At 68.2% G+C, this 57424-nt stretch carries 48 protein-coding genes (2 of these 48 only partly in view); 20 read left to right on the forward strand and 28 right to left on the reverse strand.

Annotation, left to right across the window (positions count from 1 at the left end):
* Positions 1–1714, reverse strand: partial view of an exoribonuclease II gene (locus QLQ83_RS18700; RefSeq protein ID WP_282736998.1) — the 5' portion only. Its footprint begins 227 nt before the window's first position; the window shows 1714 of its 1941 coding nt (coding positions 1–1714); the start codon lies at positions 1712–1714; the stop codon falls past the left edge of the window.
* Between the two features lie 235 nt (positions 1715–1949).
* On the opposite strand from QLQ83_RS18700, the gene QLQ83_RS18705 reads away from it, so the two are divergent.
* Positions 1950–2750 (forward strand): Cof-type HAD-IIB family hydrolase, encoded by an 801-nt coding sequence (locus QLQ83_RS18705; RefSeq protein WP_282736999.1) that lies wholly within the window; start codon positions 1950–1952, stop codon positions 2748–2750.
* Between the two features lie 51 nt (positions 2751–2801).
* Here the strand turns inward: QLQ83_RS18705 and QLQ83_RS18710 are convergent, their stop codons facing one another.
* The 5 genes from QLQ83_RS18710 to QLQ83_RS18730 all read right to left on the reverse strand — a co-directional run bounded on the left by QLQ83_RS18710 (position 2802) and on the right by QLQ83_RS18730 (position 7888).
* A complete protein-coding gene (locus QLQ83_RS18710) occupies positions 2802–3242 on the reverse strand; it encodes a universal stress protein (protein WP_282737000.1) in 441 nt (146 codons plus the stop codon).
* A gap of 79 nt (positions 3243–3321) precedes the next feature.
* Complete coding sequence (locus tag QLQ83_RS18715; RefSeq protein ID WP_282737001.1) at positions 3322–4392, reverse strand: TIGR01620 family protein; 1071 nt, start codon at positions 4390–4392, stop codon at positions 3322–3324.
* On the reverse strand, positions 4389–5783 hold the full coding sequence (locus QLQ83_RS18720; protein WP_282737002.1) for a YcjX family GTP-binding protein: 1395 nt from the start codon (positions 5781–5783) through the stop codon (positions 4389–4391). Before QLQ83_RS18720 ends, QLQ83_RS18715 begins: the two co-directional genes overlap by 4 nt.
* A 125-nt stretch (positions 5784–5908) precedes the next feature.
* Positions 5909–7504: a solute:sodium symporter family transporter gene (locus QLQ83_RS18725; RefSeq protein WP_282737003.1), complete on the reverse strand. Its 1596-nt coding sequence runs from the start codon at positions 7502–7504 to the stop codon at positions 5909–5911.
* Between the two features lie 165 nt (positions 7505–7669).
* Positions 7670–7888 (reverse strand): hypothetical protein, encoded by a 219-nt coding sequence (locus tag QLQ83_RS18730; RefSeq protein ID WP_282737004.1) that lies wholly within the window; start codon positions 7886–7888, stop codon positions 7670–7672.
* Positions 7889–7973: 85 nt separating this feature from the next.
* Here QLQ83_RS18730 and QLQ83_RS18735 point away from each other — a divergent pair, with 85 nt between their 5' ends.
* Together QLQ83_RS18735 and QLQ83_RS18740 are read left to right on the forward strand one after the other, a co-directional pair.
* Positions 7974–8522: a DUF924 family protein gene (locus tag QLQ83_RS18735; RefSeq protein WP_282737005.1), complete on the forward strand. Its 549-nt coding sequence runs from the start codon at positions 7974–7976 to the stop codon at positions 8520–8522.
* A gap of 67 nt (positions 8523–8589) precedes the next feature.
* Positions 8590–8832 carry a GlsB/YeaQ/YmgE family stress response membrane protein gene (locus tag QLQ83_RS18740; protein WP_282737006.1) on the forward strand — a complete coding sequence of 81 codons (243 nt, stop codon included), beginning with the start codon at positions 8590–8592 and terminating at the stop codon, positions 8830–8832.
* A gap of 71 nt (positions 8833–8903) precedes the next feature.
* Here the strand turns inward: QLQ83_RS18740 and QLQ83_RS18745 are convergent, their stop codons facing one another.
* The 3 genes from QLQ83_RS18745 to QLQ83_RS18755 all read right to left on the reverse strand — a co-directional run bounded on the left by QLQ83_RS18745 (position 8904) and on the right by QLQ83_RS18755 (position 12462).
* Positions 8904–9518 carry a hypothetical protein gene (locus tag QLQ83_RS18745; protein ID WP_282737007.1) on the reverse strand — a complete coding sequence of 205 codons (615 nt, stop codon included), beginning with the start codon at positions 9516–9518 and terminating at the stop codon, positions 8904–8906.
* Between the two features lie 165 nt (positions 9519–9683).
* The gene (gene gabT / locus QLQ83_RS18750) at positions 9684–10982 is read right to left on the reverse strand and encodes a 4-aminobutyrate--2-oxoglutarate transaminase (RefSeq protein WP_282737008.1); all 1299 of its coding nucleotides are present in this window, start codon (positions 10980–10982) and stop codon (positions 9684–9686) included.
* A gap of 34 nt (positions 10983–11016) precedes the next feature.
* Entirely contained in the window at positions 11017–12462 is a 1446-nt protein-coding gene (locus QLQ83_RS18755; protein ID WP_282737009.1) for an NAD-dependent succinate-semialdehyde dehydrogenase, read from the reverse strand.
* A gap of 206 nt (positions 12463–12668) precedes the next feature.
* Here QLQ83_RS18755 and QLQ83_RS18760 point away from each other — a divergent pair, with 206 nt between their 5' ends.
* Positions 12669–15143 carry a DUF1266 domain-containing protein gene (locus QLQ83_RS18760; RefSeq protein WP_282737010.1) on the forward strand — a complete coding sequence of 825 codons (2475 nt, stop codon included), beginning with the start codon at positions 12669–12671 and terminating at the stop codon, positions 15141–15143.
* A gap of 219 nt (positions 15144–15362) precedes the next feature.
* Positions 15363–15980, forward strand: a complete 618-nt coding sequence (locus tag QLQ83_RS18765) for an NlpC/P60 family protein (protein WP_282737011.1) — start codon at positions 15363–15365, stop codon at positions 15978–15980.
* Between the two features lie 5 nt (positions 15981–15985).
* Here the strand turns inward: QLQ83_RS18765 and QLQ83_RS18770 are convergent, their stop codons facing one another.
* Positions 15986–16873, reverse strand: a complete 888-nt coding sequence (locus QLQ83_RS18770; RefSeq protein WP_282737012.1) for a LysR family transcriptional regulator — start codon at positions 16871–16873, stop codon at positions 15986–15988.
* A gap of 110 nt (positions 16874–16983) precedes the next feature.
* On the opposite strand from QLQ83_RS18770, the gene QLQ83_RS18775 reads away from it, so the two are divergent.
* Positions 16984–18243, forward strand: coding sequence for an MFS transporter (locus QLQ83_RS18775; RefSeq protein ID WP_282737013.1), 1260 nt, complete (start codon positions 16984–16986; stop codon positions 18241–18243).
* Here the strand turns inward: QLQ83_RS18775 and msrA are convergent.
* Positions 18165–18797, reverse strand: coding sequence for a peptide-methionine (S)-S-oxide reductase MsrA (msrA, locus tag QLQ83_RS18780; protein ID WP_282737014.1), 633 nt, complete (start codon positions 18795–18797; stop codon positions 18165–18167). The two genes, QLQ83_RS18775 and msrA, sit on opposite strands and share 79 nt — an antisense overlap.
* A 189-nt stretch (positions 18798–18986) precedes the next feature.
* On the opposite strand from msrA, the gene QLQ83_RS18785 reads away from it, so the two are divergent.
* Both QLQ83_RS18785 and QLQ83_RS18790 read left to right on the forward strand, forming a co-directional pair.
* Positions 18987–21179, forward strand: a complete 2193-nt coding sequence (locus QLQ83_RS18785) for an FAD-dependent oxidoreductase (protein WP_282737015.1) — start codon at positions 18987–18989, stop codon at positions 21177–21179.
* 1 nt (position 21180) lies between these two features.
* On the forward strand, positions 21181–21825 hold the full coding sequence (locus QLQ83_RS18790) for a CDP-alcohol phosphatidyltransferase family protein (RefSeq protein ID WP_282737016.1): 645 nt from the start codon (positions 21181–21183) through the stop codon (positions 21823–21825).
* An 80-nt stretch (positions 21826–21905) separates the two neighbouring features.
* Here the strand turns inward: QLQ83_RS18790 and QLQ83_RS18795 are convergent, their stop codons facing one another.
* Positions 21906–22388 (reverse strand): FKBP-type peptidyl-prolyl cis-trans isomerase, encoded by a 483-nt coding sequence (locus QLQ83_RS18795; protein WP_282737017.1) that lies wholly within the window; start codon positions 22386–22388, stop codon positions 21906–21908.
* Between the two features lie 233 nt (positions 22389–22621).
* Between QLQ83_RS18795 and QLQ83_RS18800 the strand changes: the two genes are divergently transcribed.
* Positions 22622–22903, forward strand: coding sequence for a hypothetical protein (locus QLQ83_RS18800; protein ID WP_282737018.1), 282 nt, complete (start codon positions 22622–22624; stop codon positions 22901–22903).
* Positions 22904–23027: 124 nt separating this feature from the next.
* Here the strand turns inward: QLQ83_RS18800 and QLQ83_RS18805 are convergent, their stop codons facing one another.
* The 10 genes from QLQ83_RS18805 to QLQ83_RS18850 form a co-directional block, all read right to left on the reverse strand.
* Positions 23028–23495 (reverse strand): outer membrane lipoprotein, encoded by a 468-nt coding sequence (locus QLQ83_RS18805; RefSeq protein WP_282737019.1) that lies wholly within the window; start codon positions 23493–23495, stop codon positions 23028–23030.
* 215 nt (positions 23496–23710) lie between these two features.
* The gene (locus QLQ83_RS18810) at positions 23711–25309 is read right to left on the reverse strand and encodes an isocitrate lyase (protein WP_282737020.1); all 1599 of its coding nucleotides are present in this window, start codon (positions 25307–25309) and stop codon (positions 23711–23713) included.
* Between the two features lie 389 nt (positions 25310–25698).
* Entirely contained in the window at positions 25699–26130 is a 432-nt protein-coding gene (locus tag QLQ83_RS18815; RefSeq protein ID WP_282737021.1) for a GNAT family N-acetyltransferase, read from the reverse strand.
* A 4-nt stretch (positions 26131–26134) separates the two neighbouring features.
* Positions 26135–27313 carry a cupin domain-containing protein gene (locus tag QLQ83_RS18820; protein WP_282737022.1) on the reverse strand — a complete coding sequence of 393 codons (1179 nt, stop codon included), beginning with the start codon at positions 27311–27313 and terminating at the stop codon, positions 26135–26137.
* Entirely contained in the window at positions 27310–28674 is a 1365-nt protein-coding gene (purB, locus tag QLQ83_RS18825) for an adenylosuccinate lyase (protein ID WP_282737072.1), read from the reverse strand. Before purB ends, QLQ83_RS18820 begins: the two co-directional genes overlap by 4 nt.
* A gap of 46 nt (positions 28675–28720) precedes the next feature.
* Positions 28721–29362: a high frequency lysogenization protein HflD gene (gene hflD / locus QLQ83_RS18830; protein ID WP_282737023.1), complete on the reverse strand. Its 642-nt coding sequence runs from the start codon at positions 29360–29362 to the stop codon at positions 28721–28723.
* Complete coding sequence (mnmA, locus tag QLQ83_RS18835) at positions 29362–30471, reverse strand: tRNA 2-thiouridine(34) synthase MnmA (protein WP_282737024.1); 1110 nt, start codon at positions 30469–30471, stop codon at positions 29362–29364. The genes hflD and mnmA overlap by 1 nt, the downstream gene beginning before the upstream one ends.
* A 155-nt stretch (positions 30472–30626) precedes the next feature.
* Positions 30627–31076, reverse strand: a complete 450-nt coding sequence (locus QLQ83_RS18840) for an NUDIX domain-containing protein (RefSeq protein WP_282737025.1) — start codon at positions 31074–31076, stop codon at positions 30627–30629.
* Complete coding sequence (locus QLQ83_RS18845; protein ID WP_282737026.1) at positions 31073–31684, reverse strand: pseudouridine synthase; 612 nt, start codon at positions 31682–31684, stop codon at positions 31073–31075. Before QLQ83_RS18845 ends, QLQ83_RS18840 begins: the two co-directional genes overlap by 4 nt.
* A gap of 135 nt (positions 31685–31819) precedes the next feature.
* Positions 31820–34057: an NADP-dependent isocitrate dehydrogenase gene (locus QLQ83_RS18850; protein ID WP_282737027.1), complete on the reverse strand. Its 2238-nt coding sequence runs from the start codon at positions 34055–34057 to the stop codon at positions 31820–31822.
* A 177-nt stretch (positions 34058–34234) separates the two neighbouring features.
* Here QLQ83_RS18850 and icd point away from each other — a divergent pair, with 177 nt between their 5' ends.
* From icd to clpA, 3 genes are all read left to right on the forward strand, one after another.
* The gene (icd, locus tag QLQ83_RS18855) at positions 34235–35491 is read left to right on the forward strand and encodes an NADP-dependent isocitrate dehydrogenase (protein ID WP_282737028.1); all 1257 of its coding nucleotides are present in this window, start codon (positions 34235–34237) and stop codon (positions 35489–35491) included.
* A gap of 230 nt (positions 35492–35721) precedes the next feature.
* Complete coding sequence (gene clpS / locus QLQ83_RS18860; protein WP_282737073.1) at positions 35722–36048, forward strand: ATP-dependent Clp protease adapter ClpS; 327 nt, start codon at positions 35722–35724, stop codon at positions 36046–36048.
* A gap of 137 nt (positions 36049–36185) precedes the next feature.
* Positions 36186–38462: an ATP-dependent Clp protease ATP-binding subunit ClpA gene (clpA, locus tag QLQ83_RS18865; RefSeq protein ID WP_282737074.1), complete on the forward strand. Its 2277-nt coding sequence runs from the start codon at positions 36186–36188 to the stop codon at positions 38460–38462.
* Positions 38463–38610: 148 nt separating this feature from the next.
* Here the strand turns inward: clpA and infA are convergent, their stop codons facing one another.
* From infA to aat, 3 genes are all read right to left on the reverse strand, one after another.
* Positions 38611–38829, reverse strand: a complete 219-nt coding sequence (infA, locus tag QLQ83_RS18870; protein WP_040185975.1) for a translation initiation factor IF-1 — start codon at positions 38827–38829, stop codon at positions 38611–38613.
* Positions 38830–38964: 135 nt separating this feature from the next.
* Positions 38965–39702 carry an arginyltransferase gene (locus QLQ83_RS18875; protein WP_282737029.1) on the reverse strand — a complete coding sequence of 246 codons (738 nt, stop codon included), beginning with the start codon at positions 39700–39702 and terminating at the stop codon, positions 38965–38967.
* 31 nt (positions 39703–39733) lie between these two features.
* Positions 39734–40468, reverse strand: a complete 735-nt coding sequence (gene aat, locus QLQ83_RS18880) for a leucyl/phenylalanyl-tRNA--protein transferase (RefSeq protein ID WP_282737030.1) — start codon at positions 40466–40468, stop codon at positions 39734–39736.
* A 155-nt stretch (positions 40469–40623) separates the two neighbouring features.
* Here aat and QLQ83_RS18885 point away from each other — a divergent pair, with 155 nt between their 5' ends.
* Entirely contained in the window at positions 40624–43818 is a 3195-nt protein-coding gene (locus tag QLQ83_RS18885) for a DNA translocase FtsK (RefSeq protein ID WP_282737031.1), read from the forward strand.
* Between the two features lie 114 nt (positions 43819–43932).
* Positions 43933–44562, forward strand: a complete 630-nt coding sequence (lolA, locus tag QLQ83_RS18890) for an outer membrane lipoprotein chaperone LolA (RefSeq protein ID WP_282737032.1) — start codon at positions 43933–43935, stop codon at positions 44560–44562.
* A gap of 177 nt (positions 44563–44739) precedes the next feature.
* On the opposite strand, the gene QLQ83_RS18895 is transcribed toward lolA, so the two are convergent.
* Entirely contained in the window at positions 44740–46080 is a 1341-nt protein-coding gene (locus QLQ83_RS18895; protein WP_282737033.1) for a replication-associated recombination protein A, read from the reverse strand.
* Between the two features lie 211 nt (positions 46081–46291).
* Here QLQ83_RS18895 and QLQ83_RS18900 point away from each other — a divergent pair, with 211 nt between their 5' ends.
* The 4 genes from QLQ83_RS18900 (at position 46292) to QLQ83_RS18915 (ending at position 53971) form a co-directional block, all read left to right on the forward strand.
* A complete protein-coding gene (locus QLQ83_RS18900) occupies positions 46292–46837 on the forward strand; it encodes a hemerythrin domain-containing protein (RefSeq protein WP_282737075.1) in 546 nt (181 codons plus the stop codon).
* Between the two features lie 155 nt (positions 46838–46992).
* A complete protein-coding gene (gene murI, locus QLQ83_RS18905) occupies positions 46993–47769 on the forward strand; it encodes a glutamate racemase (RefSeq protein WP_282737034.1) in 777 nt (258 codons plus the stop codon).
* Positions 47770–47833: 64 nt separating this feature from the next.
* Entirely contained in the window at positions 47834–48940 is a 1107-nt protein-coding gene (trmA, locus tag QLQ83_RS18910) for a tRNA (uridine(54)-C5)-methyltransferase TrmA (RefSeq protein ID WP_282737035.1), read from the forward strand.
* Between the two features lie 189 nt (positions 48941–49129).
* On the forward strand, positions 49130–53971 hold the full coding sequence (locus QLQ83_RS18915; protein ID WP_282737036.1) for an NAD-glutamate dehydrogenase: 4842 nt from the start codon (positions 49130–49132) through the stop codon (positions 53969–53971).
* An 85-nt stretch (positions 53972–54056) separates the two neighbouring features.
* Here QLQ83_RS18915 and mgtE read toward each other — a convergent pair whose 3' ends face one another.
* Entirely contained in the window at positions 54057–55409 is a 1353-nt protein-coding gene (gene mgtE, locus QLQ83_RS18920) for a magnesium transporter (RefSeq protein WP_282737037.1), read from the reverse strand.
* A 202-nt stretch (positions 55410–55611) separates the two neighbouring features.
* Here mgtE and QLQ83_RS18925 point away from each other — a divergent pair, with 202 nt between their 5' ends.
* A complete protein-coding gene (locus tag QLQ83_RS18925) occupies positions 55612–56637 on the forward strand; it encodes a quinone-dependent dihydroorotate dehydrogenase (RefSeq protein ID WP_282737038.1) in 1026 nt (341 codons plus the stop codon).
* A gap of 102 nt (positions 56638–56739) precedes the next feature.
* On the opposite strand, the gene rmf is transcribed toward QLQ83_RS18925, so the two are convergent.
* Positions 56740–56946: a ribosome modulation factor gene (rmf, locus tag QLQ83_RS18930; protein ID WP_082042631.1), complete on the reverse strand. Its 207-nt coding sequence runs from the start codon at positions 56944–56946 to the stop codon at positions 56740–56742.
* Positions 56947–57207: 261 nt separating this feature from the next.
* Here rmf and rlmKL point away from each other — a divergent pair, with 261 nt between their 5' ends.
* Positions 57208–57424 carry the beginning of a bifunctional 23S rRNA (guanine(2069)-N(7))-methyltransferase RlmK/23S rRNA (guanine(2445)-N(2))-methyltransferase RlmL gene (gene rlmKL, locus QLQ83_RS18935; RefSeq protein WP_282737039.1) on the forward strand. 1988 nt of this gene lie beyond the right edge of the window, so 217 of the gene's 2205 nt are visible here — the first part of the coding sequence; the start codon lies at positions 57208–57210; its stop codon lies beyond the right edge, outside the window.

A 57424-nucleotide genomic window follows, 5' to 3' on the forward strand; every position in this document is an offset into this window, starting at 1 on the left:
CGATGACCTCGGCCTCGAAGCTCTCCTGGGCCTCGGCGGCCGGGGTCAGGTAGCGCACATAGAGCCAGTCCTTGACGTCGCGCTCGGCCATGCGGTTCAGCCGGCGGCGCTCGGTGAGCTGCTCGGTGAGCTGCTGGCTGGCCTCGGCCGGGGCCTGCTCGCCCTTGAGGACCCGCTTGATCAGGCGGTGGTTGACCATGTCGCCGTACTTGCGGATCGGCGAGGTCCAGGTGGCATAGGCGGCTAGCCCCAGGCCGAAGTGCGGGCCGGGCTGGGCGGACATGCTGGTGAAGCCCTGGAAGCGGCGCAGGCGGGCATCCAGCCAGGCGTCGTCGCGGCCCTCGAGCTCGCGCTTGAGCTCGGTGTAGCGGGGCAGTTCGGTGAGCTGCTCGCGCTCCACCTGGATGTCCTGGCTGGCCAGGAACTCCTGGGCGGCCTCGGCCTTCTCCGGTTCGAACGCGCGGTGGACGTTGAAGATGCCGTGACCGACGTGCTCGGCGAGCAGGTGCGCGCAGCAGGCGTTGGCGGCGATCATCGACTCCTCGATCATGCGGTTGGCGATGCGCCGATGCTCGGTGCGGATGTCCAGCACGTTGCCGGCCTCGTCCAGGTCGAAGACGAAGTCGGGCCGGTCCTTGAACACCAGGGCGTGGGCCGCCCGCCAGGCGCTGCGCGCCTCGGTCATGGCTTCGAGTGCCTTGAGCTGTTCGCCGATCGCATCAACCGGCGCCCAGTCGCCCTGACCCTCGAGCCAGTCGGAGACCCGGTCGTAGGCGAGCTTGGCATGGGAGCGCGCGGTGGCGGCGAAGAAGCGATAGTCGCCGAGGCTGCCGTCGGCGCCGACCTCCAGGGTGCAGGCCAGCACCGGGCGATCCTTGTCCTCCCACAGCGAGCAGAGGTCGTCGGCCAGCTGCTCGGGCAGCATGGTGACGTTCTGGCCCGGCAGGTAGACGGTGAAGGCGCGGGTGCGGGCCTCCAGGTCGGCGGCATGCCCCTCCTCCACGTAGGCGGTGGGGTCGGCGATGGCCACCGTCAGCGACCAGCCGCCCTCCTCGCGGGAGCGGATGCGCAGAGCGTCATCCATGTCGCGGGTCTTCTCGCCGTCGATGGTGAAGAAGGGCTCGGCGGTCAGGTCCTCGCGCGCGAGGCCTTCGTCGCGCAGCGGCCAGTCATGGCCGGCGTCCGGGCACTCCTGCTCGAGGGCATGGCGGGCCAGGGTCACGCGCCACGGCACGGCCGGGTCGTCGGTCTTGGCCACCAGCTCGTCGATCTGGGTGAAGAAGGCGCGATCGTCGGGCTTGAGGGGGTGGCGCACCAGGCGGGCCACCACCCAGTCGCCGTCGGCGATGCTCGCCTCGTCGAGGCTGCGCTTGATGCGGGCCTTGAGGGCGGTCTTGATCGAGGGGTGATCGGGAATCACCGCCAGGCGACCGTCGCGCTTCTGCACCCTGGCGATGAAGCGTTGCATGCCGGTCTCGATCAGGGTGTCGGGCTCGACCGAGGTCTTGTCACCCTCCTCGTGGAGGATGGCCTCGACGCGGTCACCATGCAGCACTGTCTTCATGGCGGGGGGCGGCACGAAGTAGGAGTTGCCGTCGTCGGTCTCGAGGAAACCGAAGCCCCTGTCGGTGGCCTTGATCACGCCCTCGACGCGAGGGGTGTTGGAGCGGATCTGTTGCTTGAGCTGGGCAAGCGCCGAGTTGTTCTGCAGCATGGTCACGATCGGTTGGCGGGTAGGGGGGTCACTATACGGATTCGCGACCGTGGCGCCAAACGGCGTGCCGGGGCACCAAACGGAATCAGTCACTTGCGATGGCGCCCCGGCCAAAGGCGAGGGAGTGGCGCCCGGTGAACGCTTCCCGGGGCCAGGAGCGGCCGGCGCGAGCCAAGGAAGACAGGGCGGGGCGCCTTCGGTAGCCTTGAAGGCTTCACGACATGCGGAAGGCCCCATGACCCCACGACTGATCGTCTCCGACCTCGACGGCACCCTGCTCGGAGCCGACCATGACCTGCACCCGACGACCGTCGACACCCTGCGGGCACTGGCGGGGCAGGGCCACCATCTGGCATTTGCCTCGGGCCGACACTTCCGGGACATGCAGCGCTTCCGCGAGCGTCTGGGTGTGCCGGTGCACGTGATCAGCACCAACGGCGCCTATCTCCACGACACCGAAGGCCGCCTGGTCACCGCCCGCCACCTGGAGGCCTCACTGGCCCGGGCGCTGATCGCCCTGCCGCGTCCTCCCGAGGTGCGCCTCAACCTCTACCACGAGCACGAGTGGCTGATCGATGCCGAGGCGCCTGGCCTGCTGGCGCTGCATGCCCACACCGGCTTCGGCTACCGGGTCGCCGACCCCGGTGAGCTCGACGGCGAGGGGGTCGGCAAGGTGCTCTATATCGGCGAGCCGGACGAGGTCAGGCGGCTGGAAGCGACGATCCGCGCTCGCCATGGCGCGCGGCTTCACCTGACCTGGTCGATGGCCACGTCCCTGGAGATCATGGCCGAGGGGGTGAACAAGGGTACCGCCCTCGCCGCACTGCTCGAGCGCCTGGGGCTCGGCCCCGAGGCGTGCCTGGCCTTCGGCGACAACCTCAACGATACCGAGATGCTCACCCTGGCCGGCGAGGCCCACCTCATGGCCAATGCCCATCCCGACCTGGCCAGCCGGCTTCCCGGGGCCGAGCGCATCGGCCATCACGATGACCAGGCCGTGGCCACTTGGCTGCGCGAGCGCTTCTACCTCTCATGAACGCATAACGGCGCCCGCGGGCGCCGTCGATGGCTTGTTCGTCGCCTGGGGTCAGTGGACCGTGATCACGGTGCAGTCGGCGGCGTGGCTGACCTTGTGGGAGACACTGCCGACCACCAGCCCCTTGAGGTCGCTCAGGCCCCGGCTGCCCATGACGATGGCATCCACGCCCCGGCGGCGGGCCTCGCTGATGATGGTGCGGGCCGGGTCGCCCTGGCCGATGACCGTCTCGATGTCGGTGGCGCCGAGCTCACGGGCCGCCTCGGCTGCCCGGTCCACGACCTGCTTGCCGGCCGCCTCGCGTTCCTGCCGCGAGGCCTCGACGGCGATGGCGCCGATGCCCCACACCAGTGTGGTCTCGTGGGCGAGTTCCTCGGGAATGTGCAGCAGGTGCAGGGCGGCGCCTTCCTGCCGGGCGAGTTGGCAGGCCACGGACAGCGCCTTCTTGGCGTGCTCGGAGCCGTCGATGGGAACCAGGATGGAGTGGAACATGGTGGCATCCTTCAGGGGTGATGGTAGGGGTACCTACCGAGGAGCCTAGCTCCCCGCTTGCGCGGTGTCATGATCCGCATCAAGGATGGCGCGCCTTCGCCTTTTCCTCGCCGGCCTCCAGGCGGCGCAGCTGCTGCCAGAGGTCGCGGCGCAGGTCGGCCATGCGGGGGGCCTCCTCCGCGGCGAAGTCCAGCGGCCGGGCCAGGCGCTGGGTGCGCAGCCCCAGCCGTGCCCCCAGCAGTCCGACGCCGAGGCCCTGGGCGGCACGCGTCGAGAGCTTGCCGGCCAGGTCCATGGACAGCATCTGCATGCTCGCCTCGCTGGCGATCTCGCTGACCCCGGCGAAGGCCATCTGGTAGAGCACGCTGCGCAGCAGCCGCAGGCGTGCCGCATAGCCCAGTTCCAGCCCGTAGAGGCGGCACAGGCGGTCGATCATCGCCAGGTGGCGCCAGGCGACCAGCGCCATGTCGACCAGGGTCAGGGGGCTCACCGCCACCATCACCGCCGTCTCGCCGGACATCCGCGAGATCAGTCGGCGGGCCTCCCGGTCGCGGGGGGCGAGCAGGTGATGGGTGAGCAGTGCCCGGGTGTCGCGCCCGTCATGGTGGGGCTCGCGGGCGGCCAGGAAGGCCTGCCAGTGGGGGTGGTCGTCGTCCAGGCCGAGGTCGCGGCGCAGCTGGTCCCCCAGCGACTGCGCCCGGGCCGGGGTGGCCTCGGGCAGGGCGGCGAGGCGCTCGCGCAGCCGGGCGTGGCGGGCCAGGCGGCGCAGGCGCCACAGCTCGCGCAGCAGGGCCGAGCCGCCGAGCCCCAGGGCCAGCAGCAGCAGCAGGCTCCAGCCGCCGGCCAGCCAGTCGCCGCCGAGGCTGGCGGCCTGCAGGGTCCGGCCGGCCTCCACCGCGCCCAGGCTCAGGCTGCCGCCGAGCAGCGCGAGCAGCCCCCACCGCCGCCTGCGCGGGCGCATCAGGGCATCCCCCAGCGCCTGTTCGCCGGGGGCCGCATCGGCCTGGGGGTCGGCCAGGGGCTGGCTCGGCAGCCCGGCCTCGAAGTGCCGCCCGGGCCGGGGATCTCGGGCGTCGGCCTCCGGGGGCGGCGCGTCATCGAAGGTGAAGCGCTCGCCCGGGCGTGGGTCCTGTTCGCGGGAAGGGGTCATGACAGCTTGTCTCCGATCAGCCAGTCCAGGGCGGCATCCATGCGGATGTGCGGCAGCGGCGCCCCCTTCTCGCGGGGCAGGGGGCGGAAGGCCGTGAAGTCGAAGCCCTGGCGAGCCCAGAAGTCCGCCCCCGGCAGCCGGTCGGGGACCTCGCCGGGAAACAGCAGCAGCGACTCGCCGGCCAGGGTGGTGCCGCGCAGGGCCGGGGTGCGTCGCCCCTGCTGGTTCACCTCGCGGCTCTGGGTGGCGCGGATCGCCGCCAGGGACAGGGCCCGGACCGGCACGTCGGCGAAACGCAGGTCCTTCAGCGGGTCGGCGAGCAGGGCCTCGAGCAGGGCGACCAGCCGGCCGTGCTGCTCGGGGGTGACATGGTCGGCCTTGGTGGCGGCAATGGCCAGGCGGTCGATGCGCGGGGCGAACAGCCGCGTCAGCAGGCTGCGCCGGCCGTAGTCGAAGCTCTGCATCAGGTTGGACAGGGCGCGGGAGAGGTCCTCGAAGCGCTCCGGCCCGGCGTTGAGGGCACCGAGCACGTCAACCAGCACGATCTGGCGGTCGAAGCGACGGAAGTGCTCGCGATAGAAGGGCTTGACGATGTGCTGCTGGTAGTGGCGAAAGCGCCGGGCGAGGGTGGCGTAGAGGCTCTCGGCCGGCAGGGCGGCGAGTTCGGCGGGGTCGGCCTCGGCGATGCCCGGCAGGGGGAAGAACTGCAGCACCGGCGCCCCCTCGAGCTCCCCGGGCAGCAGGAAGCGTCCCGGCTGCAGGTCGGCGAAGCCGGCCTCCCGCGCGGCCCGCAGTCCCTGCGCATACAGCTCGGCGATCTCGGCCAGGCGCGCCTCGTCGACCTCCTCGTCGGGGTTAAGGCCGGCCACGGCCCGATGCCAGTCGGCGAACAGGGCGGCGCGCTCGCTGCCGACGTCCTGTCGCTGGGCCTGGCTCCAGCTCGGGTAATCGTGCGCCAGCAGCGGCAGGTCGAGCAGCCACTCGCCGGGGTAGTCGAACAGATCCAGGGTCAGCTGGCGTGTCTCGCCGCCCAGCAGGCCGCGCCGGGCCGGCCGGTAGCGGATCGCCAGGCGTAGCTCGCTGATGCCGCGGGTCGGCTCGGGCCAGCGCGGTGGCTGGTCGTCCAGGGCCAGCATCGCCTGGTCATAGGGGAAGCGCGGCACGCCGAGGTCCTGCTGCTGCACTCGCCGGGCGCCGAGCAGGCGCCCCTCGCGGGCGACCGGGAGCAGGTCGAGTCGCGCCTCGAGGCCGGCATGGCGCAGCTGGTTGACCAGCGAGGTGAGAAAGGCCGTCTTGCCCGAGCGCGACAGGCCGGTCACCGCCAGGCGCAGCTGGCGGTCGCGGCCGCGCTCGAGCAGGTCATGGAGTTCACGGGTCAGCGGGGTGCGCATGGGGCATCCTTGCAGGGTCGTATGCTGACCTAATGTGCGGGTCGGGCGTCCGCCTGACAAGGCGTGAGGTCATGAAGCGACGCTGCCCCGCACGGGGCGGGGCAGCGTCGGGTAGCCCTGGCGCGTCAGCCGGCGAAGGCCACGTAGATGGCGATCACCAGGACCACCAGCACGATGCCGGCGGGGATGGCGCCCCGCCAGGGGGTCAGGTCGACGGCGCCGCTGTCCTCGTGGACCCAGGGGGTCTCGCGTGGCATCAGCCGGCCGATCAGCAGCATCACCGCCACCAGCAGCACGAAGACGCTGGCCACGAAGTGGAACTCGTGCATCACCACCGGCAGCCTGTCGAAGGGCGGGATGAAGTAGCCGGCGAAGATCAGCAGACAGCCGCCCACTAGGGCCACCTTGGCCGCCAGGGCCGGCACGCGACGGGTCAGCAGGCCCACCAGCACCACGGCCAGGATGGGGATGAAGTAGATGGCGTTCATCTTCTGCAGGTAGCCGAACAGGCTATCCTGTCCGGCCAGCAGCGGGGCGATGGTCATGGCGGCGACGGCCATGATCCAGCCGAAGACCTTGCTCGAGCGCACCACCTGCGCCTCGCTGGCGTCCTTGTTGAGGACCACCTTGTAGAAGCCGAGGCTGAACAGGGTGGTGGTGCTGTTGAGCGCCGAGTTGAACGACGACAGGATGGCGCCGACCATCACCGCGGCGAAGAAGCCGGTGAGCGGCGCGGGCAGCACGTTGAACACCAGGTGGCCGTAGGCCTCGTCGGCGACGATGCCCTGGTCGGCATAGAGGTGGTAGGCGATGATGCCGGGCAGCACTAGGTAGAGGGGGCCGAGCAGCTTGAAGAAGCCGGTCAGCAGCACGCCCTTCTGGCCCTCGGCGAGGGTCTTGGCGGCGAAGGTCCGCTGGATGATCTGCTGGTTGGTGGTCCAGTAGAAGAGGTTGATCAGGAAGACCCCGGTGAACAGGGTCGCGAAGGGCACCTGCTGCTCGCTGCTCCCGATGGAGTTGAGCTTTTCGGGATCACTCTCCTTGAGGATCGCCCAGCCCTCTAGGACGCCGCCGTCGCCGCTCACCGCCTGCAGGCCGAAGTAGACGATCACGAAGCCGCCGATCAGCAGGCCCACGCCGTTGAGGGTGTCGGAGACGGCGACGGTGCGCAGGCCGCCGAACAGGGCATAGACGGAACCGATCAGCCCCACCAGCCAGACCATCAGCCACAGCAGCACGGTGGGCGACTCGATGCCGGTGAGCCCCTGCAGGTCGAGCATGCCCTGCAGGCCCATGGCGCCGGAGTAGAGGATGATCGGCAGCAGGATCACCGCATAGGCGATCAGGAAGATGATGTTGGTGATCAGCTGGGTGGTCTTGTCGAAGCGCAGCTCCAGCAGCTGGGGCAGGGTGGCGATGCCGCTCCTCAGGAAGCGCGGCAGGAAGAACAGCGCCAGCGCCACCAGGGCGATGACCGCCACCACCTCCCAGGCCATCACGGAGAGACCGTCGCTGAAGGCCGCACCATTGAGGCCCACCATCTGCTCGGTGGAGAGGTTGGTCATCAGCAACGAGCCGGCGATCAGCGGAAAGGTCAGGCTGCGTCCGGCCAGGAAGAAGCCGCTCGAGGTCGTGTGGTCGTCGCGGCGCGTGATGCGCCAGGTGATGAAGGCGACCAGGCCCGTGAAGAACAGGAAGGACGCCAGGGTCAGGGCATGCATGTCGGAAACATCCTTGTGAGTCGTGAATTCGGCCGCATCCCCGATGGCAGCGGCAAGAATGTAGGTAAACTTACTAGATTGATGGGCGAGTCTAGTCCCGTGACTCGGCACCGCCATTCACCTTTCGTCTAATTGTCCGACATTGAAGGGGTGATGTCATTCCGCCTAGCGGGGCGGCACGGCACCCACCGGCACGGGTTCGACCAGGCCGAAGAGCTGCACCAGCACGGGGGCCGCGGCGATCACGAACCCCAGCACCGCCAGGCTGCGACCGAGCAGGCGGCGGTCCGGGCGGCGGGCCAGGGTCAGGCCGCCGATGCAGACCAGCAGGCCCAGGATGTTGAAGACGTAACCCAGCATCTGTAGCAGGTCGTAATTGGTCATGGGGCTCCCTTCGGTGGTGGGCAGGGGGTGGGACGGCTAACCTGTGATGGTATCAGCTCCACCCCGGGGCGATGAGGAGGCCAGCATGGAAGAGCGTCGCCCCGAGGCGGTGATCGATTTCTGGTTCAGGGAACTCGCGCCCGCCCAGTGGTTCCGCAAGGACCCGGCCCTGGATGCCGAGATCGCACGGCGCTTCGGTGACTGGCTCTCGGCCGCGGGGCGGGGCGAGTTCTGGCAGTGGCGGACATCCGCCCGCGGCCGCCTTGCCGAGGTGATCGTGCTCGACCAGTTTCCGCGCAATATCCATCGGGGATCGACGCATGCCTTCGCCTGGGATCCGGTGGCCCTGGTGCTGGCCCAGGAGGCGGTTGCCCAGCGGGCGGATCGGCTGCTGGACGTGCCCTGGCGGGCCTTCCTGTTCATGCCCTACATGCACAGCGAGTCGCTGGCGATCCATGACGAGGCGATGCGCCTGTTCGCCCAGCCGGGGCTGGAAGAGAACCTGCGCCACGAGCACCGCCACCGCGAGGTGATCGCGCGCTTCGGCCGCTATCCCCATCGCAATGCCGTACTCGGGCGGGACTCCACCCGCGAGGAGCAGGCCTTTCTCGCCCAGCCCGGTTCCGCGTTCTGAGGCTTTTCTCTCGGCGCCGGGCAAGGCACCATCGAAATCCCTTCATCAAGGAAAAGGAGCGTATGCCATGGGAATCATTGCCTGGTTGATCATCGGTGGCCTGGCCGGCTGGATCGCCGGCCATATCATGCGAGGCGGCGGCTTCGGCATCCTCGGCAATATCGGGGTCGGCGTGGTGGGGGCCGTCATCGGTGGTGGCCTGTTCAGCCTGCTGGGCCTGCAAGCCGGTGGCTTCATCGGCTCGCTGGTCACCGCTATCGTCGGGGCCGTGGTGCTGCTTTGGATAATCGCCAAGGTCAAGAAGGCCTGAGACAGCCGGCCTGACCCGACGCGCGAGATGGCCGCCCGGTTGGTGACAATCGGGCGGTTTCGCGTGGGCCGTCAGCCGGCGGGGGTGGGCAGGATGCGCCGATAGCGATCCAGGCAGCGGTCCAGCCAGACGCCGTTCGGCGTGCCCTCGGGGGGCGAGGCGGGCACCTTGAGGGTCAGCAGGAAGAGGCCATGGCGCTCGGCATCGCCGTCGGGCAGGTGCCGGCCGAGCTGCCGGGCGAGGTCGGGCGGCAGGGCACCCGGGCGCCGCCAGGCGAGCCGCAGGGCCTGATGGTCGATCAGGTACTGGAAGCGCGCTGCGTCCTTGAGCACCGCCATGCCGCCCTGCACCAGCCCCTGGGAGAGGCTCTCCAGCTTGCGATAGCCCGGGGCTCCGGCGGCCCGACAGGCGTGGGCTCCCTCCACGAAGCAGCGCTCCCGTTCATCGGGGTCCTCGGGCCAGCGTCCCCCGCGACGCCGCGCGGGGGTGGCCACGAAGGGCAGCACCACCGACACGGCGGGGGTGCCGTCGGCCAGGGAGGTCTGCCGGGCGCCGACCATCCCGTGGCCCAGCTGTCGCCGGAGCCAGCGGTAGTCACAAGCCTGCTGGATGCGGGCCTGGGCATCGGTGACCGTGTGATGAGCGCCCTGCAGTGAGCGCAACAGGGAGAGCGTGCGAAGGATCATGGTGCCATACCGATATGCGAGCGGGAGAGCGAGGGGCCGGGATAGAGACGCTGCGACCATAGCAGGGAATCGCCTCCATGGCGTCAACGGCCCGGGCCACCAACGCGAACCGCCCGGCTGTCTCCAGCCGGGCGGTAGCGGGTGCCGTCTTCTGGTCGAACCCTGTCAGGCGGTGGCGGCGCTCTTGCTGCCGACCAGCTCCTTCAGGGCCTCCTCGACGATGGCGAGCCCTTCCTCGAGGATCTCATCCTCGATGGTGACCGGCATCAGGAAGCGGATGGTGTTGCCGTACAGGCCGCAGGAGAGCAGGATCAGCCCCTTCTCGCGGGCCTTCTTGCACAGCGCGCCGGCCAGGTCGGCGTCCGGGGTGTGGTTGGCCTTGTCGGAGACGAGGTCGATGGCCGCCATGGCGCCCATGTTGCGACCGTTGTCGATGCAGTCGAACGCCTGCTGCCACTGGGTGAAGCGCTTGGCCAGCTTGTCGCCGAGCGCCTGGCTCTTCTCGAGGATGTTCTCCTGCTCGAAGACCTCGAGCACAGCCAGGGTGGCGGCGCAGGAGACCGGGCTGCCGGTGTAGGTGCCGCCCAGGGAGTTGGCGCCGGAGGCGTCCATGTGCTTGTCGGTGCCGACCACCGCGGAGATCGGCATGCCGTCAGCCATGCTCTTGGCCATGGTGATGATGTCGGGCTCGACGCCGCTGTGCTCGATGGCGAACATCTTGCCGGTGCGCCCGAAGCCGGACTGCACCTCGTCGACGATCATCAGCATGCCGTGCTCGTCACAGATCTCGCGGACCGCCTTGAGGAAGCTCGCCGGCGCCGGATAGAAGCCGCCCTCGCCGAGCACCGGCTCCAGCACGATGGCCGCGGTATCGCGCGGGTTGGCATCGGTCTTGAGCGCCATCTTCAGGCCGCGCAGGGCCTCGTCCTCGCTGACCCCGTGGTAGGGCACGGGGTAGGGGGCACGGAAGACGTTGCCCGGCATGGAGCCGAAGTCGGTGGCGTAGGGCGCGACCTTGCCGTTCATGGCCATGGTCATGAAGGTACGACCGTGGTAGCCGCCGTCGAAGCAGATCACGTTGTTCTTGCCGGTGGCGGCACGGGCGACCTTGACGGCGTTCTCCAGCGCCTCGGCCCCGGAGTTGGCCAGCATCACCTTGGCGTGGCCGCGGACCGGGGTGACCTGGCTGAGCTTTTCGGCCACCTTCACGTAGCCCTCGTAGGGCATCACGGTCTGGCAGGTGTGCATTACCTTGTCGAGCTGGTCCTTGACCGCCTGGACCACCTTGGGATGGCGGTGGCCGATGTTGAGCACGCCGATGCCGCCGGCGAAGTCGATGATGCGATTGCCGTCGGCGTCCCACACCAGGGCGTTCTCGGCGCGGTCGGCAAACTGGGTGGCCGGGCTCGCGGCGCCGTTGGCCACGTAGCGCTGCTTGAGTTCGTTGAGCTGTGCGTTGTTCATGGATCCTGCCTCCTTGGTAAGACGTTGCGGGCGATCACAGGCCGCCGACACAGACGTATTTTAGTTCAGTGTACTCATCCAGGCCGTGGCGCGACCCTTCGCGTCCCAGCCCTGACTCCTTGACCCCACCGAAGGGCGCCAGCTCGGTGGAGAGAATGCCTTCGTTGACTGCCACCATGCCATATTCCAGCCCTTCCATGACATGCCAGATACGACGATAGTCGCGGGCATAGAAGTAGGCGGCGAGGCCGAACTCGGTGGCATTGGCCATGGCGATGGCCTCTTCCTCGGTCTCGAAGCGAAACACCGGCGCCAGGGGCCCGAAGGTCTCCTCGGTGGCCACCTTCATCTCGGGGGTCACGTCGGCGATGATCGTGGGCTGGAAGAAGGTACCGCCCAGCGCGTGGGGCTCGCCGCCGCAGACCAGCCGCCCGCCCTTGTCCAGGGCGTCGCGCACGTGGCTCTGCACCTTCTCCACGGCGGCGGCGTTGATCAGCGGGCCCTGCACCACGCCCTCGTCGAGGCCGTTGCCGACCTCGAGCCGGGCCACTCGGGCGGCCAGCTTCTCCAGGAAGGCCTCGTAGACCCCCGCCTGGACCAGCAGGCGGTTGGTGCAGACGCAGGTCTGCCCGGAGTTGCGGTACTTGGAGGCCACCGCCCCCTCGACGGCGGCATCCAGGTCGGCGTCGTCGAAGACGATGAAGGGGGCGTTGCCCCCCAGCTCCATGGAGGCCTTCTTGACGGTGCCGGCGCACTGGGCCAGCAGCCGCTTGCCCACGGGGGTGGAGCCGGTGAAGGAGATCTTGCGCACCCGCGGATCGGTGGTCAGCACCTCGCCGATCTCGGCCGGCCGTGAGGCGGTGACGACGTTGATCACCCCGGCCGGGAAGCCGACCTCCTCGGCGAGCTTCACCAGGGCCAGGGCGGTGAGCGGGGTGGCCTCGGCGGGCTTGATCACCACCGGGCAGCCGGCGGCCAGGGCCGGGGCGCACTTGCGGGTGATCATCGCCAGCGGGAAGTTCCAGGGGGTGATCGCCGCCACCACGCCGATCGGTTCACGGAACACCAGGATGCGCTTGTCCACGCCGTGGCTCGGCAGGGTTTCGCCGGCGACGCGCTTGGCCTCCTCGGCGTAGTACTCCACGAAGGAGGCACCATAGGCCACCTCGCCGCGGGCCTCGGCCAGCGGCTTGCCCTGTTCCAGGGTCATCAGCCGCGCCAGGGCTTCCTGGTTGGCCATGATGGCGTCGAACCAGGCGCGCAATAGGGTGGCGCGCTCCTTGGCGGTGCGCCGCTTCCAGGCCGGCCAGGCGTCTGCCGCGGCGGTCACGGCCTCGCGGGCCACCTCGGCGTCGAGGTCCGGGACCTCGGCCAGGGTCTCGCCGGTGGCGGGGTTGGTCACGGCGAAGCGGCGTGCGCCTTCGCGCCACTGGCCGGCCACATAGGCCTTGTCGATCAGCAGCTGGGGTTCCGCGGACATGGGGACTCCTCGTCGGGGTTGATCATCTTGTTGGACGAGTGTGCATTATTTAAAACAAGTCGCCAAGCCCCGGCACCGCCCGTTTTTCACGGCCGGTGGCCACTCGGCCATCGGCGCCGGCAACGCTTTCCGCTACACTATGGCGCCGACTCGCCGCGGTTCGCGGCGCGGCACGTTTCTGTTCCGGATTTATCGCGAGGTGAGCCTTGGTCGATCCCTTGAATGCCTGGTGGGCCCAGCAGCTGGTGCTGTGTGACTGGGCCTTCACGCCCGATCCCCTGACGGCGGAGGCCGAGGCGGCCGTCGAGCGGCTGGCAGCCCTCGGGGTGGTCGACCGCGGTGAGCTGGGCTGGTGCCTGCTGGAGTCCCTGGGCACCGGCGGTGCCGGCGTCGACCCGGCCAGGCTCCTGGCCGGCCTGGAGGTCACTGCCCTGGGCGGCGCCGCGGGCTGGCTCGGCGAGGCGCGCGCGCGGGCCTGGGCCCAGCGGCTGGCCGAGGAGGTCAGCGCCCATCACTCGAGCCTCGATGCCTGGCTGCAGGGGCTGCTGCATGCCCGCAGCGCCGAGGGCTGGGTGCGAGGCGATGACGGCTTTTTCGAGGCCTGCGAGGCCCTCTCGGCCCTGGAGCACGACCGGGCTGGCGTGACCTGGGACATGCTGCAGGAGTGGCTGGCCACCCATGCCACCCATGCCACACCGCCCGCGCTCTGGCCGACGGCCCCCGAAGATCAGGTCTGGCGGCTGCGCGCCGCCTTCTCGCCGGTCGTCGAGCTGCCCGCCGGACCCCACGACTGGCAGGGGCTGTCGGTCTGGCTGGAGGAGGCCTGGCAGATCCGCAGCCGCGAGGACCTGGTGCGCAGCCTGCTGTGGCTGGCCTCCCAGGGCGACCGTCAGGCCTGGGACCTGGATGCTGGACGACTGCTCGAGGCTGACGCCGAGGTGCGCCGGCAGTGGCGGGAGACGCTGGCGGGGGGCGAGCGCGACTACGGTCGGGTGCTGCTGGGTTTCCTCGACCAGGGGGAACCGCTGGAGTGGGCCGCGTGGGACTGGCTGCGGCTGATCGACCTGGCCTGGGCCGGCGCCTGCCTGGGCTGGCTCGAAACGCGAGAGGCCCGCGACTTCGCCGTCCACGGCGCCGACCTGGCGCTGCGGCGCTATAGCGACTGGGCGGCCTTGGCACGGGCCTACCAGCGAGGGCGCAGCCTATTCGAGGGGCGCAACCTGCTGCCCGCCCTCCAGGCGGACTGGGCGCTGCTGCTGCACTCGCCGGTGAGTCCCTGGCGCCCGGCCCTGCAGGGGCTGGTGACGGAGGAGCTCATCGAGGCTTCGCGCGTCGCCCTGCGCGCCTGGCGTGGCGATGCCCGCCACTGGACGCTGGCGCTGGCCGCGGTGCGCGAGCCCGAGTTCGCCGCCCGCCAGGGGCCAGTGCCCGAGCTGCCGGTCGCGCGACGCGAGGAGGCGCGCCGCTACCTGGTCGAGACCCTCGACCTGCATGCCGACGAGGGCGTCGAGGCGCTCTCCCGCTACTGGCTGCCGGCCCAGGCCCACCATCTCAACCAGCTGGCGGCCGATGCCGCCCATGGCGCCCTGCCGCCGGCCGAGACGCCCTTCGGCCACCCGGTCCCGGACGAGCTGGCGAGCCGCGATGCCCTCAGGCAGGCGAGCCGTCACGCCGCCACCATCCACATGGCTGAGAAGTTCGCCTTTCATCTGCAGATGGCCATGGACAGCGGGGACTTCGACGCGACTCGCCTGGCCCGCCTGGCCGAGGCCCTGCAGGGCTCGCTGTGCCGCTTCTACCCCGACGCCCGTCGCCTCCTTCAGGCCTGGGCCCACTGGGAGAGCCTGTTGCCCGAGCCCGAACAGCCCCCGATGGTCGCCGAGATCCGCTGGCATCTGGAGGACCCCGGGAGCCTCTTCCACTGGCTCGACTGGCGCGCCGGGGCCTGGCTCGAGCCCGGGCCGCGACCGACGCTTGTCCACTTCACCGCCATGGCGCTGGTCGGGCCACTCAACAGCCCGGCCTGGAGCCTGCCGCAGCCGGAGAGCGAGCGCGAGTGCGCGGCCATCCGCGACTGGGTCGATGGGCATTATGCCCTTCACGGGGAGGCGGAGCTGGACGAGTTCCTCGAGTACCTGATCGAGGTCGGCGATCGCCAAGAGTACCAGATCAACTATGCCCCCTACACGCTCAACCACGGTCGGCTGGCCTCCGAGATCGCCACTCTCGAGAGCGGGGAGTGCAGCGAGGAGGAGGGGGCTCACCTGCTCCGCCTGCAGCGGGTCAGGGACAACGAGGACGGCTGCAACGAGGTCGACCTGGCGGCCTGGGACATCGCCCAGGCCGTGGACCTGGCCATTGCCGGCCGTCAGCTGGGGTGGCTCGGCGAGGGGGCGTTCCAGGGCCTGCTCGAGCGTGCCCATGGGCTGGCCGGCGAGCACTACGCGGGCTGGGAGGAGTATGCCCGCGGGCTGCACGCCGGCTTCTCGTTCTTCATGGGCGAGACCCCGGAGCGCGAGAGCTTCCTGGCAGGCTTCCGCCAGGCGCTGGTGGCCTGGCTCTCGGGGGCGCCGCCGCTGGCGGGGGCCTGGGCCAGCCTCGACTTTCCCGGGGCACGGCCGCGCCACTGGGCGCCGCTGCATATCGATACGCTGCCGGGCGACAGCCGTACCCTCCACTAACCGCTCGCCTTGATAATAAAGTATGGTTTATAGTCACCGAGATTGATGACATGGCTCCTCCTGTCGGGAGCCTTTGCCAGGCAGCGAGCCGCCGACAGGCCGCTCTGGCAGTGCACCGGGCCTGTTTCCGGCAGCACTGCCACAGCGACACCATCCGGAGCCGGGAGACGCAGGGCGTCGTCGGGCCGGGTGCGGCTCAGGGAACGAGGTCGTCGCAGGATGCTGGTCAAACGCGTGTGTCGCATCACCGCCATGGGGGTATCGCTGGCGCTGCTGGTCGGCTGTGCCGCGCCGAGTGGCATCGGGGAGGAGGCCGTTGGCGCCTACTTCGCCCGGGATCTGCCGGGAATGCCCGCCGACCCGCTGATGTCGCCCGTGGACAATCCCATCCTGGAAGCCCGCGGCCTGCACAACCCGCCCCCGACGCTGATCCGCCGGGCCCTGCTGGCCCAGCACGAGCGCTGGGCCGGCACGCCCTACCGACTGGGCGGCAGCTCCTTCCGCGGAATCGATTGCTCGGCCCTGGTGCAGAACGTCTTCAGCGACACCTTCCGCTTCGACCTGCCGCGCACCACCGAGGAGCAGGTGCGGGCCGGCCTCGAGGTCGAGCGTGATGCCCTGCGCCCCGGTGACCTGGTGTTCTTCCGTCCTCCCGGCGTCTACCGCCATGTGGGCATCTATGTCGGCGAGGGCCGCTTCCTGCACGCTTCCACCTCCCGGGGCGTGATGATCTCCGAGCTAGACAATCGTTTCTGGCGGCGTCACTTCTGGCAGGCGAGGCGCACCCTGGAGCCGACTCTGCTGGCCCGGCGCCTGGGCGAGACCGGCGAGGGCTGACTCGGCTAGAGCACCTCGCGGTGGGCCATCACGAAGTCCAGGAAGGCCTGCTCGGCCCGCGACAGGTAGGCGCCGCGTCCCCAGGCCAGCGACAGGTCCAGCCAGGCAGGCGGGTCGAAGGAGACCGCCTGAAGCTCCGGCTCCTCCACCACCCGGCGCAGGAAGGTGGTGATGCCGAAGCCCTGGCGGACGATCGCCTTGGTCAGCGGTATCAGGTTCGACTGGAAGGCGATATCGGCCGTGGTGCCGGTCGCGCGCGCCAGGGCATCGACGAACTCCCGATGGAAGTAGCCATCCTGGAACAGCACCAGGGTCTCGCCGAAGAAGGCCTCGGCGGAGACGCTCGAGCGCCGGGCGAAGGGGTGCTCCCGCGGCACGCAGACCTCCATCTCCTCGCGTACCAGGCGGCGCCGCTCCAGGTGACGGCTGCTGTCGTCGTCGATCACAACGCCCAGGTCCAGCTCGCCGTCGGCGATCATGCGTTGCAGGCGGCGTGCACCGGCCTCCACCACGGTCAGGCGGATGCCGGGGTGGCGGGCCTTGAAGCCCATCAGCAGCGGGGGGAAGTAGTAGGAGCCGAGCATCGAGGGGATGCCGATGCGCACCTCGCCCTTGACCAGGCCGTGCAGCTCGCGCATGGCCAGGTGCGCGGCCTCGGCGCGTTCGAGCAGCGCCCGGGCGTGGGGGAGGAGGGCCTCGCCCTCCGGGGTCAGGGCGATGCGTCGCTCGTGGCGGTGGAAGAGCGGCAGCTCCAGGCGCTTCTCCAGGCCGGCGATGGTTTGGCTGACCGCCGACTGCGCCACGTGGAGGGCCCGGGCGGCGGCCGTGAAGCCCCCCTGGTCGGCCACGGCCAGGAAGACCCTGAGGGTGCGCAGGTCGAAGGGCAGGCTCATCGGTGCTCCGGGATTCGAGTCATAAGCAAGCCAGATGATGATGATCTGGATATTCTGTTTGGCTTATCATTCTCGCCGGTGGATCATGGCCTGCCAAGTCGGAGGACGCCATGATCGCCGCACATACCCGCGCCTGGTGGCGCGCGACCCTGGCCCTGTGCCTGGGCTCCTTTCTGGTCTTCATCAACCTCTATGCCCCACAGCCGCTGTTGCCGGCGCTGCGCGGGACCTTCGAGGTCTCGACCCTGGGGGTCAGCCTGGTGATGTCGGTCGCCACGCTGGCGCTGGCCGCCTCGCTGCTGGTCTTCGGCCCGCTCTCGGATGCCATAGGCCGGGGCGCCATCATGCGCCTGACCCTGCTGGCGGCCGGGCTGCTCTCGCTGGGACTGGCCTTCGCGCCGAACTTCGAGACGCTGCTGGCGATGCGCGCCCTGCAGGGCTTCGTGCTGGGCGGGCTGCCGGCGGTGGCGATCGCCTGGATGGGCGACGAGTTCGAGCGCCCGGCCCTGCTCTCGGCGGTGGGGCTCTATATCGGCGCCAACTCGCTGGGCGGCATCAGTGGCCGGGTGGTGGGCGGCGCCGTGGCCGAGGTCGGCGGGGCACCGGCGAGCTTCCTGGTGGTGGGGGCGATGACGCTGGTCGGGCTGGTGCTGTTCTGGAAGCTGCTGCCCGCTGCCCCTGCCTTCACGCCGAGGCGCTTCGAGCTGCGCGGGGCCCTGGCCGACCTCGGCGGACACCTTCGCAACCCGCTGCTGTTCGGCGCCTACCTGCTCGGCGGGCTCAACTTCCTGATCTTCATCAATCAGTACAGCTACATCACCTTCCGGCTGGCCGATGCCCCCTTCGGGCTGGGGACTCGGGTGCTCGGGTTGATCTTCCTGACCTACCTGGGGGGTACCCTGGGCTCCTCGCTCTCCGGCCGGCTCGCCGCCCGCTGGTCTCAGCCGGTGTGCATGATGCTGGGGATCCTGATCCTGATCGGCGGCACGGCCGTGACCCTGGCCGGGTCGCTCGGCTGGATCATCGCCGGGCTGACCCTCAACGCCTTCGGCTTCTTCCTGGCCCACTCCATGGCCTCGAGCTGGGTAGGGCGTCGGGCTGGCTCGGCGCGGGGCAGCGCCTCCGCCCTCTACCTGGTGTTCTACTACAGCGGCGCCAGCCTGGGGGGCTTCTGGCTGGAGCCGTTCTGGCGGGCCGCCGGTTGGAACGGCGTGGCGCTGGCCTCCTGGCTGATGCTGGCGGTGACCCTGGGGCTGGCCGCCTGGCTGTGGCGGCGCGAACGCCGCGAGGATCAGGACGCCGCGCTGGCGCCGGCCTCGTCCCCCCAGACCTCCTCGAGCCGCTCGACCCGGCCGCAGGCCGACTTGTAGAAGCGATAGCGCACCGGGTTCTCGAGGTAGTAGTCCTGGTGATACGCCTCGGCCGGGTAGAAGGCCTCGAAGTCGTTGATCTCGGTGGCGATGGGCTCGTCGAAGCGCTCGGCGACGGCGTCCCGGCTGGCCTCGGCCAGCGCGCGCTGCTCCGCGTCCAGGGGGAAGATGGCACTGCGGTAGGAGGCGCCCTTGTCGCAGAACTGGCGGTCCTCGGCGAAGGGATCGATGTTGCGCCAGAACACGTGCAGCAGGGTCTCGTAGTCCACCCGGTCGGGGTCGTAGTCGACCTTGACCACTTCGGCGTGGCCGGTGCCGCCTGCCGTTACCTGCTCGTAGGTCGGGTCCTCGGTGCGACCGCCGCTGTAGCCGGACGTGGTCTCCAGCACCCCCTCGACCTGGTCATAGGCTTCCTCCATGCACCAGAAGCAGCCGCCGGCGAAGACGGCACTCGCGGTCTCTTCATCGGCCTGGGCGGTGCCGGCGATGGCAAGCACGGTCGGCAGGGCAAGCAGGGTCAGGCGGCGAAAGGCAGGGAAGGGCAGCAGGCTCATCGTATGGCTCCACGGGACAGGGATGATAGGTTGGAGAGAAGTGATGACATTGGGTTCCATATCGATCCATTTCCTTTCAGGACACCAGGGGCGCTTCCGCGTAAGTTTCTTCCCTCCACCACGACAGAGGGGCGTCTTCAACGTCCGCGGATGCGGTGACCTTCATCATTTACCTACGGGAGTCCCCCCTTGACACGACGACGCCTGATACTCGCGGCCGTGATCGCCCTGCTGGTCGCGGCCTACTTCCTCAGCGGCGCCAATCAGGCCCTGACCCTCGACAACCTGCAGGCCGAGCAGGATCGCTTCCAGGCCTGGCTGGCCGCGGAACCGCTGACCGTCGCCGGCGGCTTCTTCCTGATCTATGTGGCGATCACCGCCGTCTCGCTGCCCGGGGCGACCTTGCTGACCCTGCTCGGCGGGGCGTTGTTCGGTTTCGGCTGGGGGCTGCTGCTGATCTCCTTCGCCAGCACCCTCGGTGCCACGCTGGCCGCGCTGATCGCCCGCACCCTGGCGCGCGCACCGCTGGAGCGGCGCTTTGCCACGCAGCTCGCCCGCATCAACGCCGGCATCGAGCGCGAGGGGGCCTTCTATCTCTTCACCCTGCGACTTATCCCGCTCTTCCCCTTCTTCGTCATCAACCTGGTGATGGGGCTCACCCGCATGCGGTTGCGGACCTTCTACTGGGTCAGCCAGGTCGGCATGCTGCCGGGCACGGCGGTGTACGTGAACGCGGGGCGCGAACTCGGCAACCTGGAGTCGCTCTCCGGGGTCCTCTCCCCGGGGCTGATCGGTTCCTTCGTGCTGATTGGCCTCTTTCCCTGGCTGGCCCGTGCCCTGGTGGCCATCGGCAAGCGGCGCCAACTGGCCCGCCGCTTCGACCGCCCGCGACACTTCGACCAGGACATCGTGGTGATCGGCGGCGGATCGGCCGGGCTGGTCGCCAGCTACATCGCCGCGGCGGTGAAGGCCCGGGTGGCGCTGGTGGAGCGCGACCGCCTGGGCGGGGACTGCCTGAACACCGGCTGCGTCCCCTCCAAGGCGCTGATCCGGGCCGCGCGGGTCGCCAGCGAGATCCGCGAGGCCCCGCGGTACGGGGTCAGCGCCGGGGCGCCCGAGGTGGACTTTGCCGCCGTGATGGGCCATGTCCACCGCGCCATCCGCGAGGTGGAGCCCCACGACAGTCGCGAGCGCTACGAGGGGCTGGGCGTGGAGGTGATCGCCGGTGATGCCGTGCTTGAGGATCCCTGGCGAGTGCGTATCCGCGACGCCGACGGCGAGCGGGTACTGACCACGCGCCATGTGATCATCGCCAGCGGGGCACGGCCGCGCGTGCCGCCGCTGCCCGGCCTGGAGGAGATCGAGGTGCTCACCTCCGACAACCTCTGGCGACTCGAGACCCTCCCCGAGCGCCTGGTAGTGCTGGGCGGTGGTCCGATCGGCTGCGAGCTGGGCCAGAGCTTCGCCCGGCTGGGCAGCCGGGTGGCGATGGTGGAGATGGGCGGCCAGTTGCTGCCTCGTGAAGACCGGGAGGTGGCCAGCGAGGTCGAGGCCCGGCTGGGCGAGGAGGGCCTGGCCGTCCATCTCGCCACTCGGGCGCTGCGGTTGGTGGCCGAGGAGGGCGGTGGCCATGCCCTGGAGGTCGAGCGGCGCGACGCCCAGGGCGAACCGGTGATCGAGCGGCTGCCCTTCTCCCACCTGCTGGTCGCGGTAGGACGCCAGGCCAACGTCGAGGGAATGGGCCTCGAGGCCCTCGGTGTCGAGACCCGGCCCGACGGCACCCTGGCCGTGGACGAATCCCTGCAGAGCGTGCTGCCCAATGTCTGGGCCTGCGGCGACGTGGCGGGACCCTACCAGCTGACCCACGCCAGCGCCCATCAGGCCTGGCATGCCACGGTGAATGCGCTGTTCGGCGAGCTCAAACGGTTCCGGGTGAGCTATAGAGCCCTGCCGGCGGTCACCTTTACCGACCCCGAGGTGGCGCGGGTCGGGCTCAACGAGCGGGAGGCCCTCGATGCGGGCGTCGAGGTCGAGGTCACGCGCTACGCCTTGAGCGAGCTGGATCGCGCCATTGCCGAGGGCAGTACCCGCGGCTTCGTGAAAGTGTTGACCGTGCCCGGCCGTGACCGGATTCTCGGGGCCACCATCGTCGGCCAGGGGGCGGGGGAGATGCTGGCCGAGTTCACCCTGGCGATGACCCGCGGCATCGGGCTCAACAAGCTGCTGGGCACCATCCATCCCTATCCGACCCACAGCGAGGCGGTCAAGGCCACGGCCGGGGTCTGGAAGAATGCCCACAAGCCGGAGCGCCTGCTGGGCTGGCTGGCGCGCTATTTCGCCTGGCGTCGGGGTGGCGACGGGACCGACGAGGCAGGAAACTAGCATGCTCGACCGCTGGACCATGCCGCTGACCCAGGGCCCGCTGTCGACCCTGGCCCGCGGTCTCGCGACGCTCAGGGTGCGCCCCGATCAGGTGACGGTCGCCGCCTTCCTGGTGGGGATGCTGGCCCTGCCGCTGCTGGCTCTCGGCTGGTACCTGCCGGCGCTGGTGGTCATCCTGCTCAATCGCCTCGGCGACGGGCTGGACGGCGCGCTCGCCAGGCTGACGGGGGAGGCGAGCGACGCCGGGGGCTTCCTCGACATCGGCCTTGACTTCGTCTTCTACGCGGCGGTGGTGCTGGGCTTCGCCTTGGCCGACCCGGCGGCCAATGCCCTGGCGGCGTCCTTCCTGCTGTTCGCCTTCATCGGCACCGGGACCTCCTTCCTGGCCTTCGCCATCATGGCCACCCGCCACGGCCTCGAGCGGCCGCGCTTCCAGCAGAAGGCCTTCTACTACCTGCATGGCCTGACCGAGGGCACGGAGACCGTACTGGCCTTCGTGCTCTTCTGCCTGTTCCCCGCCCACTTCGCGCTGCTGGCGATGGTCTTCGGCGGGGCCTGCCTGGTGACTACCGCCACCCGACTGTGGGGCGGTCATCGCACCTTGCGGGCCTTCGAGCAGGAGCGCCCGAAACGATCGCCTCCCTGAACGACGAAGGGGCAGCCCATGGCTGCCCCTTCGTGATCCCGGTCTCGCCTCTCGGCAGCCGGTGCGGTCACCGCGTACGTTCAGTGCTCGTGGCCGCCCTCGCCGTGCACGTGGCCGTGCTCGACCTCTTCCTCGCTGGCCTCGCGGACCTCGGCGATTTCCACGTCGAAGTTCAGGGACTGGCCGGCGAGCGGATGGTTGCCGTCGACGGTGACCGTGTCGCCCTCGACCTTGGTCACGGTGACCATCAGCGGGCCGCCCTGGGTCTGGGCCTGGAACTGCATGCCCGGCTCGACGCTGTCGACGCCCTGGAAGGCGTCACGCGGCACTTCCTGCACGAGCTGAGGCTGGACCTCGCCGTAGCCTTCTTCCGGGGCAACCTTGGCATGGAGCTTGTCGCCGGAGGCGCGCCCTTCCAGCTGCTTCTCGAGGCCCGGAATGATGTTGCCGGCGCCGTGGAGATAGGTCAGCGGCTCGCGGCCTTCCGAGCTGTCCAGCACTTCACCTGCATCGTTGGTCAGGGTGTAGTGGAACGCGACAACGGAATTCTGCGCAATCTGCATTGATGAACCTTTCGGTGAGTGCATGTAGCACGACATGGTAACGCGGCAGTCAAGCGACTGTCAGGGGCATGGAGGAAATTCAGGATGTGAGGGCCGAGCCTGAGCCGCATTCACGCCTTTGCGGTCCCGGGTCGGGGGACTTTCGGACGGTTGCGTGGCCTACCCGGCAGGGATACCCTTGCCTGAGTCCGTTTTCCCGATTCCCTTCTATCGACCCTTCCATGGAGAGTGCCATGACCTTGACCCTGATCTGGCTGATCGCCTTCGCCGTGTTCCTGTATCTCTTCCTCAAACGCTGGGAGGCTTCCGTCAGCGGTATCCTCGACAAGCTGCTGCCTGCCGTACTGCGCAGCGAGGATGATCGCTGGGTATGGTGTCCGGCCCTGGCAGTTCTGGGTGCCACTTTCATCGTGCGGCCCGTGGACATGCTCTTCACCGTGATCGTGATTGGCCTGGTGGCGCTGGTCGCCACCAAGCTGGCCGGCTGGGCCATGAACAAGGTCGACCTGCACTGAGGATGTCCCGGCGACGCCGGATGTCACCAACGCAACAAGAACGCAACGAGGAAGGCCCGCGGATCGCTCCGCGGGCCTTGTTCATTGACGGCCGCCCATGCTCCCGAGGCGACCAGCATCACTCTCAGTAGGGGGCCACGCTGACGCTGCTGCCGCTGCCGATCAGGCGGACGCGCTGGCCGACCTGGAAGTTCTGGTCCGCCTTCTGGACCACGACCACGTTCCGGCCGTTGTCCTGGCGGATCTCCATTTCCCAGGCGGTGATGCGGTTGGTCGACTCCTCGACCTTGGTGCCGGCCACGGCGCCGCCGATGGCGCCGGCCACGGTGGCCAGCTGGCGTCCGCTGCCGCCGCCCACCTGGTTGCCGAGCAGGCCGCCGATCACGGCACCGCCGCCGGAGCCGAGCAGGCCGCCGGCGCGGCTGTCGGCCTGGATCTGCACCTGGCGCAGGGCGGTGATGGTCCCGAAGGTCACGGTCTGGGCCGACTTGGCCTGATTGCCGCTGTAGACGTTGCCCGAATAGGGGGCGGTGTTGGCACAGCCGGCCAGGGTGAGGATGCCGATGGCCAGAACGGGAAGAAGGCGTTTCATGCAGGATCTCCTTGATGTCCGTGACGAACACTCGGTCCCGGATGGTGACCAAAGGTTAATGGACAGTGTTCTTTAACGAGTCTACCCACTGCGAACCGGCTTGGCCAGCGCGTCGGGCTTCCTGCCACGAGTGTAGCGTCGCCTTGCGGTCAACAATATGAAAAAAGGGAGGCCAATCGGCCTCCCAAGGGTTCCAGTCGTTACCGCCAGTGGCCTCAGCCGAACTGGTTCATGGTGTTGTCCTTGCCGCCGGCCTTGAGTGCCGCCTCGCCGTGGAAGAACTCCTTGTGGTCGTCACCGATGTTGGAGCCCGCCATGTCCTGGTGCTTGACGGTGGCGATGCCCTCGCGGATCTCCTTGCGCTGCACCCCGGCCACATAGGCCAGCATGCCCTCGTCGCCGAAGTAGCCCTTGGCCAGGTTGTCGGTGGAGAGGGCCGCGGTGTGGTAGGTCGGCAGGGTGATCAGGTGGTGGAAGATGCCGGCCTCGCGGGCGGCGTCGCGCTGGAAGTTGCGGGTCCACTCGTCGGCCAGCCGGCCGAGTTCGGTGTCGTCGTAGTCGGCACTCATCAGGTTGTTGCGGTCGTAGGCGGAGACGTCCTTGCCTTCCTGCTCCCAGGCATCGAACACCTGCTGGCGGAAGTTCAGGGTCCAGTTGAAGGACGGGCTGTTGTTGTAGACCAGCTTGGCGTCCGGGCAGACCTCGCGGATGCGGTTGACCATCCCGGCGATCTGGCCGACGTGGGGCTTCTCGGTCTCGATCCACAGCAGGTCGGCACCGTTCTGCAGGCTGGTGATGCAGTCCAGCACCACCCGATCCTCGCCGGTGCCCGGCTTGAACTCGTAGAGGCCGGAGGCCAGGCGCTTGGGCTTGACCAGCTTGCCGTCCTGCTTGATCACCACGTCGCCGTTGTTGATATCGGAGGCCGAGGCGATCTCGTCGCCGTCGAGGAAGCTGTTGTACTGGTCGCCGAGGTCGCCCGGTTCGTTGGTCACGGCGATCTTCTGGGTCAGGCCGGCGCCCAGGGAGTCGGTGCGGGCCACGATCACGCCGTCATCCACGCCCAGTTCCAGGAAGGCATAGCGCACGGCGTTGATCTTGGCGATGAAGTCCTCGTGGGGCACCGTGACCTTGCCGGCCTGGTGGCCGCACTGCTTCTCGTCGGAGACCTGGTTCTCGATCTGGATGCAGCAGGCGCCGGCCTCGATCATCTTCTTGGCCAGCAGGTAGGTGGCCTCGGCGTTGCCGAACCCGGCATCGATGTCGGCGATGATCGGCACCACGTGCGTCTCGAAGCCGTCGATCTTCGCCATGGCCTCGTCGGCCTTTGCCTGGTCACCGGCCTTCCTGGCTTCGTCCAGGTCGCGGAAGAGATGGTTGAGCTCCCAGGCATCGGCCTGGCGCAGGAAGGTGTAGAGCTCCTCGATCAGGCCCGGCACGGTGGTCTTCTCGTGCATGGACTGGTCGGGCAGGGGGCCGAACTCGGAGCGCAGGGCGGCGACCATCCAGCCGGAGAGGTAGAGATAGGAGCGCTTGGTGGTGCCGAAGTGCTTCTTGATGGATATCATCTTCTGCTGGCCGATGAAGCCGTGCCAGCAGCCCAGCGACTGGGTGTACTGCGAGGTGTCGGCGTCATAGGCCGCCATGTCCTCGCGCATGATCCTGGCGGTGTAGCGGGCGATGTCCAGGCCGGTCTGGAAGCGGTTCTGCACGCGCATGCGGGCGGCATGCTCGGGGTTGATGTTGTCCCACTTGCCCTGCTGGGCTTCACGCAGTTGAGCCAGAGCCTTGAGTTCGTCTTTGAATGTCGTCATGGGGCCATCCTTCGGGTCAGGAGTGGAATCTCGTGATCGCGATGTCGGAAAAGAACCGGTGTCGCGGCCGCTGGAGTCGCCTGCTGCATCATTCGGCAATGCCTTATGCTGCACCTGCGAAGTACTGTCAGGGTCGACCAGATGCCGGGGCTTGTCTCTACGGCCTTGGTCGAACCCTGGGGAGGGTATGCCAGCCGATCTGCCTGATCCTGTCGGTCGCCAGGCAAACAGCCGTTTTACCCTCGCCATGTGAGCCACTATGGCCCCTGGTGACGGGCTTCAGCAATTGACCCTTGGGGGGAGAGGGCGTTGTAGCTCGACTACAGGATGGGGCGGCGAGCGGCCTTTCCTGTAGTCGAATTTCCTCGGGGAGGGAGGGGAGGCGCGACTCAAGCGTCCAGGTCGAGGCACATATTGCGATGCGGAATGCCCGCGTCGAGGAACTCGTCACCGAAGGCCACGAACCCCAGGTGCTCGTAGAACGCCAGGGCGTGGGTCTGGGCGGCGAGTTCCACCCTGGCATGGCCATCGCGGCGGGCGGCCTCGATGGCGGCCCGCATCAGGGCCGCACCGATGCCCAGGCCGCGGGCCTGGGCGAGCACGGCCACCCGTCCGATATGGGCATCGGGCAGCAGCCGGGCGGTGCCCAGCGGGAGGTTGTCGTGCAGGGCCAGGAAGTGGCGGCACTCGGGATCGCGGCCGTCCCACTCCTCCTCCTGCGGCACTCGCTGCTCCTCGATGAACACGAGCCGGCGAATCGCCGAGGCGGCCTCGCCGAGTGCCGACCAGTCCCCTTCGCATATCTCGATGGAGGTATCCATGGGCTCACTCCTCCGCGAAGTCCCCGGCCCAGCCGAGGCTGCCGATCTCGAGCAGGCGGGCGAGCAGCGCGGCGGCCCCGGGCAGGGCGAGCGCCTCGGCGTCCAGCGGGGCGTCGGAGGCCACATGCCGGGCCAGGGGCAGGGCACAGTTCAGCCCGTCGCCATCGGCGAAGAGGGTCGCGCGGTCGCCGTCCAGGGCCCGCCAGGCGAAGCGCGAACCGGGGCTTCGTACCAGTTCCTCGCCCTCCTGTAGGGCGGCGACAAGGGCCTCGACCTCGGTCGGGCTCTCGGTGGGGACCAGCTGGTCGACGTACTTGGGCTGGGTCATCACACGGCCGAACCACTGGGCCAGCTGGGCCGGGTCGTCCAGGGTCTCCAGGATCAGGCGGCGCATGCGCGCCACGGCAGCGTCATCGAGCTCGGCGGGGTCCTCGGGCGGCGCCATGCCGGCATCGGCGTAGCGCCTCGATGCCGGCAGCTGCTCGCCGAGATAGTCGGCGAAGGACGTGATCGCCTCGTCCGCGGAGGGGGCGCGAAAGCCCACCGAGAGCGTCAGGCAGTCGTCTGACTGGCTGACGCCATGATGGGCCCAGGCGGGCGGCAGGTAGAGCATGTCGCCCGGCTCGAGCACCCAGTCATCACTTGGGGCCACCTCGAAGCGCTCGAGGATGCGCAGGTCGATGCCGTCGAGGATGGGGGCCTCGTCGTCGACCTTTCCGCCCAGCTGCCAGCGGCGCTGGCCGCTGCCCTGCAGCAGGAAGACGTCGTACTGGTCGACATGGGGGCCGACGCTGCCGCCCGGGGGAGCGTAGCTGATCATGATGTCGTCGAGCCGCCAGCGTGGCAGGAAGTCGAAGGCCTCGAGCAACTCGGCCACCTCGGGCACGTAATGGTCCACGGCCTGCACCAGCAGGGTCCAATCCCGCTCGGGCAGTGTGGCGAAGGTGGCCTCATCGAAGGGGCCGTGGCGAACCTGCCAGGGGCCGTCGGCACCCTGTTCCTCGACCAGGCGGGCCTCGACGCCTTCCTCGCAGGCCAGCCCGGCCAGTTCGTCCGGGTCCAGCGGGCACTGGAAGTCGGGGAAGGCGCCGCGGATCAGCAGCGGCTTCTGCTGCCAGACGTCGCGCAGGAACTCGGCGGCGGTCAGGCCGCCCAGCATGGGCAGCGGCGCATCGGAGTTCATAGCTTCCTCGCCTGCTCTTTCGCGTTGCCGATATAGGTCGCCGGGCTCAGGGCCTTGAGCTCGGCCTTCACCTCGGCAGGCAGTTCCAGGGTGTCGATAAAGGCGGCGAAGCCGGTCTGGTCGATGCGCTTGCCGCGGGTCAGCTCCTTGAGCTTCTCGTAGGGCTTCTCGATGCCGTAGCGGCGCATCACCGTCTGGATCGGCTCGGCGAGCACCTCCCAGCTGGCATCGAGGTCCTCGGCGATGCGCGCCGGATTGGCCTCGAGCTTGCCGATGCCCTTGAGCGAGGCCTCATAGGCGATCAGGCCGTAGGCCAGGCCGACGCCCAGGTTGCGCAGCACCGTGGAGTCGGTGAGGTCGCGCTGCCAGCGGGAGATCGGCAGCTTCTGGGCCAGGTGGCCGAGGATGGCGTTGGCAAGCCCGAGGTTGCCCTCGGAGTTCTCGAAGTCGATGGGGTTGACCTTGTGGGGCATGGTCGAGGAGCCGATCTCGCCCTCGACGGTCTTCTGCTTGAAGTAGCCCAGCGAGATGTAGCCCCAGACGTCACGATCGAAGTCGATGAGGATGGTGTTGAAGCGGCACACCGCATCGAACAGCTCGGCGATGTAGTCGTGGGGCTCGATCTGGGTGGTGTAGGGGTTGAAGGTCAGCCCCAGGCCCTCGACGAAGGTGCGGGCGTTGGCCTCCCAGTCCACCTCCGGGTAGGTGGCGAGGTGGGCGTTGTAGTTGCCCACCGCGCCGTTGATCTTGCCCAGCATCTCGACGCCCTCGATCTGCGCGAGCTGGCGGCGCAGCCGATAGGCGACGTTGGCCATCTCCTTGCCCAGGGTGGTGGGGCTCGCCGTCTGGCCGTGGGTGCGCGAGAGCATCGGCTGGGCGGCGTGCTCATGGGCCAGCCGGGCGATCTCGTCGGCCACCCGGTGCATCACCGGCAGCAGGCTCTTCAGGCCGTCGGTCAGCATCACGCCGTGGGAGAGGTTGTTGATGTCCTCGCTGGTGCAGGCGAAGTGCACGAACTCGGTGACGGCGTGCAGTTCGGGCTGGCCGGCGATCTTCTCCTTGATGAAGTACTCCACCGCCTTGACGTCGTGGTTGGTGGTGCGCTCGATCTCCTTGATGCGCTCGGCGTCCTCCAGCGAGAAGTCGCGCAGCAGCGTCTCGAGGAAGGCGGTGGCCTCGGCGGAGAGCCTGGGGACCTCGGTGATCTGCGGGTGCTCGGCGAGACGCTGCAGCCAGCGAATCTCGACGATGACCCGGGCGCGGATCAGGCCGAACTCGCTGAAGTGCTCGCGCAGGGCCTCGGCCTTGCCGGCGTAGCGGCCGTCGACGGGGGAGAGGGCGGTCAGGGCGGAGAGAGGCAGGGAAGCGGCTTGCATGGTCGGGTTCCGGTCAAGGGAAGTGGAAGGGTCAGCCCAGCTGGTCGAGGGTCTTCTTCAGGGCGCCTCGCTGGAAGACCAGCTTCCAGCGCCGCCCCCCCTGCTGGTGCCAGAGCAGGGCGAAACGGATGCCGGCGAGCAGGATGGCGCGCACCCGCTCGGGCATCATGCGACTCTGCAGCAGCGAGGGGTCGCCCTGGACGACGATCCGGGTCTTGAGGGTCGAGAGGGTTTCCTGATAGGCCTCGCCGAGGCTGGCGATGACGTTCTCGTGGGTCTCGCCGAAGTGCTCGGCCTGGCCCTGGATCCGGGTCAGGCGCGTGCCGAGGTCATCCATCATGGCATCGTTGCCGCGCAGCTTGTTCATCAGCATCAGCAGCGAGAAGCCATAGCGCAGCACCACCGGGTTGACCTGCTGGCGGCCGACCACACCCTCGAGCACCTCGAGGCCGCGGCGCAGGTTGTTGGGGTGGCCGCCGTAGATCGCCTCGAAGCTCTCGGGATTGGTGTCCAGGGTGGCGCGAATCAGCGTCTCCCAGGCGCGCTGGTCGACCTGGCCGGTGCGGGCGAGCTCGTCGACCAGGCTGGCGGCCTGGAAGACCCCGGCGAGTGCCAGGGCCTGGCGGGCCGTCGGGGTGTCCGGGGCGCGGTGGATCGGGGTCGAGGCGGTCATCAGGCAGGCTCCGTGGCGTTCCAGGTCTCGCGGATCACCCCGCCGCCGAGGCAGATCTCACCATCGTAAAGGACCAGCGACTGACCGGGGGTGACGGCGCGCTGGGGCTCATCGAAGCGTACCGCCACCCCGCCATCCTCCCGCGTGTGGAAAGTACAGGGCACGTCGGCCTGCCGGTAGCGGGTCTTGGCGGTGTAGCGGCCCTCGGCGGCCGGAGGCGTGCCGGCCACCCAGTCCATGGCCTCGGTGGCCAGCGCATCGGTATAGAGCAGCGGGTGATGCTTGCCCTGCACGGCGACGAGCACGTTGCGCTCGAGGTCCTTGGCGGCGACGTACCAGGGCGCGTCCGGATGGTTGGCGAGCCCGCCGATGCCGAGCCCCTGACGCTGGCCGAGGGTGTAATACATCAGCCCCATGTGCTCGCCGATCACCTCGCCCTCGGGGGTCTCGATCACGCCGGGCTGGGCGGGCAGGTACTGCTTGAGGAAGTCGCGGAAGCGGCGCTCGCCGATGAAGCAGATGCCCGTCGAGTCCTTCTTGCGCGCGGTGACCAGGTCATGGCGCTCCGCGATGGCGCGCACCTCGGGCTTCTCCAGCTCGCCCACCGGGAAGAGCGTGCGGGCGATGGCGGTCTCGGGGACGGCATGCAGGAAATAGCTCTGGTCCTTGTTGGGATCGAGCCCCTTGAGCAGGCGTGCGTGGCCGTCGCGAACGGCGCCACGGACGTAGTGGCCGGTGGCGATCTTCTCGGCACCCAGCATCTCGGCGTACTCCAGGAACACCTTGAACTTGATCTCGCGGTTGCAGAGGATGTCCGGGTTCGGTGTGCGCCCGGCCTGGTACTCGGCCAGGAAGTGTTCGAAGACGTTGTCCCAGTACTCGGCGGCGAAGTTGGCGGTGTGCAGCCGGATGCCGAGCTTCTCGCACACGGCCTCGGCATCGGCCAGGTCGGCCTTGGCGGTGCAGTACTCGGTGCCGTCGTCCTCGTCCCAGTTCTTCATGAACAGGCCTTCGACGTCGAAGCCCTGCTCCAGCAGCAGCAGGGCAGACACGGAGGAGTCGACGCCGCCGGACATGCCGACGATCACCTTGCCTGTGGTGGCGGTCATGGGCGCTCTCGAATCGGGTATGGCTCAAATGGGCGGGGATTATACATGATACGAGCGCCGAGCCGCCAAGTTCCAAGGAGCAAGGGGGCTCGTTACTTTCTACTTGAGCCTTGGCTTGGCAGCTTGGCAGCTTGGCAGCTCAGCCGCTCAGCCGCTCAGCGCTCGTGGATCACGTCCATGGGATAGAAGCGGCTCGCCAGGGCATCGCGGACGCGCCGCATCACCAGCGGGCTGCGCAGGCGGCCTTCCCGGTCCAGCGCCTCGAGCTCGTCGAGGGTCAGCCAGTGCACGGCGAGGATGGCCGGGTCCAGCTCGTTGCCCAGGTGGGCCAGCGCCATGCCGAAGAAGCCGTGGCTGTGGAAGGTCAGGCCATCCGGTGTGCGGTAGACGTACATGCCCAGGTAGTCGGTGATGCCTACCTGCCAGGCGGTCTCTTCGCGCAGCTCGCGAAGGGCCGCCTCCTGGATGCGCTCGCCGGGCTCCAGGTGGCCAGCGGGCTGGTTGAAGAGGGTCTCGGGCCCGCCACGGTCCTCCTCCACCATCAGGAAGCGCCCGGCCCGCTCCACCACGGTGGCCACGCTGATATAGGGCTGCCAGCGGCTCATCGTCGGCCTCCTGTTGCTCGGCCCCGACGAGCGCCTGCCGGCGGCCTGCGCGGGGCGTGAAGGGTCTCCCGTCGCCACTGCCCGGGGGCCAGGCCGTCGAGGCGCCAGGGGCCGATGGCCACCCGGACCAGCCTCAGGGTGGGATGGCCGACATGGGCGGTCATGCGGCGGACCTGGCGATTGCGGCCCTCGGTGATCGTCAGCTCCAGCCAGGTGGTGCGCGGGTGGCGTCGCGTGTCCAGGGGCGGGTCGCGTTCGGGCAGCCCGCTCTCGGCCAGGCGCCGCACCTTCGCGGGCCGGGTCCTGCCGTCCTTGAGCATGACGCCGTCGCGCAGTGCCTGCAGGGCGGCCTCGTCGGGCTCACCCTCTACCTGCACGCGGTAGGACTTGGGCTGCTTGTGGCGGGGGTCGCTGATGCGATGGATCAGCTCGCCGTCGTCGCTGAGCAGCAGCAGCCCCTCGGACTCATGGTCGAGTCGACCCGCCGGGTAGATGCCGGGCACATCGATGACCTCGGCCAGGGTCGCGCGGCGCTCCGATTCGTCGACACGACGGTCGGTGAACTGGGAGAGCATGCGGTAGGGCTTGTGCAGCAGGTAAAGGTTCATCGTGTCCTTCCACTATACCGAGTACCTGACGTCAATCAACGCCCGATGCCATAACGCAACGGCTCCCTCCGCCAAGGGCGGACGGGAGCCGGAAGGGCCGCCCGAAGAGGGCGGCAGGTCGCCTCGGGCGATACGTCAGTCCTGGGCGACCAGGGCCAGGGCGTCGTTCAGGGTCTTGCTGGGACGCATGACGGCACGGGCCAGCTCAGGGTCTGCATGGTAGTACCCCCCGATGTCCACCGGGTGCCCCTGCACACCGTTCAGCTCCTCGAGAATGATCGCCTCGTTGGCCGTCAGCGTCTCGGCCAGGCGGGTGAAGAGTCGCTTGAGTTCGGTATCCTCGTCCTGGGCGGCCAGCGCCTGGGCCCAATAGAGGGCGAGGTAGAAGTGGCTGCCGCGGTTGTCCAGCTCTCCCGCCTTGCGGGAGGGCGATCTGTTGTGCTCGAGGAACTCACCGGTGGCCTTGTCCAGCGCCTCGGCCAGCAGGGTCGCGCGGGCGTTGCCGAACCGCTTGGCGAGATGCTCCAGGGAGGCTCCCATGGCGAGGAACTCGCCGAGGCTGTCCCAGCGCAGGTGGTTCTCCTCGAGGAGCTGCTGGACGTGCTTGGGGGCTGAGCCGCCGGCCCCGGTCTCGAACATGCCGCCACCGGCCATCAGGGGCACGATGGAGAGCATCTTGGCGCTGGTGCCCAGCTCCAGGATCGGAAACAGGTCGGTGAGGTAGTCGCGCAGGATGTTGCCGGTCACCGAGATGGTGTCGAGGCCGCGGACCACGCGCTCGAGGGTGTAGCGCATCGCCCGGACCTGGGACATGATCTGGATGTCGAGCCCGTCGGTGTCGTGCTCCTCGAGGTAGGCCCTGACCTTCTTGATCAGTTCGTTCTCGTGCGGGCGGTAGGGGTCGAGCCAGAACACGGCCGGCATGCCGGAGTCGCGGCAGCGCTCCACCGCCAGCTTCACCCAGTCGCGGATCGGCGCATCCTTGACCTGGCACATCCGCCAGATATCGCCCTCCTCGACGGTCTGGGAGAGCAGCACCTCGCCGGTCTCCAGGTCGGTGATGTTGGCGACACCGTCCTCCGGGGCCTCGAAGGTCTTGTCGTGGGAGCCATACTCCTCGGCCTTCTGGGCCATCAGGCCGACGTTGGGCACGGTGCCCATGGTGGCCGGGTCGAAGGCACCATTCCATTTGCAGAAGTTGATCATCTCCTGGTAAATGCGCGCGAAGGTCGACTCCGGCATCACCGCCTTGACGTCCTTGAGGCGGCCGTCGGCGCCGTACATCTTGCCGCCGGCACGAATCATGGCGGGCATCGAGGCGTCCACGATCACATCGCTGGGCGAGTGAAAGTTGGTGATGCCGCGCGCCGAGTCCACCATGGCCAGTTCCGGCCGCTGGTCGTGGCAGGCGTGCAGGTCGCGGATGACCTCCTCGCGCTGGGTCTCGGGCAGCGTGTCGATCTTCTCGTACAGGTTCGCCATGCCGTTGTTGACGTCGACGCCCAACTCATCGAACAGCGCGCCGTGCTTCTCGAAGGCGTCCTTGTAGAAGATCTTCACGCAGTGGCCGAACACGATGGGGTGCGAGACCTTCATCATGGTCGCCTTGACGTGCAGGGAGAACATCACGCCGGTCTTGCGCGCATCCTCGATTTCCCGCTCGTAGAACTCGAGCAGTGCCTTCTTGCTCATGAACATGCTGTCGATGACCTCGCCTTCCTGCAGCGAGATATCGGGCTTGAGCACGTGTGCCTGGCCGCTCTTGGTGATCAGTTCCATCTTCACCTTGCGGGCGCGATCCAGGGTCATCGACTTCTCGCCGTGGTAGAAGTCGCCGCCGTGCATGTGAGAGACGTGGCTGCGCGAGGCCTGGCTCCACTCGCCCATGTGATGCGGGTACTTTCGGGCATAGGCCTTGACGGCCTTGGGCGCACGGCGGTCGGAGTTCCCTTCACGCAGCACCGGGTTGACGGCACTCCCCCTGACCTTGTCGTAGCGGGCCCGGATGTCCGTCTCTTCGTCGCTCTTTGGCTCGTACGGGTAGTCCGGCAGGGGATAGCCCTGTCCCTGCAGTTCCTTTATGGCCTCATGAAGCTGCGGCATGGAAGCGCTGATGTTGGGCAGCTTGATGATGTTGGCTTCCGGCGTCTTGGCCAAGGCGCCCAGTTCGGCCAGGTGATCCTCGACACGCTGGTCCTTTGCCAGGTAGTCGGGAAACTGCGAGAGAATCCGTGCCGCCAGGGAGATGTCGCGAGTTTCCACGTCGATACCGGCAGCATCGGTGAAGGCGTCGATGATCGGTAACAGCGAGTGGGTCGCCAGCGCAGGCGCCTCGTCGGTAAAGGTGTAGATAATCTTCGGCGTGTGGGGCATGGGGCGTGGATCTCTCTGGTCACTGCGGTGGCATGGAAGGGGGTGCCATGCGCGGGCGCCCCGGCGGATGTGATAAGCCTATCAAGATTGTCGACAAGTGTCCCGCGCAGCTTACCCCCGCTGGGGGGGAGTGGTACACTCCGGGCTCCACTCAATAGACCAAAAGGGGAGTTCGCCATGGGGTTCAACAAGATCGTCGTTCCTGAGAGTGGCCAGAAGATCACCGCCAACGCCGACAACACCCTGAACGTGCCGAACAATCCGATCATCCCGTACATCGAGGGTGACGGCATCGGTGTCGACGTGACGCCGGCGATGATGATCGCCATCGATGCCGCCGTGCAGAAGGCCTACAACGGCGAGCGCAAGATCCACTGGATGGAAGTCTACGCCGGCGAGAAGGCCACGCACGTCTATGATGCCGACACCTGGATGCCGGAAGAGACCCTCGAAGCGGTCAAGGACTACGTGGTGTCCATCAAGGGCCCGCTGACCACGCCGGTGGGCGGTGGCATTCGTTCCCTGAACGTCGCCTTGCGCCAGAAGCTCGACCTCTACGTCTGCCAGCGCCCGGTGCGCTGGTTCGAGGGCGTGCCGAGCCCGGTCAAGAAGCCGGGTGACGTCGACATGGTGATCTTCCGCGAGAACTCCGAGGACATCTATGCCGGCATCGAGTGGAAGGCCGGCAGCCAGGAGGCCGACAAGGTCATCAAGTTCCTGCGCGAGGAGATGGGCGTCCAGAACATCCGCTTCCCCGAGAACTGCGGCATCGGCGTCAAGCCGGTCTCCGTCGAGGGCACCAAGCGGCTGGTGCGTCAGGCCCTGCAGTACACCATCGACAACGACCGCGAGTCACTGACCCTGGTGCACAAGGGCAACATCATGAAGTTCACCGAGGGGGCCTTCAAGGACTGGGGCTACGAGCTCGCCAAGGAGGAGTTCGGTGCCGAGCTGCTCGACGGCGGCCCGTGGATGACCATGAAGAACCCCAGGACCGGCAAGGAGATCGTCATCAAGGACGTCATCGCCGACGCGATGCTGCAGCAGATCCTGCTGCGTCCGGCCGAGTATGACGTCATCGCCACCCTGAACCTCAACGGCGACTACCTCTCCGACGCCCTGGCGGCCGAGGTGGGCGGCATCGGCATCGCGCCGGGCGCCAACATTTCCGACACGACCGCCATGTTCGAGGCCACCCACGGTACCGCGCCGAAGTACGCCGGCCAGGACAAGGTCAACCCGGGCTCGCTGATCCTCTCCGCGGAGATGATGCTGCGCCACATGGGCTGGGTCGAGGCGGCCGACCTGGTGCTCAAGGGCATGGAGAAGGCCATCTCCAAGGGCGAGGTCACCTATGACTTCCATCGCCTGATGGACGATGCCAAGCTTCTCAAGTGCTCCGAGTTCGGCCAGGCCGTCGCCGACAACATGTAAGTCGCGACGCCGGACCCGGGGCCCCCGTCCGCCACCCGGCGGATGGGGGCCCTTTGCGTTAAGGCGTCCTGGTATCGAACCCAGGCGGTGAACCCTGCCGGCGCGGTGGCGTCCAATCACGGTTGAGATGATGGACGGCCTCCGGCTTGTCGAGATGGATAGTGGCTCTTATGTTCAGTAGAGACGATGAGGTGGCGCGGCGAGTGACCACGGTGACCCCGGTGGGGGGCATGACACGGCCCCCGGGCCACGAGGAGGACGACGGCGATCTGGCGGTGCAGAATGCCGACCCGAAGGTGGCGCGTCCCCCCCTGTACAAGGTGGTGCTGCACAACGATGACTTCACTCCCATGGAGTTCGTGGTCGAGGTGCTGCAGACCTTCTTCCACATGGACAGCGAGACCGCGGTGCAGGTGATGCTGACCGTGCACACCCGGGGAAAGGCCACCTGTGGCGTCTTCACCCGCGACATCGCGGAAACCAAAAGCCATCAGGTCAATCAATATGCAAGAGAGTGTCAGCATCCGCTGCTGTGCGACATCGAGGCGGCTGACTGAGCGGCATGGTCGAAGAGGGACAGTGACGGTCCTGCGTTGAAGGGAGACTTGCAACGGCACCGTTTGTACCCGATGTTGATGATGCCGGACCATGAATGATCCGACACGAAGCCCTGGGCGGCGAGAAGGGGACTGCCATGCTGAGTAAAGAACTTGAACTGACCCTGAACACGGCCTTCACCGTGGCCCGCTCCAAGCGCCACGAGTTCATGACCGTGGAGCACCTGCTGCTGGCGCTGCTCGACAACGCCTCGGCGGCGGACGTGCTGCGTGCCTGCGGGGCCAACCTCGACAAGCTGCGGTCCGACCTGCAGGATTTCATCAATTCCACCACGCCGCTGATCCCCGAGGACCAGTCGGACCGGGAGACGCAGCCGACCCTGGGCTTCCAGCGCGTGCTCCAGCGTGCCGTCTTCCATGTCCAGTCCTCCGGCAAGAGCGAGGTCACCGGCGCCAACGTGCTGGTGGCGATCTTCTCCGAGCAGGAGAGCCAGGCGGTCTACTTCCTCAAGCAGCAGAACGTCGCGCGGGTCGATGCCGTCAACTACATCGCCCATGGTATCTCCAAGGTGGCCGGTCATGGCCAGAGCCAGTCGTCTCCCTCGCCGGAGGCCGAGGAGGCCGAGGAGGGCGGCGCCGAGACCGGCTCCAACCCGCTTACCAGCTATGCCACCAACCTCAACGAGCAGGCGCGGCTGGGCAAGATCGATCCGCTGATCGGCCGCGACCACGAGCTCGAGCGGGTGGTGCAGATCCTGGCCCGCCGGCGCAAGAACAACCCGCTGCTGGTCGGCGAGGCCGGCGTGGGCAAGACCGCCATCGCCGAGGGACTGGCCAAGCGCGTCGTCGAGGAGGACGTGCCCGACGTCATCAGCGATGCGGTGGTCTACTCCCTGGACATGGGTGCCCTGCTGGCCGGCACCAAGTATCGCGGCGACTTCGAGAAGCGGCTCAAGAACCTACTGGCCGAACTGCGCAAGCAGCCCAATGCGGTCCTCTTTATCGATGAGATTCACACCGTGATCGGCGCCGGCGCTGCCTCCGGGGGAGTGATGGACGCCTCCAACCTGCTCAAGCCGCTGCTCTCCTCGGGAGAGCTGCGCTGCATCGGCTCCACCACCTTCCAGGAGTACCGCGGCATCTTCGAGAAGGATCGCGCCCTGGCGCGCCGTTTCCAGAAGGTCGATGTCATGGCGCCCTCGGTGGAGGACACCACCCGCATCCTCAAGGGACTGCGCTCGCGCTTCGAGGAGCACCACCAGCTGAAGTACACCGATGCGGCCCTGGAGAGTGCCGCCCGGCTGTCGGACCGCTACATCAACGATCGCCACCTGCCCGACAAGGCCATCGACGTGATCGACGAGGCCGGCGCCCACCAGCGGTTACTGCCGCCGGAGGTGCGCGTGGACACCATCGACGTTGACCAGGTCGAGGCGGTGGTGGCCTCCATCGCGCGGATCCCGCCGAAGAGCGTCTCCAGCTCCGACCGAAAGCTGCTGGCCAACATCGATCGCGACCTGAAGATGCTGGTGTTCGGCCAGGACGAGGCGATCGACAGCCTTGCCGCGGCGATCAAGCTGTCGCGGGCCGGCCTCAAGTCGCCGGACAAGCCAGTGGGCAGCTTCCTGTTCGCCGGCCCGACCGGGGTGGGCAAGACCGAGGTGGCTCGGCAGCTGTCCCATATCATGGGCATCGAGCTGGTGCGTTTCGACATGTCGGAGTACATGGAGCGCCACACCGTGTCGCGGCTGATCGGCGCGCCTCCCGGCTACGTCGGCTATGACCAGGGAGGCCTGCTGACCGAGGCGATCACCAAGCAGCCCCATTGCGTGCTGCTGCTCGACGAGATCGAGAAGGCGCATCCCGAGGTCTTCAACCTGCTGCTGCAGGTCATGGACCACGGCCGCCTGACCGACAACAACGGCCGCGAGGCGGACTTCCGTCACGTGATCCTGATCATGACCTCCAACGCCGGGGTCGAGCAGGCCACGCGGCGCTCCATCGGCTTCCAGACCCAGGACCACTCCACGGACGCCATGGAGGTGATTCGCAAGACCTTCTCGCCGGAGTTCCGCAACCGCCTGGACGGCATCATCCAGTTCCATTCCCTGCCCACCTCGGTGGTGCGTAACGTGGTGGATAAGTTCCTGGTCGAGCTCCAGGCGCAGCTCGACGAGAAGCGGGTCCAGCTCGACGTGGACGAGGCCGCCCGGGACTGGCTTGCCGAGAAGGGCTACGACCCCGACATGGGGGCACGCCCGATGGCTCGCCTGATCCAGGAGAAGCTCAAGAAGCCGCTGGCCGAGCTGATCCTGTTTGGCGAGCTGGCCGAGCACGGCGGGGTGGTGCACGTCAGCGTGGAAGATGGCGAGCTCCACCTATCCACGGAGTCGGAACTGGCCGACGCCCCTTGACGGGGCTCGGGCACCCAGCGTCACACAGCGCCCTGTCTGCGGACGGGGCGTTGTTCGTTCAGGCCTTGCAGCGGGGGAGGCGGCGGACGCGGGGTGCGGCCGGCGCTCGAGTCTGGGGGCGGGGCGTTGTGGCGTGCCCGGCCGAGGCTCAGCGGGCGCGGTAGACGATGCGGCCCTTGGACAGGTCGTAGGGGGTCAGCTCGACCTTCACCTTGTCGCCGGTGAGGATGCGGATGTAGTGCTTGCGCATCTTGCCCGAGATATGGGCGGTAACCACGTGGCCGTTCTCCAGCTCGACGCGGAACATGGTGTTGGGAAGGGTATCGACCACGACGCCTTCCATTTCGATATGGTCTTCACGTGCCATATAGGCGGTTCCTCGCTGATGATGACGAAAGAAGGCGGCACGGTCTCACGGCCTCGCCGCCCGTGCCGACAGGATAGCGCGATATTGTGCCGCATGCCGCTCGTCAAGGCAAAGGAACCTGCCCACCGGTCACTCTTACATGGCAATCATGCGTCGCCAGTGGCGGCCGTCGAGCATCTCCAGCGGTCGGAAGGACTGCTTGTAGTTCATCTTGCGGCACTCACGTATCCAGTAGCCCAGATAGATGTGTGGCAAGCCCTGGTCCCGGGCCCGCTGGATCAGCGAGAGCACGGCGAAGGTGCCCAGCGAGCGACGCTCCAGTTCCGGCGCGGGATCGAAGAAGGTGTAGATGGCCGAGAGGCCGTGCTCGAGCTGATCGAAGGCCGAGACGGCCACCAGCCGGCCGTCGAGGCGGAACTCCAGCAGCCGGGCATAGGTCTGGTCGAGGGTCAGGAAGGTACGGTACTGCTCGTGACTCGGTGGATACATGTCGCCGTCGGCGTGACGGGTCCGGACGTAGTGGGCATAAAGCGCATAGTGTTCGGCATCGAAGAGGGCGGGGCGCACGTGCAGCGTCAGGTCGGCATTGCGGTGGGCCAGCTTGCGCTGGGTGCGATTCGGCGCGAACTCGGCCACCGGGATACGTACCGAGATGCAGGCGTTGCAGGCATCGCAGTGTGGGCGATAGAGGTGACGGCCGCTGCGGCGGAAGCCGAGCAGGGCCAGGGCATCGTAGACGCCCTGGCCCGGCGACTCCTGAGGGTCGAGGAACAGGGTGGTCGCCTCGCGGCCTTCCAGGTAGCTGCAGGCATGGGGCACGGTCAGGAAGAAACGCAGGTCCCTGACCGGCTGCCGGGGGGCATTGCTGCTCAAGGCTGCCATCTCCTCTGAATCGGTGGCCCGGTCATGCAAGGGTGTCGATCGCATCGAAGGACCAGGTCGGTGCCAAGGCGCCGTCGACCGTCTCCCGGCAGTCACTGCCGGCATCGCCCAGCCACTGTTCAAGATAGCCGATGAACTCGCTCCGGGCGATGTCCCTGGCCCCCAGGCTGGCCAGGTGGCCGGTGTGCATCTGGCAGTCGATCAGCCGGCCACCCCCGGCGGCCATGGCGCGAGCGAGATGCACCAGTGCCACCTTCGAGGCATCCGCCTGACGGGAGAACATTGATTCGCCGAAGAACACCGGCCCCATGGCCACCCCGTAGAGGCCGCCCACCAGCTCGCCTGCGCGCCAGACCTCCACCGAACGGGCGGCGCCCAGCCGGTGCAGGCGCCCATAGGCCGCCCGCATCTCGGCGGTGATCCAGGTGCCGGGCTGGCCGTCGCGGGGGGCCGCGCATGCCGCCACCACCCGTTCGAAGACGGTGTCGGCGGTGACCCGGAACCCGCCGTTGCGCAGCCGCTTGGTGAGGCTGCGCCGCACCCGAATCTCGTCCGGAAACAACACCATGCGCGGGTCCGGGCTCCACCACAGGACCGGCTGGTCATTGCTGAACCACGGGAAGATGCCGCGGCGATAGGCGGCCAGCAGCCATTCCGGGGTCAGGGCCCCGCCGGCGGCCAGCAGGCCGTCGGGGTCGCGCAGGGCAGACGCGACGGGCGGGAAGCCCACGGGGCGGTCAGGGAGCCAGGGGAGCATGGGCAGCGTCTTCCTCGTTGACGACCCGCCCAGTCTGCCGTGCGGCGGGGTGGGGCTCAAGGCATGCAGGCCCCTGTGATGGTGAGCACTTGCTCGGTATGATTGAGCTCAGTGAAATCCAGAAGACGCCATGTTGGCGCAAGGGGGATGGCCGCTTGAGTGTCAAGAAGAGGACCTCGTCACGTCGGGTGACGGCGGCGAATGCCAGGGAGACGGCGAAGCGCTTCGGCCTGCGGCTGCAGGGGTCGGCGCGCGAGGGCGTGGTGATCCTGCTGCTGGCCGCCTGTGTGTTCCTGCTGCTGGCGCTCTACAGCTTCCGCGCCCAGGATCCCGGCTGGTCGCGCAGCGGCCCCGAGACCGAGGTCGCCAACTGGATGGGGCCCATCGGGGCCTGGCTCGCCGATGTGCTCTACTCGCTGTTCGGTGTCAGTGCCCTGTGGTGGCCCGGCATGCTGGGGTTCGCCGCCTGGTGGCTGATCCGCTCGCGGCAGGTGCGCTTCGAGTGGGATGCCACTGCCCTGGCGGTGCGCTGCGGGGGGCTCGTGCTGCTGCTGCTGGGCTCCACCACCCTGGGGGCGCTGCACTTCTACCGCCCCGATGGCCCCTTGCCCTATTCCACGGGGGGCATCCTCGGCGAGGGGCTGGTCGGCGCCCTTATCCCCCTGGTGGGGACGGGCGGGACCGGTTTGCTCGCCGTAGCCGCCCTGCTCTGTGGCTTCCCCCTGTTCACCGGACTCTCCTGGCTGACGGTGATGGACGAACTGGGGCACCGCAGCCTGGTGTTGTGGCGCTGGGTGGCTGACCGTTTCGGCCTGGTGCGTGAACGACGCGCCGAACGGCGCGACCAGGCCCGGGAGGAAAGCGAGCCCTCGGTCGCCGAGGCCGATGAGCGAGGCGCCGACGAGGCCTCGCCCGGGGACGATCAACGGCCCCGCTGGTGGCAGCGTCTGGGGGGCGGTCGTCGTCGCGAGGCCGAACCGGTGCTGGCCGCTGACGGGGTCTCGCGCCGCGAACCCGGTTTCGGCAACGACGGCGAGACCGACATTCCCTGGGAAGTGCCCGAGCGCACGCCCTCGGCCAAGAAGCCCGAGGCGGCCTACACCGCCCGGGCCTCCCGTGAGGCCGTGGAGCCGCGGGTGGCAATCACCCCGCCGGGGGAGCAGCGGATGCCTGCCGCCTCGCCCCCCATCGAGGGGATGTCCGCTGACGCCAGGGTCCCCCAGGCCGCACCCGAGCCGACGCCGCAGGCTCGCCAAACCGTTCCTCCCGTGCCTGGCGAGACGTCGCGCGTCGGGCAGGAGGGTCGCGACAAGGACAGCGCACGCCGGGTCCCGGAGACGGTGCCCGAACCGGTGCTGCCCGATGACGACGAGGTGATGCCGGCCTGGCATGGCCCCGCCCTGCGCGCGGATCGTGACGAGGCCCGCCTCGGCGGGGCCGTCGAGGCCTCCTCCGGCGGCGCCAAGGGCGACGAGGAAGACGCTGCACCGCCCCCCGCCCGGGCCTCCTCGGGTGCCTCGCCGCACTCGCCTGCCCGTGAGGGGCGGCGCCGTGAGCCGGGTCTGGTCGACTGGCAGGACACCGACTGGGAGGAACCCGACGATGCGGGCGAGCCCCATCTGGCCTGGGAACCGGCGAGCGAAGACGCCATGGATGTCCGGGAGGCGGCGACCAGCCAGCGTGAGCCGGGGATTGCCCCGCCGGAGCCGGTGCCTGAGGCAGCGCCGCGGGTGGCAACCGCCGAGCAGGGGCGCGAGGCCGCCGACGAGCCCGAGGGGCCGGCACTGTGGACCGTGGAGCACCTGCAGAACCAACGCCCGGTGCTCGACCAGCTGCCCGAGCCCGATGGCGACCTGCCCAGCCTGCGGCTGCTGACGCCGCCACAGCCCCAGCAGCGTAACTACTCCGAGCAGCAGCTGGCCGAGATGGCCGAACTGCTCGAGACGCGGTTGCGCGAATACGGCGTCAAGGCCGAGGTGGTCGATACCTGGCCGGGCCCGGTGATCACCCGCTTCGAGATCAAGCCGGCGGCCGGCGTGAAGGTCTCCAAGATCAGTAACCTGGCCAAGGATCTGGCGCGCTCGCTGATGGTCAAGAGCGTGCGGGTGGTCGAGGTGATCCCCGGCCGACCGACCGTGGGCATCGAGATTCCCAATCCGCATCGCGCCATGATCCGTCTGCGCGAGGTGATCGACTCCGACCGCTACCAGCAGGAGGCCTCGGCGCTGACCCTGGCACTGGGCCAGGACATCGGCGGCGGCCCGGTGGTGGCCAACCTCGGCAAGATGCCCCACCTGCTGGTGGCCGGCACCACCGGCTCGGGCAAGTCGGTGGGGGTCAATGCCATGCTGATCTCCATGCTGCTCAAGGCGACACCCGACGAGCTGCGCATGATCATGGTCGACCCCAAGATGCTGGAGCTGTCCGTCTACGACGGCATCCCGCACCTGCTGGCGCCGGTGGTCACCGACATGAAGGAGGCCGCCAATGCGCTGCGCTGGTGCGTGGCCGAGATGGAGCGTCGCTACAAGCTGATGGCCTCCATGGGCGTGCGCAACATCGCCGGCTTCAACGGCAAGCTCGACGAGGCCGAGCGGGCCGGCGCCCAGGTGGCTGACCCGCTCTGGGAGCCCCAGCCCTGGGAGATGCACCAGTCGCCGCCGGTGCTCGAGAAGCTGCCCTATATCGTGGTGGTGATCGACGAGTTCGCCGACATGTTCATGATCGTCGGCAAGAAGGTCGAGGAGCTGATCGCGCGGCTGGCCCAGAAGGCCCGGGCCGCCGGCATCCACCTGATTCTCGCCACCCAGCGCCCCTCGGTGGACGTGGTCACCGGCCTGATCAAGGCCAACATCCCCACCCGCATGGCCTTCCAGGTCTCGTCCCGGGTCGACTCGCGCACTATCCTTGACCAGGGGGGCGCCGAGAACCTGCTCGGCCATGGCGACATGCTCTACCTGCCGGCCGGGTCGGGCATGCCGACCCGGGTACACGGTGCCTTCGTCGACGACGACGAGGTGCATCGGGTGGTCGAGGACTGGAAGCGGCGCGGCGAGCCGGAGTACATCGACGAGATCCTCTCCGGCGGCGTCTCCGCCGAGGCCCTCACCGGCCTGGAGGCCGAGGGCGGCGGTGATGACGACGCCGAGCAGGATGCCCTCTACGACGAGGCGGTGGCCTTCGTCACCGAGAGTCGTCGAGCCTCCATCTCGGCGGTGCAGCGCCGCTTCAAGATCGGCTACAACCGGGCCGCGCGGCTGGTCGAGTCCATGGAGATGGCCGGGGTGGTCTCCACCATGGGCACCAATGGTGCGCGTGAGGTGCTGGCCCCGCCGCCGGTGGGCGACTGACGCGTTGCAACCTTGCAGCAATGATGGAAGCCCCGGCCGGGATGCAACCCGCCGGGGTGTCCCGGGTCCGAGTGACAGGATGCCATGATGGACCCGTTCAGGGAGACAGAGACGATGACAGTGAAGAAGACTCTCGCCGCGTTGACCATGACGCTCGCCATGCCGATGTCGGCCCTCGCCAGCGAAGGCGCCGAGCGCCTGGCGGACATTCTCGAGCCGCTCGAGACCTACGTGGCGGACTTCGAGCAGCAGATCCTCGATGGCAGCGGCCAGCGCCTGCAGGAGGCCCGTGGCCGCATGTGGTTGTCGCGTCCCGGCAAGTTCCGCTGGGAAGTGGATGCCCCCTACGAACAGCTGGTGATCTCCGCCGGCGAGGAGGTCACCCTCTACGACCCGGACCTGGAGCAGGCGACCGTGCAGGCGCTGGACCAGCGGGTGACCCATACCCCGGCCCTGCTGCTCTCCGGCAGTGCCGACGAGCTGACCGGCAGCTATGACGTCACCCGTCGCCAGCAGGGTGGCAGCGAGACCTTCACCCTGGTGCCCAAGGATGGCGATACCCTGTTCGAGGAACTGCAGATGACCTTCCGCGGCGAGGCGCTGGACCTGCTGCAGATGACCGACAGCACCGGGCAGCGCACCGCCATCGAGTTCGACAACGTGCGCATGAACGAACCGCTGGACGACAGTCGCTTTACCTTCGAGATCCCCGAAGGCACCGACGTGATCCGGGATACGCAGTAAAGCGCCGAGCTGAAAGCGCCGAGCCGCCAAGCTGTTCGGTGGCGGGGGGGCAGGCGTTGAGGCAAGGAATGCGTGCCCCCGTCGGATGTCAGGTCCGGCGGGGGTTCTTTTTGGGGCTAGGTTATCCTGCTTGGCTGCTTGGCTGCTTGGCTGCTTGGCTGCTTGGCTGCTTGGCTGCTACGCGCCAGCGTCGTCCGCCTCGGCGTCGAGCTGCTCCCGCCAGGCCATGAGCTGGCCGTAGCGCTTCTCCTGGCCATATTCCGTGGGCGCATAGAAGTGCTGGCGAGGGACGGCGGATGGCCAGCAGTCATGGCTGCTGCCGGCCGGATAGCCGTGGGGCTCGTGGTGCGCATAGCGGTAGCCCTGGCCGTGACCCAGGGACGCCATCAGCTTGGTCGGGGCGTTGCGCAGGTAGCTCGGCACTTCCAGCTGTGGCTGGTCCGCCACGAAGGCCTTGGCGGCCTTCCAGGCCCGGTCGATGGCGTTGCTCTTGGGGGCCACCGCCAGGTGGATGGCGGCGTGGGCGATGGCGCGCTGGCCCTCGTAGTCCCCCAGGCGCAGGTAGGCGTCCCAGGCGGCCATCACCAGGGGCAGGGCACGCGGGTCGGCGTTGCCCACGTCTTCCGAGGCGATGGCCGCGAGGCGGCGGATCACGTCCAGCGGGTCGCCGCCGCCTTGCAGGAACCGGGCGATATAGAGCAGGGCGGCGTCCGGTCGCGAGGAGCGTACCGACTTGTGGATCGCCGAGAGCAGGTCGTAGAAGTGGTCGCCCTGCTTGTCGAAGGCGCTGGCCTGGTGGCCGATGACGTCTTCCAGTGCCTGGTGAGGCAGGCGCTCGCCGTCGCCCTCGGCCACCGTGAAGTCACAGGCGGTCTCCAGCAGGCCCAGGGCGCGGCGGGCATCGCCGGCGGCGGCTCGGGCCAGCAGCGCCAGCACCCCGTCGTCCACCTGGATCCGCCGGGCGCCCAGGCCACGCGCCTCGTCGTCCAGCGCTCGCTGCATCACCTCCACGAGCTCCTCCTCGGCGAGCGACTTCAGGACGTGCACCCGTGCCCGGGATAGAAGCGCCGAGTTGACCTCGAAGGAGGGATTCTCCGTGGTGGCGCCGATCAGCGTCAGCAGACCCGACTCCACGTGGGGCAGCAGGGCGTCCTGCTGGCTCTTGTTGAGGCGGTGGATCTCGTCGAGGAACAGCAGGGTGGGGCGATGGCGGGCCTGCATGTCCCGGGCCCGATCGACGGCGGCACGGATCTCCTTCACCCCGGCCATCACCGCCGAGAGGTGCTCCAGGTGGGCGCCGGACACCTCGGCGAGGATCTCGGCCAGGGTGGTCTTGCCGGTCCCCGGGGGGCCCCAGAGGATCATCGAGCGCACCACGCCGCTCTCGGCCATGCGCGCCAGCGGCTTGCCAGGGCCGACCAGCGCCTGCTGCCCCACATAGTCCTCGAGCCTGCGCGGGCGCATGCGGTAGGCGAGCGGCGCGGCATCGTCGGGGGTGTTGCCCTGGAATAGATCCATTTCTGACTCCTTGGCTCGCGACTGCTAGAGTGGATGTGTCGTCGCAGGCAATACGACCTTGGGCGACAGGCGGAATTCCCCCCGAGGGGCTAGCTTGAGACAGGTCGGCCTTGCCGGGGGCCATGGCTCGGTGAACCCGACCTGCCGCGGCGAATCCAAGATAGACAGCCTTCTGTACCACATCGCCACAGAGGAGACTCCCGTCATGCCCATGCTGAAGCAGTTGCGTCAGGATCATGCCAACATGGCGCGCATGTTGCACGTCCTGCAGCTCAAGCAGAAGTCCCTGGCGTGCGGCGAGCGTCCCAACTTCCAGCTGGTCCGGGAGGTCGTCGATTACATCCTCGACTATCAGGAAGGCTTCACCCAGCCTCTCGAGAAGGTCTGTACCGAGCGCCTCAAGGAACTGGATCCCTCCAGCGCCGAGGTCACCGAGCGCCTGTCCCGGGACTATCGGGCGCTGCAGTCCCGGCTAAAGCGGCTGTCCAACGACCTCGATATGATCCTGATGGATGCCGTGGTGCCCATGGATCGCTTCGCCGAGGACCTCAAGGCCTATCTGGAGAGTCACCGTGCCTACCTGCGTGACGAGCGTGAGCTGCTGTTCCCGCTGATCCGTGAGAACTTCAACGACCAGGATCTCGAGGCCCTCGCGGCGGCGCTCCCCGAGGGCGCCCAGGCGCAGCTCGAGCGGCTGCAGGAGGCCTACCCCGAGCTCTACGCCGAGCTGAGAGATGCCCCCGAGCCGATGACCTGACCGCATAGGGCCGGCGTTTCGGCTCGACCCCGGGTCTGGGGTAGAATGGCCGGCATTCTCAGCGGCCAATTGTTCGTCATGCCCAACCTGTCCCTCTTCGCCCTGCCATCGTCCTGCTCGCGTCACCCGGCCCTGCGGCGTCGGGGGTCAGGGTGATGGCCGGTCCGATCCTGGTCTTCGATTCCGGCGTCGGCGGGCTGTCGGTGGTCCAGGCGCTGCGCCGGCGCCTGCCCGAGGCCGCCCTGGCCTATGCCTGCGACAATGCCATGCTGCCCTATGGCCAGCGCGAGGACGCCTGGCTGGTGCCGCGCATCCGGGCCGTCTGCGAGGCCGCCGTGGCGGCCAGCGGCTGCAGCGCCCTGGTGGTGGCCTGCAATACCGCCAGCACCCTGGCGCTTGACGCCCTGCGCACGTGCCTGGCGATTCCCGTGGTCGGCACCGTGCCCGCCATCAAGCCGGCGGCTCAGATGAGCCGGACGCGCCATCTCGGGCTGCTGGCGACCAGTGCCACGGTATCACGGCCCTACACCCGGCAGCTGATCCAGGATTTCGCCGCCGACTGCAGGGTGACCCGGGTCGCCGCGGACGCCCTGGTCACCGAGGCGGAGCGCCTGGTGGCCGGGGAGCTTCCCGACCGGGCGACCCTGCGCCAGGCCCTGTCCCCGCTGTGGAAGGATCCGGAACTGGATACCGTGGTGCTCGGCTGCACCCACTTCCCGCTGCTGGCCTCGTGGCTGGTCGAGGAGGCGCCGCGGCAGGTGACCTGGATCGACTCCGGCGAGGCCATCGCCCGGCGGGTGGCCCAGGTGGTGACGGCTCTCGCCCCTCGCCAGGGCAGCGAGCCGAGTTTCATCACCGCCCCCGACGAACGCCTGGGCAGGGGACTGGCCACCTTCGGCTTCGCCCCGCCGAGGCTGCTGCATCCCGCCTGAGCCGAGCGAGTGTCGGCATCACCGTAACCCCCTCAATCTTGCCATCTTCATCCCAGGAGCCGCCGTGGCCATTCCCGTCGTCGACCCCGCCCGCTATGACCAGCAGCTCGAGGCCAAGCGCGAGCGCATCACCCGTGACTTCGCCCGCTTCGCGCCGCCGATGCTCGAGGTGTTTCCCTCGCCGCCGAGTCACTATCGCCAGCGCTGCGAATTCCGCCTCTGGCACGAGGGGGATGACCTCTTCTATGCCATGTTCGAGGTGGACCCCGAGGATCCGAAACGCAAGACGGTGATCCGCCTGGACGACTACCCGGTGGCCAGCCGGCAGATCAACGACCTCATGCCGCGGCTGCTCGATGCCATCCGCGACAACGACCTGCTGCGCCGCCGGCTGTTCCAGATCGAGTTCCTCACCACCCTCTCCGGCGAGGCGCTGGTCACCCTGATCTACCATCGCCGGCTCGACGAGGCCTGGGAGGCCGAGGCCCGGGCCCTCCAGCAGGCACTGGGCATCATGGTCATCGGCCGCGCCCGCAAGCAGCGGCTGGTGCTGGCACGTGACCATGTGTGGGAGCACCTGGCGGTGGACGGCGACGACCTGGTCTACCAGCAGGTGGAGAACAGCTTCACCCAGCCCAATGCCGAGATCTGCCGCGCGATGCTGGCCTGGGCCCGGGATGTCACCCGCGGCAGCCAGGACGGTGACCTGGTGGAGCTCTACTGCGGCAACGGCAACTTCACCGTGGCGCTGGCCGGCAACTTCCGGCGGGTACTGGCCACCGAGATCTCGCGCACCTCGGTGGCCAGTGCCCGGGTCAATCTGGAGGCCAACGGCATCGGCAACGCCGAGGTCGGCCGCATGTCCGCCGAGGAGTTCTCCCAGGCCCTGCAGGGCGAGAAGGGTGGGCGTCGGGTGACCGAGATGGCCCTCGACGACTACGCGTTCTCCACGGTGCTGGTCGACCCGCCCCGGGCGGGGCTTGATGAGGAAAGCTGCCGGCAGCTCAGCGACTATGCGCGTATCGTCTATATTTCATGCAACCCCGAGACCCTGGCCGACAACCTAGAGACGCTGACCCGCACCCACGACGTCCGGCGTTTCGCGCTCTTCGACCAGTTTCCCTGGACGCACCACTGTGAATGCGGGGTCCTGCTGGAGCGACGTGACTGAGGGGTACGGACCGACGTGGCCGGCTCGATGTCAAGCGGCGATGCGCAACCGACATGCTCCATGAGCGAAGGGGCATGTGGCTGGGGTGGGCTCGGGAAGTGACGTAAGCTGGAAGGCGATGCGGCCAGGAGGCCGCCACGTCAAGTTCTCCCGGCCGCCTTCGGCGGCCGCAGGCAGCCGAGGTGATGGATGCAACACGTCGCACACGAGGAGACCCGCCAGGATCTGCTCAAGCAACTCGAGGAGCGGCTGCAAGGCCGTCTGGACGAGGACAAGGCCGCCCAGGTCGGGGCCTTCGCCCGCCACTTCTATGCCACGGTACCGCTCGATGACCTGGCCGACCGCCGTCTCGACGACATCTATGGCGCCACCCTCTCCGTGTGGCACTTCCTGCAGCAGTTCGATCCTGCCGACCCCAAGGTGCGGGTGTTCAATCCCGACTTCGAGCAGCATGGCTGGCAGTCCACCCACACCTTCATCGCCGTGCTCCATGAGGACATGCCCTTCCTGGTCGACTCGGTACGCATCGAGCTCAACCGACGCGGCATGACCGTCCATGCCATCCACAATGCGGTGCTGGCGACGGAGCGCGATGGCCAGCACCGGCTCATGCGGGTCACCCCGACGCGGCAGGCCGACGCCCCGCAGGGCCGGGAATCGCTGATCGCCATCGAGGTCGACCGCCATTCGGACCCGACGCTGCTCGAGGACATCGAGGCGAGCCTGCAGGAGGTGCTGCGCGACGTGCGCACCGCGGTGGCCGACTTCGAGCCGATGCGCGAGCAGGCCCGGGCGGCCGTCGCCGAGCTCAAGGCCTCGCGCCCGGAGCAGATCGATGCCGCCGACCATGAGGAGGCCATCACCTTCCTCGAGTGGCTGCTGCATGACAACTTCACCTTCCTGGGTTACGACGAGTATGTCGTCCACGAAGCCGAGGGGCGGCAGCGCCTCGATCGGGTCGACGAGAGCAAGCTGGGCGTGTTCCGCCTCGACCAGCCCCGTTACCAGGAGCGTATCCGCACCGACCAGGGTGTCGAGGGGGACCACTACGTGCTGGTCCCCCAACTGCTCTCGTTCGCCAAGAGCGCCCACCATGCGCGCATCCATCGCCCGACCTATCCCGACTACATCTCGATCGACCGCTATGATGACCAGGGGCGGGTCATCGGCGAGCGGCGCTTCCTCGGTCTTTACACCGCCACCGTCTACAACGAGTCGCCGCGCAACGTGCCGATCCTGCGCCGCAAGATCAAGACGGTGATGGACAAGTCCGGCTTCAATCCCAAGGGCCACAACGGCAAGCACCTGCTGCATATCCTCGAGGTCTATCCCCGCGATGATCTCTTCCAGATCGATACCGACGAGCTGACCCAGACGGCCCTGGGCATCCTCGACATGCGCGAGCGGCGTCGGGTGCGGCTGTTCATCCGCGAGGACCGCTCCGGCAAGTTCTACTCCTGCCTGGCCTTCGTGCCGCGCGACGTCTTCTCCACCGAGCTGCGTCTGCGCATCCAGGACATGCTCTGCGAGGAGCTCGACGCCACCTTCGGCGACTTCAACACCTACCTCTCTGAGTCGGTGCTGGCCCGCATCCAGTTCATCCTGCGCTTCACGGGGGATCAGCCGGCGGACTACGACCTGCGGCGGCTGGAAGCCAAGCTGGCGACGCTGGCCCGCAACTGGCGCGACGACCTCCAGGGCGCCGCCATCGAGGGGTTCGGCGAGGAGCAGGCCAACCTGCTGATGGACCGCTTCCGCGATGCCTTCCCCGCCAGCTATCGCGACGACTTCTCTGCACGCACCGCGGTCTACGATCTGCAGCACATCAGCGAACTGGATGATGGCTGTCCGCTGGCGCTCTCCCTCTACCGACTGGTCGAGGAGGAGGGCAGCGGGGTCAACCTCAAGCTGTTCCACCGTGACCAGCCCATCCCGCTCTCCGACGTGTTGCCAATGATGGAGAACCTGGGTCTCAGGGTGATCGGCGAGCGCCCCTACGAGCTGGAGGCGCGGGATGCCAGCTACTGGATCCACGACTTCGACCTGGAGCACCACACCAGTACCGAGGTAAACCTGCAGGAGATGCGCGGGCCTTTCGTCGAGGCCTTCCAGCGTATCTGGAACGGGGACGCCGACAACGACCCCTTCAACCGGCTGATCATCGGCGCCAACCTGGACTGGCGCGAGGTGGCCATGCTGCGGGGCTATGCCCGCTACCTCAAGCAGATCCGCTTTGGTGTCTCCCAGGGCTACATGGCCACCACCCTGGTCAACCATCCGGAGATCACTCGCGAGTTGGTGACGCTCTTCGAGCTGCGCTTCGATCCGGCCGAACGTCCGCCGGAAGGCGAGATCGAGGCCTGCACGACACGCATCATCCGTCTGCTCGACGATGTCGCCAGCCTCAACGATGACCAGCTGCTGCGCCGCTTCATGGAGCTGATCCAGGCAACCCAGCGCACCAACTACTACCAGAAGAGTGACGATGGCCGTCACAAGGACTACATGTCCTTCAAGATGGAGCCTTCCCGGGTCACCGGCATGCCCAAGCCGCGGCCGGCCTACGAGATCTTCGTCTGCTCGCCGCGCCTGGAAGGGGTGCACCTGCGCGGTGGCAAGGTCGCGCGGGGCGGGTTGCGCTGGTCCGACCGCTTCGAGGACTTCCGTACCGAGGTGCTCGGCCTGGTCAAGGCGCAGCAGGTCAAGAACGCGGTGATCGTGCCGGTGGGTGCCAAGGGCGGCTTCATCTGCAAGCGCCTTCCCGAGGGCGGGGACCGCGACGCCATCCAGCAGGAGGGCATTGCCTGCTACAAGACCTTCATCCGCGCCCTGCTCGACGTCACTGACAACCGCGTGGGGGGCGAGATCGTGCCGCCTCGGGATGTGGTGCGCCACGACGACGACGACGCCTACCTGGTGGTGGCCGCCGACAAGGGCACCGCGACCTTCTCCGACATCGCCAACGAGATCTCGGCCGAGTACGGCCACTGGCTGGGCGATGCCTTCGCCTCGGGCGGGGCCAACGGCTACGACCACAAGAAGATGGGCATCACCGCCAAGGGCGCCTGGGAATCGGTCAAGCGCCACTTCCGCGGCCTGGGGCTGAACACCCAGCAGGACGAGTTCACGGTGCTCGGCATCGGTGACATGGCGGGCGACGTTTTCGGCAACGGCATGCTGCTCTCCGACAGGATCCGCCTGGTGGGAGCCTTCAACCACCTGCATATCTTCGTCGACCCGACCCCGGACGTGGCGGCGAGCTTCGCCGAGCGCCAGCGTCTGTTCGCCCTGCCGCGCTCCAGCTGGGAGGACTACAACGCCGAGCTGATCTCCGAGGGCGGCGGGGTGTTCAAGCGCTCGGCCAAGACCGTCCCCATCTCCAAGCAGATGAAGGCGCTGTTCGGCATAAAGGAGGACAAGCTCGCCCCTAACGAGCTGATCCGCGCCATGCTCAAGTCACGGGTCGACCTGCTGTGGAACGGCGGCATCGGCACCTACGTCAAGAGCAGTGAGGAGACCGACGCCCAGGTGGGGGACAAGGCCAACGACGGCCTGCGCATCGATGGCCGCGAGCTGCAGTGTCGCGTCATCGGCGAGGGCGGCAACCTCGGCCTCACCCAGCGCGGGCGCATGGAAGCGGCCGCCCAGGGCGTACGGGTCACCACCGACTTCATTGACAATGCCGGCGGGGTCAACTGCTCCGACCATGAGGTCAACATCAAGATCCTCATCGACGAGGTAGTCAAGCGTGGCGACATGACCGAGAAGCAGCGCAACCAGCTGCTCGCCGACATGACCGGCGAGGTCTCGGACCTGGTGCTGCTGGACAACTATCGCCAGACCCAGGCGCTGGATCTCGCCGAGCTCCTCTCCCGGCAGGGCATCGGGCCCTTCCGGCGCTTCATCAGTGAGCTGGAGGCCGCCGGCCAGATCGACCGCGAGCTGGAGTTCCTGCCCGACGACGAGGTGCTCAAGGAGCGCGCCGCCAACGAGCAGGGGATGTTGCTGCCGGAGCTTTCGGTGCTGATTTCCTACGCCAAGAGCGTGCTCAAGGGCGACCTGATCGTCTCGGACGTGCCCGACGACCCGACCATCGTCAAGTTCGTCGAGCGGATCTTTCCCGGGGTGCTGGTCGAGCGCTACAAGGAGGAGATGTACGACCACCGCCTGAAGCGCGAGATCGTCGCCACCCAGGTGGCCAACGACCTAGTCGACCACATGGGCATCGTCTTCGTGCGCCGGCTGATCGACTCCACCGGCGCCGACCGTGCCACCATCGCCCGCTCCTATGTGGTGGCGCGCGACAGCTTCCAGTTGCCGCGCCTGTGGGAGCAGATCGAGGCGCTGGACAACCGGGTGCCGAGCGCGGTGCAGTACGCCATGATGCTCGACCTAATGCGCATGCTGCGTCGTGCCACCCGCTGGTTCCTGCGCAACCGTACCGGCATGAGCACGCGGGATGCCATCGACTTCTTCGCCCCGCGGCTGGCTCAGCTGCAGGAGAACATCGGCAAGCGCCTGCGCGGCGAGGAGCACGAGGCCTGGGAGTCCCGCCGCAACGAGCTCACGGAGGCCGGCGTGCCGGAGGCCCTGGCCTCTACCGTGGCAGCCGCCGGTAGCCTCTACGCGGCACTCGGCATCATCCAGGCGGCCCGCCAGACCAACGAGAAGCCCCAGCGTGTCGCCGAAGTGTACTACGAGATCGGCGATCGCCTGGAACTGCCGTGGATGATCCAGCAGATCACCGATCTCAAGGTGCGCGACAGCTGGCAGGCCCAGGCCCGCGAGACCTTCCGCGATGACATCGATCGCCAGCAGCTGGCGCTGACCACCAGCGTGCTGGGCATGGAAGGCGGCCCGCGCGACGCCGTGGAGCGGGTGGAGCAATGGCTCTCGCTCCACCAGGGCATGCACCGGCGCTGGTGCCGCCTGCTCGAGGAGGTGAGCAGCGGCAGCCATGGCGGTTTCCCGCTCTTCGCGGTGGCCGTGCGTGAGCTGGTCGACCTGGCCGAGAGCAATCGCGAGACCTGACCGATCCGCCGTGCACATGGCCGTAAACACGATCCCCCGCCATCGGCGGGGGATCGTGTTTATGGTGGCTTGGGTGAGACAGCGGTCATAGCAGGAACAGCGTGGCCAGTCCCAGGAAGGCCATGAAGCCCACCACGTCGGTCACCGTGGTCAGGATCACCGACCCCGAGAGGGCGGGATCGATGCCCGCGCGCTTGAGCATCAGCGGGATCACGATGCCGGCTATGCCGGCGGCCAGCATGTTGATCACCAGGGCGGCGGCGATGATGACGCCGATGGCGATGCTGCCGAACCAGAGCACCGCGAGCACGGCCACCACCAGCGACCAGAGCACGCCGTTAAGGGCGGCGATGCCGATCTCCTTGCGCAGCAGCCAGCTGCTGTTGGTGCGGCTGATCTGGCCCAGGGCCAGGCCGCGGATCGCCAGGGTCAGGGTCTGGCTGCCGGCGATGCCGCCCATGCTGGCGACGATGGGCATCAGCACCGCCAGCGCCACGATCTTGTCCAGGGCATCCTCGAAGCGGCCGATCACCCAGGCGGCCAGGAAGGCGGTGACCAGATTGATGCCGAGCCACACGGCGCGTCGCTTGGCGCTGGGCATCACCGGCGCGAAGAGGTCCTCCTCCTCGTCCAGGCCGGCCATGTTCATCAGCGCCTGCTCGGAGTTCTCGCGGATCACGTCGACGATGTCGTCGATGACGATGCGCCCGAGCAGCAGGCCGTCCTCGTCGACCACCGGCGCGGAGGCCAGGTCGTGGGTCTGGAAGAGGGTGGCCACCTCACGGGAATGCATGGTCACCTGGATGCTGTCCACCTCCTGGTCCATCAGGTCGGCGACGGCCATCTCGGGGTCGTTGGCGACCAGGCGGGCCAGCGGCAGCACCCCCACGAAGAAGCCATTGCGGTCGACCACCATCAGCGCATGGGTGTTGTCGGGCACCGTCTCCTTCCAGCGAAGGAAGCGCTTGACCGTCTCCAGGCTGACGTCGGCGCGCACGGCGATGGTGTCGGTGCGCATCAGGCGACCGGCGCTGTCCTCCTCGAAGGAGAGGGTCTCCTGCAGCCGGCTGCGCTGCAGCTCGTCCATCGAGCGCAGCATGTCCTCGGCCACCTGCTGGGGCAGGTCTTCGAAGATCTCGGCGAGGTCCGTGGTGTCGAGGCCGGAAGTGGCGGCCACGATCTCGGCATGGTCCATGTCATCGAGCAGGGTGCTGCGCACCTCGTCGTGCACGTGAAGCAGGACCTCACCGTCGACCTCGCCCGGTACCCGTTCCCACAGCTTGATGCGCGCCGCCGGCGGCAGCGACTCCAGCAGCAGGGCGACCTCCGCGGGCTCCAGGTCGGCCAGGACGTCGTCGACGGCATCGAGCCGCTCGTCGCCCAGCGCCCGGTGAATGCGCGAGAGGCGGTCCTCGAGGGTTTCGGTGGTATCGGCCATATGGGTCTCCCTGGCTTCGGCTGCACGGCCCATCCGGCCGTGATCGCAACGACGTTGCCCACAGTAGACCACAGAACGGCCCTTGACGGTGCCGGCGCGGGACCCCGCGGCGGCGGCCGCATGGCAACGTGACGGCGTCGTTTCCCGTCCGCGGCACTGCTATACTCTGCCGCCCCGTCTACCACCCTTGTCCGGAGTCGCCATGTATTCACTCGCCCGCTCGCTGCTGTTTCGCCTGGACGCCGAGACCGCCCACGGGGTCGCCTTGAAGGGGCTCGACCTGGCCGGTCGCCTGGGCCTGGCGGGGCGACTCGGCGGCGGGCGGGTCGAGGACCCGGTGGAGCTGATGGGGCTGCGCTTTCCCAACCGGGTGGGCCTGGCCGCCGGGCTGGACAAGAACGCCGAGCATCTCGATGCCCTGGGCGCACTTGGCTTCGGCTTCGTCGAGGTGGGCACCGTGACGCCCCTGGCCCAGGACGGTAATCCCCGGCCGCGGCTGTTCCGCCTGCCAGAGGCCGGCGCCATCATCAACCGCATGGGCTTCAACAACGCCGGGGTGGATCACCTGGTAGCCCGTGTGCAGGCGAGCCGCTACGACGGGGTGATCGGCATCAACATCGGCAAGAACCTCACCACGCCGGTGGAGCAGGCGGTGGACGATTACCTGACCTGCCTGCGCAAGGTGCACGGCCATGCGCACTACATCACGGTGAACATCTCCTCCCCCAATACCCCGGGGCTGCGCAACCTGCAGTTCGGCGAGCATCTGAATGCGCTGCTCGGTGCGCTGCGCGAGGAGGGGACCCGGCTTGATCGTGATGCCGGTCGCCGCGTCCCCCTGGCGGTGAAGATCGCCCCGGACATGAACCCCGAGGAGGTCGGCCTGGTGGCTCGCACCCTCGAGGACAACGCCATCGACGCGGTGATCGCCACCAACACCACGGTCTTCCGCGAGGCGGTAGCGGGGCTCGAGCATGCCGACGAGCAGGGGGGGCTCTCCGGGCGGCCGGTGTTCGAGCCGTCGAACACGGTGATCCGCGAGCTGCGCCGTCGCCTCCCCGGCATGCCGATCATCGGCGTGGGCGGCATCGACAGCGGCGAGGCGGCGCTGGCCAAGGTGGCGGCCGGCGCCGACCTGGTGCAACTCTATTCCGGCTTCATCTATCGTGGGCCGGCGCTGGTGGGGGAGTGTGCCCGGGCGCTGCAGGCCCGTTTCGCCGGGCAGTGAGGGCCCGGCGGGCGGCCACTAAAAAGCCCATGGCACGGCCATGGGCTTGATATGTTCGTCAACACCTCTGACGATGGGCTGATGACCCGGTGAATGCGGGGGTCACATCACCATGGGGTTCTTGTGAATGCCGGAGACTCCCGTCATGCCGGACCATTGATCCCCACGACCTTCACGCCAACCGCTCATCCAGTACTCGCGTAGATTGATATCCTGACTTGGACAGTCATCGCGGGAACGACCTGAGAGTCCCGCCTTGTACCCATGAACATAGGCACGCTGGAAGCGATCACGTTTCTGTCGTTTCATTGGACTACCTCTTGATGAAGGTACCGACGAGAACCCGGCCTCGAGACCGGATTCATGTTGCCCGGGCGACATCGGTCTCTGCGGCAACTCCGTGCTGCACGACGACTCGAGGCCCGCTGACAGAACGCATGCGTCATTCAGTAGCTACTCAGTCATTGATAGCCCAGGATGACGACGATTGTCGACCGATGATTTGTAACAAGGCGTTCACCTGCCCGTCACGCCTTCACTCCGGCCAGGCGCCACGCCGATGGATATGTCATGACTGAACTGCACTCCCCTGATTCACTGGATCTTCTGGCCACCTGCCCGCGGGGCATCGAGCTGCTGCTGGCCGACGAGCTGGCCGCCCTGGGTGCCGTGCCCGGCAAGACCACGGTGGCCGGGGTCCACCTGCGCGCGAGCCTCGAGAGCGCCTACCGCATCTGCCTCTGGTCGCGGCTGGCCAACCGGCTGGTGCTCTGCCTGGCACAGGAGG

Origin of the sequence: Halomonas rhizosphaerae (genome assembly GCF_030010555.1) — a bacterium.
GTDB classification, from domain to species: domain Bacteria; phylum Pseudomonadota; class Gammaproteobacteria; order Pseudomonadales; family Halomonadaceae; genus Halomonas; species Halomonas rhizosphaerae.

Coding starts and splice junctions, on each gene's coding strand:
- QLQ83_RS18815 (WP_282737021.1), bottom strand. CDS start 26,130: ATGGATACCTCCATCGAGATATGCGAAGGGGACTGGTCGGCACTCGGC.
- QLQ83_RS18820 (WP_282737022.1), bottom strand. CDS start 27,313: ATGAACTCCGATGCGCCGCTGCCCATGCTGGGCGGCCTGACCGCCGCC.
- QLQ83_RS18900 (WP_282737075.1), top strand. CDS start 46,292: ATGCTGAAGCAGTTGCGTCAGGATCATGCCAACATGGCGCGCATGTTG.
- QLQ83_RS18735 (WP_282737005.1), top strand. CDS start 7,974: ATGGAAGAGCGTCGCCCCGAGGCGGTGATCGATTTCTGGTTCAGGGAA.
- QLQ83_RS18850 (WP_282737027.1), bottom strand. CDS start 34,057: ATGCCCCACACGCCGAAGATTATCTACACCTTTACCGACGAGGCGCCT.
- QLQ83_RS18805 (WP_282737019.1), bottom strand. CDS start 23,495: ATGAAACGCCTTCTTCCCGTTCTGGCCATCGGCATCCTCACCCTGGCC.
- QLQ83_RS18810 (WP_282737020.1), bottom strand. CDS start 25,309: ATGACGACATTCAAAGACGAACTCAAGGCTCTGGCTCAACTGCGTGAA.
- lolA (WP_282737032.1), top strand. CDS start 43,933: ATGACAGTGAAGAAGACTCTCGCCGCGTTGACCATGACGCTCGCCATG.
- aat (WP_282737030.1), bottom strand. CDS start 40,468: ATGCTCCCCTGGCTCCCTGACCGCCCCGTGGGCTTCCCGCCCGTCGCG.
- murI (WP_282737034.1), top strand. CDS start 46,993: ATGGCCGGTCCGATCCTGGTCTTCGATTCCGGCGTCGGCGGGCTGTCG.
- QLQ83_RS18730 (WP_282737004.1), bottom strand. CDS start 7,888: ATGACCAATTACGACCTGCTACAGATGCTGGGTTACGTCTTCAACATC.
- QLQ83_RS18800 (WP_282737018.1), top strand. CDS start 22,622: ATGACCTTGACCCTGATCTGGCTGATCGCCTTCGCCGTGTTCCTGTAT.
- icd (WP_282737028.1), top strand. CDS start 34,235: ATGGGGTTCAACAAGATCGTCGTTCCTGAGAGTGGCCAGAAGATCACC.
- QLQ83_RS18720 (WP_282737002.1), bottom strand. CDS start 5,783: ATGCGCACCCCGCTGACCCGTGAACTCCATGACCTGCTCGAGCGCGGC.
- clpS (WP_282737073.1), top strand. CDS start 35,722: ATGACACGGCCCCCGGGCCACGAGGAGGACGACGGCGATCTGGCGGTG.
- gabT (WP_282737008.1), bottom strand. CDS start 10,982: ATGAACAACGCACAGCTCAACGAACTCAAGCAGCGCTACGTGGCCAAC.
- hflD (WP_282737023.1), bottom strand. CDS start 29,362: ATGACCGCCTCGACCCCGATCCACCGCGCCCCGGACACCCCGACGGCC.
- rmf (WP_082042631.1), bottom strand. CDS start 56,946: ATGAAACGACAGAAACGTGATCGCTTCCAGCGTGCCTATGTTCATGGG.
- infA (WP_040185975.1), bottom strand. CDS start 38,829: ATGGCACGTGAAGACCATATCGAAATGGAAGGCGTCGTGGTCGATACC.
- QLQ83_RS18710 (WP_282737000.1), bottom strand. CDS start 3,242: ATGTTCCACTCCATCCTGGTTCCCATCGACGGCTCCGAGCACGCCAAG.
- QLQ83_RS18845 (WP_282737026.1), bottom strand. CDS start 31,684: ATGAACCTTTACCTGCTGCACAAGCCCTACCGCATGCTCTCCCAGTTC.
- msrA (WP_282737014.1), bottom strand. CDS start 18,797: ATGAGCCTGCTGCCCTTCCCTGCCTTTCGCCGCCTGACCCTGCTTGCC.
- QLQ83_RS18770 (WP_282737012.1), bottom strand. CDS start 16,873: ATGAGCCTGCCCTTCGACCTGCGCACCCTCAGGGTCTTCCTGGCCGTG.
- QLQ83_RS18925 (WP_282737038.1), top strand. CDS start 55,612: ATGTATTCACTCGCCCGCTCGCTGCTGTTTCGCCTGGACGCCGAGACC.
- clpA (WP_282737074.1), top strand. CDS start 36,186: ATGCTGAGTAAAGAACTTGAACTGACCCTGAACACGGCCTTCACCGTG.
- QLQ83_RS18915 (WP_282737036.1), top strand. CDS start 49,130: ATGCAACACGTCGCACACGAGGAGACCCGCCAGGATCTGCTCAAGCAA.
- QLQ83_RS18755 (WP_282737009.1), bottom strand. CDS start 12,462: ATGTCCGCGGAACCCCAGCTGCTGATCGACAAGGCCTATGTGGCCGGC.
- QLQ83_RS18895 (WP_282737033.1), bottom strand. CDS start 46,080: ATGGATCTATTCCAGGGCAACACCCCCGACGATGCCGCGCCGCTCGCC.
- QLQ83_RS18740 (WP_282737006.1), top strand. CDS start 8,590: ATGGGAATCATTGCCTGGTTGATCATCGGTGGCCTGGCCGGCTGGATC.
- mnmA (WP_282737024.1), bottom strand. CDS start 30,471: ATGACCGCCACCACAGGCAAGGTGATCGTCGGCATGTCCGGCGGCGTC.
- QLQ83_RS18765 (WP_282737011.1), top strand. CDS start 15,363: ATGCTGGTCAAACGCGTGTGTCGCATCACCGCCATGGGGGTATCGCTG.
- mgtE (WP_282737037.1), bottom strand. CDS start 55,409: ATGGCCGATACCACCGAAACCCTCGAGGACCGCCTCTCGCGCATTCAC.
- QLQ83_RS18745 (WP_282737007.1), bottom strand. CDS start 9,518: ATGATCCTTCGCACGCTCTCCCTGTTGCGCTCACTGCAGGGCGCTCAT.
- QLQ83_RS18715 (WP_282737001.1), bottom strand. CDS start 4,392: ATGACCCCTTCCCGCGAACAGGACCCACGCCCGGGCGAGCGCTTCACC.
- QLQ83_RS18775 (WP_282737013.1), top strand. CDS start 16,984: ATGATCGCCGCACATACCCGCGCCTGGTGGCGCGCGACCCTGGCCCTG.
- QLQ83_RS18725 (WP_282737003.1), bottom strand. CDS start 7,504: ATGCATGCCCTGACCCTGGCGTCCTTCCTGTTCTTCACGGGCCTGGTC.
- QLQ83_RS18795 (WP_282737017.1), bottom strand. CDS start 22,388: ATGCAGATTGCGCAGAATTCCGTTGTCGCGTTCCACTACACCCTGACC.
- QLQ83_RS18705 (WP_282736999.1), top strand. CDS start 1,950: ATGACCCCACGACTGATCGTCTCCGACCTCGACGGCACCCTGCTCGGA.
- QLQ83_RS18790 (WP_282737016.1), top strand. CDS start 21,181: ATGCTCGACCGCTGGACCATGCCGCTGACCCAGGGCCCGCTGTCGACC.
- QLQ83_RS18840 (WP_282737025.1), bottom strand. CDS start 31,076: ATGAGCCGCTGGCAGCCCTATATCAGCGTGGCCACCGTGGTGGAGCGG.